The sequence below is a fragment of the Vibrio sp. JZG10 genome, from assembly GCF_054064075.1.
The window spans coordinates 57,672-115,342 of sequence record NZ_JBSUGE010000012.1; the positions used below are offsets into that span (position 1 = coordinate 57,672).

Annotated in this window: 49 protein-coding genes and 1 pseudogene; 35 read left to right on the forward strand and 15 right to left on the reverse strand. The window is 42.1% G+C overall.

The genetic code is table 11. The features are described from left to right. The first annotated feature begins 156 nt into the window (after positions 1 to 156). From ACWYVB_RS14165 to ACWYVB_RS14175, 3 genes are all read left to right on the forward strand, one after another. Complete coding sequence (locus tag ACWYVB_RS14165) at positions 157 to 804, forward strand: hypothetical protein (RefSeq protein ID WP_120416713.1); 648 nt, start codon at positions 157 to 159, stop codon at positions 802 to 804. 523 nt (positions 805 to 1,327) lie between these two features. Next, on the forward strand, positions 1,328 to 1,576 hold the full coding sequence (locus ACWYVB_RS14170; RefSeq protein WP_457529243.1) for a hypothetical protein: 249 nt from the start codon (positions 1,328 to 1,330) through the stop codon (positions 1,574 to 1,576). A 442-nt stretch (positions 1,577 to 2,018) separates the two neighbouring features. Further along, positions 2,019 to 2,579 (forward strand): SOS response-associated peptidase family protein, encoded by a 561-nt coding sequence (locus ACWYVB_RS14175; RefSeq protein WP_120416711.1) that lies wholly within the window; start codon positions 2,019 to 2,021, stop codon positions 2,577 to 2,579. Positions 2,580 to 2,720: 141 nt separating this feature from the next. Here ACWYVB_RS14175 and ACWYVB_RS14180 read toward each other — a convergent pair whose 3' ends face one another. Continuing rightward, positions 2,721 to 5,606, reverse strand: coding sequence for a UvrD-helicase domain-containing protein (locus tag ACWYVB_RS14180; protein ID WP_457529245.1), 2,886 nt, complete (start codon positions 5,604 to 5,606; stop codon positions 2,721 to 2,723). A gap of 895 nt (positions 5,607 to 6,501) precedes the next feature. Here ACWYVB_RS14180 and ACWYVB_RS14185 point away from each other — a divergent pair. Continuing rightward, positions 6,502 to 6,756 carry a helix-turn-helix domain-containing protein gene (locus tag ACWYVB_RS14185; RefSeq protein ID WP_031847495.1) on the forward strand — a complete coding sequence of 85 codons (255 nt, stop codon included), beginning with the start codon at positions 6,502 to 6,504 and terminating at the stop codon, positions 6,754 to 6,756. Between the two features lie 583 nt (positions 6,757 to 7,339). Here the strand turns inward: ACWYVB_RS14185 and ACWYVB_RS14190 are convergent. Further along, positions 7,340 to 7,504 (reverse strand): hypothetical protein, encoded by a 165-nt coding sequence (locus tag ACWYVB_RS14190; RefSeq protein WP_457529248.1) that lies wholly within the window; start codon positions 7,502 to 7,504, stop codon positions 7,340 to 7,342. 181 nt (positions 7,505 to 7,685) lie between these two features. Between ACWYVB_RS14190 and ACWYVB_RS14195 the strand changes: the two genes are divergently transcribed. From ACWYVB_RS14195 to ACWYVB_RS14215, 5 genes are all read left to right on the forward strand, one after another. Beyond that, the gene (locus ACWYVB_RS14195) at positions 7,686 to 8,960 is read left to right on the forward strand and encodes a phospholipase D-like domain-containing protein (protein ID WP_120416707.1); all 1,275 of its coding nucleotides are present in this window, start codon (positions 7,686 to 7,688) and stop codon (positions 8,958 to 8,960) included. Between the two features lie 106 nt (positions 8,961 to 9,066). Beyond that, the gene (locus tag ACWYVB_RS14200; protein ID WP_120416706.1) at positions 9,067 to 9,417 is read left to right on the forward strand and encodes a hypothetical protein; all 351 of its coding nucleotides are present in this window, start codon (positions 9,067 to 9,069) and stop codon (positions 9,415 to 9,417) included. A gap of 17 nt (positions 9,418 to 9,434) precedes the next feature. Further along, a complete protein-coding gene (locus ACWYVB_RS14205; RefSeq protein WP_019282690.1) occupies positions 9,435 to 9,986 on the forward strand; it encodes a hypothetical protein in 552 nt (183 codons plus the stop codon). After that, positions 9,973 to 10,209 carry an ABC-three component system middle component 6 gene (locus ACWYVB_RS14210; protein ID WP_019282689.1) on the forward strand — a complete coding sequence of 79 codons (237 nt, stop codon included), beginning with the start codon at positions 9,973 to 9,975 and terminating at the stop codon, positions 10,207 to 10,209. The genes ACWYVB_RS14205 and ACWYVB_RS14210 overlap by 14 nt, the downstream gene beginning before the upstream one ends. Beyond that, complete coding sequence (locus ACWYVB_RS14215) at positions 10,196 to 11,887, forward strand: DUF2326 domain-containing protein (RefSeq protein WP_120416705.1); 1,692 nt, start codon at positions 10,196 to 10,198, stop codon at positions 11,885 to 11,887. The genes ACWYVB_RS14210 and ACWYVB_RS14215 overlap by 14 nt, the downstream gene beginning before the upstream one ends. Before the next feature lie 297 nt (positions 11,888 to 12,184). On the opposite strand, the gene ACWYVB_RS14220 is transcribed toward ACWYVB_RS14215, so the two are convergent. The 3 genes from ACWYVB_RS14220 to ACWYVB_RS14230 all read right to left on the reverse strand — a co-directional run bounded on the left by ACWYVB_RS14220 (position 12,185) and on the right by ACWYVB_RS14230 (position 15,307). Then, positions 12,185 to 12,958, reverse strand: a complete 774-nt coding sequence (locus ACWYVB_RS14220) for a hypothetical protein (protein WP_120416704.1) — start codon at positions 12,956 to 12,958, stop codon at positions 12,185 to 12,187. Between the two features lie 14 nt (positions 12,959 to 12,972). Continuing rightward, positions 12,973 to 13,815, reverse strand: coding sequence for a hypothetical protein (locus ACWYVB_RS14225; protein WP_140050349.1), 843 nt, complete (start codon positions 13,813 to 13,815; stop codon positions 12,973 to 12,975). Between the two features lie 142 nt (positions 13,816 to 13,957). Then, positions 13,958 to 15,307 carry a tyrosine-type recombinase/integrase gene (locus ACWYVB_RS14230; protein WP_140050350.1) on the reverse strand — a complete coding sequence of 450 codons (1,350 nt, stop codon included), beginning with the start codon at positions 15,305 to 15,307 and terminating at the stop codon, positions 13,958 to 13,960. 403 nt (positions 15,308 to 15,710) lie between these two features. Between ACWYVB_RS14230 and ACWYVB_RS14235 the strand changes: the two genes are divergently transcribed. The 8 genes and pseudogenes from ACWYVB_RS14235 (at position 15,711) to ACWYVB_RS14270 (ending at position 24,611) form a co-directional block, all read left to right on the forward strand. Further along, positions 15,711 to 16,124, forward strand: a complete 414-nt coding sequence (locus tag ACWYVB_RS14235) for a T6SS effector amidase Tae4 family protein (protein WP_207546004.1) — start codon at positions 15,711 to 15,713, stop codon at positions 16,122 to 16,124. Positions 16,125 to 16,147: 23 nt separating this feature from the next. Then, positions 16,148 to 16,555, forward strand: a complete 408-nt coding sequence (locus tag ACWYVB_RS14240) for a hypothetical protein (RefSeq protein WP_457529253.1) — start codon at positions 16,148 to 16,150, stop codon at positions 16,553 to 16,555. A gap of 610 nt (positions 16,556 to 17,165) precedes the next feature. Beyond that, positions 17,166 to 17,609, forward strand: a pseudogene (locus ACWYVB_RS14245) (IS3 family transposase); the annotation flags it as partial. Between the two features lie 1,243 nt (positions 17,610 to 18,852). After that, positions 18,853 to 19,269, forward strand: coding sequence for a DUF5675 family protein (locus ACWYVB_RS14250; protein WP_074191393.1), 417 nt, complete (start codon positions 18,853 to 18,855; stop codon positions 19,267 to 19,269). A 2,866-nt stretch (positions 19,270 to 22,135) separates the two neighbouring features. Then, positions 22,136 to 22,741, forward strand: a complete 606-nt coding sequence (locus tag ACWYVB_RS14255; RefSeq protein WP_268979894.1) for a hypothetical protein — start codon at positions 22,136 to 22,138, stop codon at positions 22,739 to 22,741. 97 nt (positions 22,742 to 22,838) lie between these two features. After that, positions 22,839 to 23,192, forward strand: a complete 354-nt coding sequence (locus ACWYVB_RS14260; RefSeq protein ID WP_012841750.1) for a DUF1428 domain-containing protein — start codon at positions 22,839 to 22,841, stop codon at positions 23,190 to 23,192. A 308-nt stretch (positions 23,193 to 23,500) separates the two neighbouring features. Then, positions 23,501 to 24,127, forward strand: a complete 627-nt coding sequence (locus ACWYVB_RS14265; RefSeq protein WP_256955448.1) for a LysE family translocator — start codon at positions 23,501 to 23,503, stop codon at positions 24,125 to 24,127. A 142-nt stretch (positions 24,128 to 24,269) separates the two neighbouring features. Beyond that, the gene (locus ACWYVB_RS14270; protein WP_074191397.1) at positions 24,270 to 24,611 is read left to right on the forward strand and encodes a hypothetical protein; all 342 of its coding nucleotides are present in this window, start codon (positions 24,270 to 24,272) and stop codon (positions 24,609 to 24,611) included. Positions 24,612 to 24,658: 47 nt separating this feature from the next. Here ACWYVB_RS14270 and ACWYVB_RS14275 read toward each other — a convergent pair whose 3' ends face one another. From ACWYVB_RS14275 to ACWYVB_RS14285, 3 genes are read right to left on the reverse strand one after another with little or no spacing between them, the layout of a single operon-like run. Further along, complete coding sequence (locus tag ACWYVB_RS14275; RefSeq protein ID WP_268979893.1) at positions 24,659 to 26,014, reverse strand: FUSC family protein; 1,356 nt, start codon at positions 26,012 to 26,014, stop codon at positions 24,659 to 24,661. Between the two features lie 14 nt (positions 26,015 to 26,028). Beyond that, positions 26,029 to 26,892 carry an HlyD family secretion protein gene (locus ACWYVB_RS14280; RefSeq protein ID WP_031780619.1) on the reverse strand — a complete coding sequence of 288 codons (864 nt, stop codon included), beginning with the start codon at positions 26,890 to 26,892 and terminating at the stop codon, positions 26,029 to 26,031. Between the two features lie 10 nt (positions 26,893 to 26,902). After that, positions 26,903 to 27,115: a DUF1656 domain-containing protein gene (locus ACWYVB_RS14285; RefSeq protein ID WP_012841753.1), complete on the reverse strand. Its 213-nt coding sequence runs from the start codon at positions 27,113 to 27,115 to the stop codon at positions 26,903 to 26,905. A 302-nt stretch (positions 27,116 to 27,417) separates the two neighbouring features. On the opposite strand from ACWYVB_RS14285, the gene ACWYVB_RS14290 reads away from it, so the two are divergent. Beyond that, positions 27,418 to 28,335: a LysR family transcriptional regulator gene (locus ACWYVB_RS14290; RefSeq protein WP_006741502.1), complete on the forward strand. Its 918-nt coding sequence runs from the start codon at positions 27,418 to 27,420 to the stop codon at positions 28,333 to 28,335. A 220-nt stretch (positions 28,336 to 28,555) separates the two neighbouring features. Here ACWYVB_RS14290 and ACWYVB_RS14295 read toward each other — a convergent pair whose 3' ends face one another. The 3 genes from ACWYVB_RS14295 to ACWYVB_RS14305 all read right to left on the reverse strand — a co-directional run bounded on the left by ACWYVB_RS14295 (position 28,556) and on the right by ACWYVB_RS14305 (position 32,535). Then, positions 28,556 to 29,548 (reverse strand): DUF2955 domain-containing protein, encoded by a 993-nt coding sequence (locus ACWYVB_RS14295; protein ID WP_268979892.1) that lies wholly within the window; start codon positions 29,546 to 29,548, stop codon positions 28,556 to 28,558. Beyond that, positions 29,538 to 30,602 (reverse strand): HlyD family secretion protein, encoded by a 1,065-nt coding sequence (locus tag ACWYVB_RS14300; protein ID WP_268979891.1) that lies wholly within the window; start codon positions 30,600 to 30,602, stop codon positions 29,538 to 29,540. Before ACWYVB_RS14300 ends, ACWYVB_RS14295 begins: the two co-directional genes overlap by 11 nt. A 367-nt stretch (positions 30,603 to 30,969) precedes the next feature. Next, positions 30,970 to 32,535: an arylsulfatase gene (locus ACWYVB_RS14305; RefSeq protein WP_176320468.1), complete on the reverse strand. Its 1,566-nt coding sequence runs from the start codon at positions 32,533 to 32,535 to the stop codon at positions 30,970 to 30,972. Between the two features lie 393 nt (positions 32,536 to 32,928). Here ACWYVB_RS14305 and ACWYVB_RS14310 point away from each other — a divergent pair, with 393 nt between their 5' ends. Beyond that, positions 32,929 to 35,250, forward strand: a complete 2,322-nt coding sequence (locus ACWYVB_RS14310) for a multiheme c-type cytochrome (protein WP_457529257.1) — start codon at positions 32,929 to 32,931, stop codon at positions 35,248 to 35,250. A 58-nt stretch (positions 35,251 to 35,308) separates the two neighbouring features. On the opposite strand, the gene ACWYVB_RS14315 is transcribed toward ACWYVB_RS14310, so the two are convergent. Continuing rightward, entirely contained in the window at positions 35,309 to 36,097 is a 789-nt protein-coding gene (locus ACWYVB_RS14315; protein ID WP_395206098.1) for a formylglycine-generating enzyme family protein, read from the reverse strand. Positions 36,098 to 36,274: 177 nt separating this feature from the next. Here ACWYVB_RS14315 and ACWYVB_RS14320 point away from each other — a divergent pair, with 177 nt between their 5' ends. From ACWYVB_RS14320 to ACWYVB_RS14350, 7 genes are all read left to right on the forward strand, one after another. Beyond that, positions 36,275 to 37,597 carry an anaerobic sulfatase maturase gene (locus ACWYVB_RS14320; RefSeq protein WP_457529259.1) on the forward strand — a complete coding sequence of 441 codons (1,323 nt, stop codon included), beginning with the start codon at positions 36,275 to 36,277 and terminating at the stop codon, positions 37,595 to 37,597. Between the two features lie 40 nt (positions 37,598 to 37,637). After that, positions 37,638 to 38,720 (forward strand): tetratricopeptide repeat protein, encoded by a 1,083-nt coding sequence (locus ACWYVB_RS14325; RefSeq protein WP_395206100.1) that lies wholly within the window; start codon positions 37,638 to 37,640, stop codon positions 38,718 to 38,720. A 159-nt stretch (positions 38,721 to 38,879) separates the two neighbouring features. Then, a complete protein-coding gene (locus tag ACWYVB_RS14330) occupies positions 38,880 to 39,881 on the forward strand; it encodes an HAD family hydrolase (protein ID WP_457529261.1) in 1,002 nt (333 codons plus the stop codon). A 187-nt stretch (positions 39,882 to 40,068) separates the two neighbouring features. Further along, positions 40,069 to 40,842, forward strand: coding sequence for a DeoR/GlpR family DNA-binding transcription regulator (locus ACWYVB_RS14335; RefSeq protein ID WP_203346381.1), 774 nt, complete (start codon positions 40,069 to 40,071; stop codon positions 40,840 to 40,842). An 11-nt stretch (positions 40,843 to 40,853) separates the two neighbouring features. Further along, positions 40,854 to 41,894, forward strand: coding sequence for an oxidoreductase (locus tag ACWYVB_RS14340; protein ID WP_167426621.1), 1,041 nt, complete (start codon positions 40,854 to 40,856; stop codon positions 41,892 to 41,894). Next, positions 41,891 to 42,367 carry a heme-degrading domain-containing protein gene (locus ACWYVB_RS14345; RefSeq protein ID WP_048626342.1) on the forward strand — a complete coding sequence of 159 codons (477 nt, stop codon included), beginning with the start codon at positions 41,891 to 41,893 and terminating at the stop codon, positions 42,365 to 42,367. Before ACWYVB_RS14340 ends, ACWYVB_RS14345 begins: the two co-directional genes overlap by 4 nt. A gap of 189 nt (positions 42,368 to 42,556) precedes the next feature. Beyond that, positions 42,557 to 44,134, forward strand: a complete 1,578-nt coding sequence (locus ACWYVB_RS14350) for a sensor domain-containing diguanylate cyclase (protein WP_047008725.1) — start codon at positions 42,557 to 42,559, stop codon at positions 44,132 to 44,134. Positions 44,135 to 44,185: 51 nt separating this feature from the next. Here ACWYVB_RS14350 and ACWYVB_RS14355 read toward each other — a convergent pair whose 3' ends face one another. Next, the gene (locus ACWYVB_RS14355; RefSeq protein WP_114322375.1) at positions 44,186 to 44,743 is read right to left on the reverse strand and encodes a DUF3750 domain-containing protein; all 558 of its coding nucleotides are present in this window, start codon (positions 44,741 to 44,743) and stop codon (positions 44,186 to 44,188) included. Positions 44,744 to 45,224: 481 nt separating this feature from the next. Here ACWYVB_RS14355 and ACWYVB_RS14360 point away from each other — a divergent pair, with 481 nt between their 5' ends. The 5 genes from ACWYVB_RS14360 (at position 45,225) to ACWYVB_RS14380 (ending at position 49,559) form a co-directional block, all read left to right on the forward strand. Then, positions 45,225 to 45,587, forward strand: a complete 363-nt coding sequence (locus tag ACWYVB_RS14360) for a hypothetical protein (RefSeq protein WP_256955463.1) — start codon at positions 45,225 to 45,227, stop codon at positions 45,585 to 45,587. Positions 45,588 to 45,622: 35 nt separating this feature from the next. Then, positions 45,623 to 46,099: a GNAT family N-acetyltransferase gene (locus tag ACWYVB_RS14365; RefSeq protein WP_457529344.1), complete on the forward strand. Its 477-nt coding sequence runs from the start codon at positions 45,623 to 45,625 to the stop codon at positions 46,097 to 46,099. A 240-nt stretch (positions 46,100 to 46,339) separates the two neighbouring features. After that, positions 46,340 to 47,758 (forward strand): SLC13 family permease, encoded by a 1,419-nt coding sequence (locus ACWYVB_RS14370; RefSeq protein ID WP_005394158.1) that lies wholly within the window; start codon positions 46,340 to 46,342, stop codon positions 47,756 to 47,758. Between the two features lie 3 nt (positions 47,759 to 47,761). Then, positions 47,762 to 49,099 (forward strand): sensor histidine kinase, encoded by a 1,338-nt coding sequence (locus ACWYVB_RS14375; RefSeq protein WP_150918634.1) that lies wholly within the window; start codon positions 47,762 to 47,764, stop codon positions 49,097 to 49,099. Then, positions 49,086 to 49,559 (forward strand): response regulator, encoded by a 474-nt coding sequence (locus ACWYVB_RS14380; protein WP_457529265.1) that lies wholly within the window; start codon positions 49,086 to 49,088, stop codon positions 49,557 to 49,559. Before ACWYVB_RS14375 ends, ACWYVB_RS14380 begins: the two co-directional genes overlap by 14 nt. Before the next feature lie 128 nt (positions 49,560 to 49,687). Here the strand turns inward: ACWYVB_RS14380 and ACWYVB_RS14385 are convergent, their stop codons facing one another. After that, positions 49,688 to 51,391, reverse strand: a complete 1,704-nt coding sequence (locus ACWYVB_RS14385) for a putative bifunctional diguanylate cyclase/phosphodiesterase (protein ID WP_104974149.1) — start codon at positions 51,389 to 51,391, stop codon at positions 49,688 to 49,690. 456 nt (positions 51,392 to 51,847) lie between these two features. On the opposite strand from ACWYVB_RS14385, the gene ACWYVB_RS14390 reads away from it, so the two are divergent. The 4 genes from ACWYVB_RS14390 (at position 51,848) to ACWYVB_RS14405 (ending at position 56,545) form a co-directional block, all read left to right on the forward strand. Then, positions 51,848 to 53,065, forward strand: a complete 1,218-nt coding sequence (locus ACWYVB_RS14390) for an HD-GYP domain-containing protein (RefSeq protein WP_005394162.1) — start codon at positions 51,848 to 51,850, stop codon at positions 53,063 to 53,065. A gap of 192 nt (positions 53,066 to 53,257) precedes the next feature. Continuing rightward, a complete protein-coding gene (locus tag ACWYVB_RS14395) occupies positions 53,258 to 53,881 on the forward strand; it encodes a LysE family translocator (protein WP_053807364.1) in 624 nt (207 codons plus the stop codon). 214 nt (positions 53,882 to 54,095) lie between these two features. Next, positions 54,096 to 55,640 carry a YjjI family glycine radical enzyme gene (locus ACWYVB_RS14400; RefSeq protein WP_457529268.1) on the forward strand — a complete coding sequence of 515 codons (1,545 nt, stop codon included), beginning with the start codon at positions 54,096 to 54,098 and terminating at the stop codon, positions 55,638 to 55,640. A gap of 23 nt (positions 55,641 to 55,663) precedes the next feature. Then, positions 55,664 to 56,545, forward strand: coding sequence for a YjjW family glycine radical enzyme activase (locus ACWYVB_RS14405; protein ID WP_006741577.1), 882 nt, complete (start codon positions 55,664 to 55,666; stop codon positions 56,543 to 56,545). Between the two features lie 24 nt (positions 56,546 to 56,569). Here ACWYVB_RS14405 and ACWYVB_RS14410 read toward each other — a convergent pair whose 3' ends face one another. Continuing rightward, entirely contained in the window at positions 56,570 to 57,508 is a 939-nt protein-coding gene (locus tag ACWYVB_RS14410) for a LysR family transcriptional regulator (protein ID WP_253652148.1), read from the reverse strand. Between the last annotated feature and the right edge of the window lie 163 nt (positions 57,509 to 57,671).

Genomic DNA, 57,671 nt, shown 5'->3' on the forward strand with positions numbered 1-57,671 from the left:
TAAGTTAGCTTGATAAGGCTTCCAAATCGATCTGCTCTTTGAAAGCTCTGAATAATAATATAACAGCAAAAATAATAACGATAAAAACAAGATAAGTGGCTGAAAGCCATCAACAAAAGTTATTACGCTGTCACTCATTATTACTTCGGAGGAAACATGAAAGAGTTTAACGTCTTAAAGAAAAATCGAAAGTATTTTGCTGCATCGCTTAACGGCTACAAGTGCAGAATCTTAATCGATGAGCTGTCCCAGAATCTCTCAATCGGTACGCAACTGCTGGATGTCGAAGACATCTCCATTCGTTCAAAGTATGGAACCGACCTCATATTCAAACTTAAATCCTCGATTGAGGGGCAAAATGAGTCTGGTTTTATTACTTTAAACAGCACTTACAATACTTATCTCGTTGATAAATGCCGCGCTCTGGGTGGACAATGGGATAAGTCCAGTGAGTGTTGGGTTTTTAGCGGCCTTATCGAAGAAAAGGTTGATGAACTGGCTTATATTTTCAATTCCTCTCTCGTACCCGTCGAAGTGACGATTCATGATGACTATGATGTGTACGAAGAAAAGGGAACACTGTGTTGCCTTGGTTACCCAGTCGCACGCGCATTTGACCGTGATTCAGGAGCAAGAGTTGAAGAAGGGGTGGGTGTCGTAGCGGGCGGCTTCACAAGCGGTGGTAGTAAGAAAAATTGGGTGACTCAAGCCAAATCTGGGACAGTGTTTCGCTTTGAGGTGGCAGAGCAAGTACTCATCCATTTTTCTGAGAAAGAGCCTCATTACCACTTTAAAGCTATCTGAAAATAAGTGATATAAAGTGGTTGCCACCACGTCTTGATGAAACTGAGGCCGTACTTAACAACGCTATTATTCATAATAGCGTTTTTTTTGCCAAGTTCTTCATGGAATGCCGCAACCGCGTTTGTCTTGTATGGCATATCGCAATATGTGGTAATGTTAGAGTTTTTTCCTGTTTGTTTACCCCCGATTGACGAGGGATTTGTACCGAATTTTTGTAATGTGGTTTGGCAAAGATATGAGAGCAACAAGTGTATCGTAGAGGTTTTCTAGTAGCGCTGTCTACTCATCGACAAAAGAGCTTAAAACCACAAATTGACAACCGAGCTGAGGAAGTTTTGTACTTAGGACAGTTTGACGCTTTTCAATTAATCTCTCCACCAAAACAAACAGTACTATTCTTATCTGAAAGTATTGATTCATTTTTCTTCCCTCAGAACTCTACAATGCAATCAGGATTTGAATACTTTTTAACGCAGTCCCCAACGCTCGATTGGTTGATGTGTGCCAGGAGTTCTTGTTAACCTTGCCTGAGTTCAAACGTCAGCAAGGTGGAGACTATCGTCTGAATAACGTCAATAATAATGATCTGGTTAGTTGTGCGTTAAAGTGCATTTCTCGAGTCAGCCCACATCTCGAAGTAACAGAAAGTACGTTAAAAGTATTTATCAAACAATGTATTAGTGAAGAGGTGTTTATTGAGTCAGTCCAGAGAATGGTTTTGCACCAACGTATGACGATTGAAGAAAGAAGCCTGGGTCGTATATTGGCGTAGTTAGCGACGGGGGGGCGATTCATAGAGATGGTTTCTTTTTTTACTTGAAGAGTGTTCTTGTAATTCTGCTATGGAACCTCTCTTTCCAGATCTGATATCGCTGCTCTCCTTTGACCAGGTTAATACTCATTGATGGACCGATGGGCTAAGTTTCCTCAGTTTTTAACGTATGACCGAAAGTTGTTTAGCTCGATGAGAGTTCTGTTGAATATAAAATACTCCAACACTTCTTACCACGATAAGGGTTGTTTCTAGCATTATAAATAGAAGCGGGAGTTGGCGTTACTGGCTGAATGATTTATGTTCAGCTCTGTGTTGCTTTGACAATGAACATTAGGTGCGCATTATTCCTAAATGTTTAATTCACAGAGGTAATAGCTGGTGGAGGGAGCTATGTTGCTATACTTTATCTAATGCTGTGTACCTTTTGGGGGAGAGGGAAATGTGTGGAAGACTCAATGTGATTGATGATCCCTTCTGCAACATTGTTTGTGAGAATCTTGGTATTAGATTTAAAACTACAACCAATCGAGACCTTCATCCAACTCAGTATGTCGCAACTGTTGGTATTCAACATAGTGAACTAAAACAGCTCGATATTCCTTGGGGTATAAAGCCTGATTGGGCCGAACATATCATAATTAATGCACGAGCCGAAACTGTCTCAGTAAAATCCACATTCGCTAGTGCTTTTGAATCCAGTCGCGTAGTTGTACCGTGCTCTGGCTGGTATGAATGGAGAGAAGAACAGGGCAAAAAGATGAAGTACTTTTTTACACATGGAGGAACAAAGGTTCTTTATATGGCAGGTATCGCGCTTGAACAAGGCTCAAAGCTAGTAACGCTAACAACGCAAGCTAATGAGCAGTGCAGTGAATATCATCACCGCATGCCTTTGTTAATTGAACAAGATGACATCATTAAATGGGTTTCAGGAACACCCAAAGAAGCGCTTCCATTGCTTAATAATGAATATCAAGATGTTTTGTCTATTATGCCTTAGATACTCAGGGATGCGGGTGTAACCCGTTCCTACCTGAAAGTACTTCTACCTCATGCCAAGTCATCAGACTTTCATATGTGAGGTCTGATGGTTTTAAGTTGGCCAAATTTTAGTAATGATTCCTTGTGTTTATTAGTTCAGTTACGATTTGTCTATCCTTTTTTTCTTGTATGTGCAGGTATTCGTAGTCCCTTTTCGGTAAGTAGAACATCCCCAGAAATTGCCATACTTACCTTCCCAAAGCTTCATCTCACCACCGCAGTTTTTACATATTGGACGTTCATCGTTACAACTCTTATCTATACAGACTTGGAAGCCGCTCTTAATACCACGGCTCATCGGGCTGCCACATTTGCTGCATGGTGCTTCCGTGTTCTTACAGCGTGGATAGAGAGAACAAGACAGAAATTTACCATACTGACCGAACTTGGGGCGTAAAGTGCCTTCACCGCATTGATGGCAAGAAATTTTATCGGATTCTTTCTGAATAAGAGAAACATCAAATTCGTTGGTTTCTACAGGGTACTTAGCTTTAATCAGCTCGGTAACAAAATCACTAGCATCCATCATATCAACAAGCAAATAAGCTCTGTGTTTTGCACGAGTGAGAGCAACATAGAACAAGCGGCGTTCTTCAGCATGTTCGAATCTATCTCCCTGTGGCAATAATGCATCCACTAACGGCGGAGTTTGTTTCTCTGAGGGAAATCCATGCTTACCAGTGGTAAGCCCCAGTACAATTACATACTCAGCTTCTTTCCCCTTGGAGGCGTGGAAAGATTGATTCTCTATGTTCAAAGTCGGGAACTGATGCTTCAAAGTCCTTAGCTGGTGTAAATCAGGGAGTTGGTGCCAGTAGCGGGCAAGCAAGTATACCTTGTTTTTGCTCGGTTTCTGAGATGCGAGCAATTGATTAGATATCGAAATGAGCGCCTTTTCTAATGCCGAGATTCCTTGTTCATCTTTTCCATGACGAACGATACTCACCGCAGGTTTATCTACTTGAACAAGTGAAACTATGTCTTTCTTTAACTGAACGGGGTTTTGTGTGACAAATCGAGTTGCGACATCACCAATTGAGTTATTGAATCGGAAGGTCATATCTAAGGTGGTTTCAGATGTAGAGCCAAAGTAGTTGGAAAACGCTGTGGTAAGACGCACATCGGCACCGCTAAAGCGATATATCGCTTGCCAGTCATCACCAACGCAAAATAGTGATGAGCGTTGCACACTATCCCTAAGAGCCTTAACAAGCCTAGCTCTCGGTTCTGAAATATCTTGAAATTCATCGACTAACAGATATTTCCAAGTAGACTGGAATTGACCTGTTTGTACATATTTTAACGCTTTTCCAATCATATCGTTAAAGTCGATAACTTGATGGTCTCGCAGGTACTTCTCATAGCTGTGATACAGCGGCATTAATAACTCAAGCGCTTTTGCTGTTTGCTTCGAATCAATCGATTCTTTGATGATTTTGTTTACGCCAGCGTCATCAAGACATGCTGCTTTATACATATCAACTAGCGCACCGAGTAGCTTAGCTAGCTCAGTTACCCGACCCATCTGCTCCAAGCTGTCTAACAAAGCACTCTCGGAAACTGGTTGAGTTTCCACACCATGCTTATCTAACTCCTTTTCTAGTGCTGTGAGTAGGGTGCCTTTCTTGTGTTGGTGGTAAAAAAACTCGATGTAACCTGTCCCATATTTCTTATGGGTTTCACGCTTCCATTTGATACCTGCATGATAACTCTCTCTGTCTATGTACGGTGCGGTGTTACCGTTTTCATCAATGCCGTAGTATTCGATATAAATATCATAGTCTGGGAGGTAGAAATCTGGCTCATACTGGCGATATTCCGCTGTTGCAACGTCGAAGCGATATTTAGCCTCATACTCGTAGTTGATACCTTTACGAAACAACCAGTTGGCAATAACTAGCTCGCCATAGCTTTTAACTTGCTCGCCTCGCATAGAACGAATGTCGTTATCATTGAGATATTTGAGATATGAGCCGCGGGACTCAAAATCCCAAGGGTTTTTATCTACGTAGTAGTAGGAGCTAAAGTAATCGAGTAATGCCTTTTTGTAACTGCTGTCAGACATCAAGGCCTCGACTTCATCGTGCATCCATTTGGCTTTCATCTTGGCGCTGTCTTCGAGCTTAGACAGACTCGGTGCCTTACCTTCAACGGATGAGATAATCCTTACGCCAATACTATGAAAGGTACTAGCTTTCACGTCCTCAAAACCTAACTTGTCTTTGATTCTCTCATCCATCTCTTGGGCTGCGATGCGGCCATAAGCTAATAACAAGATATCGCTAGGATTAGCTTGTCGACTTTTGATGAGATAACCTGTTCTTCCTACCATGACACTGGTTTTGCCTGTGCCTGCACCAGCTAATAGGAGGTTGTTGTCATTATCGGTAACGCAAGCGATTCTCTGCTTATCAGTTAGCGGGTTGGATTCCACACAATCAAAGAACGACTTGTATTGAGCGAGCTGCTTTTGCACATACCGACTTCGTATTTTTTGGACATCCGAAGCGCTCCAACTACTGATATTAGTAAGTTGCGATGCTGTTATTTGAGCTAGTTCTGAGAGACCTTGTGCTTTGTCCCAACCTTTCCAACGCTTTAATTCATTACTCGCAGTTGTTCTAATTATCTCAACAGAAGAGTCTCTCAGAAATCTTGATGTGCATTGAAGGTATGCATCACTGAGAAAATCTTGCAGGCGCTTCGCACTTTGATTTGCCCAAGATGGGAAAAGTCGTTTTGAATACCTAAACGGTGTAAGATAGCCCAGCATACGATAACGGTAAGTTTGTTCTTGTGAAACTATGACTAAGCACCCGCCATCAATAGCGAGTGACAGGTGTGGTGGATAATCAAGCTCCGCCCAGTTAAAGTGAGCATCTTCTCCTCCTTGAGCAACATGAATCCCATTATCGTCCACTGTTACCTCGATCTCTTTGTTAAAGAGACGGGCAATTGGATTCGTAGTAAGTGTCCATAAAGTCATTGCACGTAAGCCAGTATATTTACTATTTGTCTCGAAAATTTTTTGTAGTTTACCGTAATGCTTGAAGAGTTGTACTTGAGCTTGGTTAAGCTCTGGTCAGACACTCAGTTTATGTACAGAAAATTAGCGGACATCTAACTGATGATATTGCTCTAGGGACGTTTCTCAATTTTAAAAGTGTTATAAATAGCTAGCGCATACGTGTCCCAAAGTGTGTTTGAAAATACTAACTATTTTTGTCTTCCGACATTCACGTCCATCTCTTGAGTCTATTGTGCGTCCTGCCTGAATAGAGACCCAACACATTAGCCTGTCGAGCGTTTTGACTTACTTCATTTTGTTGCTGATGGAAGATATGAACAAGAAACACTACGTGGGTCATATCATCCCCACACCAAGAGATTTTCCAAGCCTAACTTTAACGTAGGGTCGATAGACATGGTTAAAGCTCTTATCAATGCCAGCTTTGAGGATCAAGGTGGCATCGTCACTAATGCCCACAGAGCAAGCTTTGTTTCAAGACTGATTTCAAAACACTACAAAGCGATTGGTAGCGCAAACAGGACCATAGTAGACAGAATGGTGACTTTTATACTGATACATTGCCTCACTCAATTGACTCATTGCGTCATTTAAGTGGGCTGGTTATGAGAATACTGATTATTTATCAGTATTTTAAGTGTGGTAGAGGGATGGGGGTTTAAACTCCATCTCTTTTAAAGTCTATATATCAAGCTCTTGAGTTTTCTAATATTCTTACCTAGTCAACTAAACTAAACCTCTTAATCCTAGCTATGACTGATTACCCCTGTACGCGGGTAAAATTAACTTTAACCCCCGAAGGGGTTAAAGTGCTAATATCCTCTGTAGGGGTTAATTGACATTGTAGGTAGATATGCTCATAACAAGTCCTAAGCAATTGGGAATATATTTGCGTGATGTACGCAGGAATCAAAGGCGCAACCAAACCAAAGTCGGAGATATTGTTGGTCTAAAACAGACAACGGTATCGAAACTTGAACGTGATCCTGCCTCGTCCAGTATCGAAAGTCTGATGCGCCTACTTTCATCACTAGATCTTGAGCTACATATTCAAGATAAAGCTGTAAGTCGTGAACAGGAAAAGCTTCGTGACCCTGATGATTGGTAAAATCCTATAAAACAAAGCCAACTTTATAACTAAGTTGTTCTCTCCCAATCATCATCGAGTTAGCAAATCGCTGGTAACGTGAGCAGTTTATTTTTGCCCCAAGACGTGTGTAGGACGTATGAAACCATCATGAGGTTTATTTGGGCAACAAGCTGTTGGACAATTACGAAACAACCTGTTTAGTGAATTATTTCTGCTCCTTTCTGTGCTGGCAACTAGGAAGAAATCCTTCTTGGTTGCCTAATCACCTTTGCCCCATTTCAATTCAGACCCTTCACTCACGACGTTCCTGAGTATCGACGTGTAGCCCTAATTTACCAAATGCCAGTTTAGTTGTTTCTGAGTGTAGGTGTAGACATATGTCTACTGGCTAAATGTCTAAAGGACAATTCAGTAGAGAAACAGAGATTATCTTTCTTCTGGAGAATTCTGGATAAGTTCGTTACATTATTTTTTCATTCGGTATAAGGATTTACTCGAGTATTTATGAAGTTTTGTGACGAAACGTTGGCCCCTCCAATACTGGCATATGCACACAATTATTCTCATGGGGAGGGGATGTGGAACCACCCCAAACTATCAACTATAGATCCACCAACAAAACCCTAGCATCACGTTTCGATGCATTATCTTTAATCTTTTCCCATTCACCTAACCACTTGTCCAAGTTAAAGTCGTGTCTAGTTGGCGGTTTAATTTTGTTCTTGATTATTTTTTCAACAAACAGGTCTTTTACTTCATCAGTCATCGGATCAATTCCTTGTTTTTTATAAGGTATATCATGCCAGTGGACTAGTCGCTTTCATATCAGATAGTTATGTAAACAGACACTCCGCCATGATATACAACTTTTGGTATTTCATTGATACAAACCAGATGTTCAGATTTAGTTTAATGGCATGATTTAAAAAATATTTACGGGAGAAATCATGGCGGACTTATACACTAACAGCAGCTCGAAACAGGACTTCATTCGACATGGACTCATCACTAGTGTTGAAGACGGTATGGACGTGTTTATAGCTTCTGCTTTCTTTACTGAATCAAGTGTTATCGACGAGCTGGTACAAAAAGGATGTCATATCAGGATTGTTGTTCGACTTGGTTTTCCAACGCTACCAGCAGCACTAGAAAAGCTGCTCAGTCACGACAAAGTAGAAGCTCGATTTTTCACCAGTAATTCGTTTCATCCTAAGTTCTACATCTTTGGTGACAAGAAAGTACTGCTTGGCTCAGCTAACCTTACCCGCTCAGCACTTTTATCAAACCAAGAAGTAATGGTCAGTCTTCAATCTGACGATCATAGATTTGATGAACTAAAATCATTGTTCTCAGATTACTGGGAAGAAGCATCTGTTTTAACCAAAGATGCGATTAAAGACTATCGAAGCATCTATAACAAATTCGGGAAATTGGACTCCTTAGTAAAGCAGCTAGACGACAGCGTTACTGACACTCTCGGCGACAAAAACTTTTCAAACATTAGCCGTGGAAAGAAAAAAACCAACCGAAAATCAATCTTCCAAGACACTTACTACAAGTCTTATCAAGAGTCTGTTTATGCGTTTCGCTGTATTGAAGAAGTCTACAGCACCTTTGAACGAAAAATCGATGAAAGTAACATCCCATTGAGACTTGAAATCGATTCATTCTTTAGCTTTGTTCGAGATAAGCACGCGACTACAGACATCTGGAAAAGACAGCCTATTGGGTGGACTGAAAGCCAAAAACTCCATATCAGAGATCTAATAGACGAATGGCTAACTATTCATTGGAAACACTTTGAAGACAAGATTGTACCAACCAATTATCCACTAATTCTTCGAGTTTTTGGTTCGGTACAATCTATTCAAACTGCGTCAATGCATGACATTGTGGAAGCACTATGTGTCCTGCACTCATTTCATGACAGATTTAGATTCTACAAAGGTGGTCTACCCACTTTGAAGACGGCTTTCATTGAAGCCAACGACGAATCACAAGTTAAGAAAACTCTTTGTTATCTGCTTTATGGTACAGGCGATATAGTGACTCGCATGTCAAACTGCATCCACGACTCAGAGTATGAACTAAACGAGTTTGGACCAGCTAATGTCCAAGAGCTTATAGGTTGGATCAACAAAGAAAATCTTCCAGTTATCAACGGTCGAACGACCAAGGTGCTGAGATATTTTGGTTTCGAAGTTAAACAGCTTGGTGACTAAAATATGGTAATTTGATAGTTTTTAGTAAGTTACACACCTTTTAGTGGTACATAATGCATATGAACTGTACAATACACGGTTCATATGCCTAGATGTTGAGATAAAAATGGAAATCTTTGCTACCCCACTTTTCGTAGCTATCGCTTGGATCTGTACTGTTGTTAGCTGTGTTTATGCTTTTGTTCAAAAAAGCAACGTGACTAAAATTATGCAGAAATTTGATAATCTAAGCATTAATCACAAAGAATTAAAGGTCGAAAACAGCACGCTGCAACAAAAGTTCGAATCGTTGGAAGTTTCATACAATGCATTACAAGTTCAAAACACTACTTTAGAACAGAAGATCGTCGAAATCGAAAAGAACGATATCCACGATAACTATCAAGAAGTGCATCAAAACGGCCAGACCAACTTTAACCAAGGTGTAATCAAAGGCGACTTTGTTTACAACAAATAATAGTTCTAGGCTTGTCTATGTGTGAAACAAGATTTGATATTCAAAACATTGAAGGTGATTTCTACAATGTAGAATCTCCAGAAAATAACGTTGACTCCATTATTAACGTTATCATTGGTGATATTGCATCTGCCAACGTGAGAATCGATCGAACTGATCGGTCGTTTCCCGCAAATGTTACGACAAAGATAAACCACAACATGCTCAAGACTAAGCGTCGTATTGTCTTGCAGTACAAATCGTATTCATCCCATATTGAAAAAGCCTACACTCTTGCAGAACAAAACATAATCAATGGAAAACAAACTGCAATGGAATTGCTTAATGAAATGTACTGCAATTCATTAGATAAGTATGGCATTGACTCATTTGAACCCGACATAGAGCAAGTACGGCAGCACGCAGACGACATCATAAGCGATGTTATCAAGCAGCTCAGAAAGTTTGTGTATAGCTCAGCCAATGTAACTCAATACAAAGAACAAGTAGAAATTGGGCTAAACGTTGTTGTTGCACATGGTTTTGTTGAATGCTGCGTACTGGAGAATCCTAACAATGCTACCAACTAAAGGCTCTCACCCAGAGATGAATGTGCTCTACATTGGTGGCTTTATCTTGAAAAAGCTTCATGAGCGCAAAAGAAAGCGTATGACGATCACACAGCTAATGAAAGTCGGCACTAAAGAGCTTTCTGTGTCCGTGGACCACATAATTCTAGCGTTGGATTGGCTGTATATCATTTCTGCGATTGGCTACGATAGCAAAGAGGTTTTTATCAATGAAGCTACTTAGATTTCTCTTAGAGATCAACGGTGTAGAAATACGAGAGATCCCGTTTTTAGACAACTTAAACATCATCACGAGTAAAAAGAAATCTGACGCACCTGGTAACAGCGTTGGTAAGTCAACTTTAGGTCGAATCCTCGACTACTTGTTTGACGGCTCAATTAGCCCAATTTACATTGATGATGAGTTTCAAACACCAAAGCAAGAGATTGAACAGCTTTTCACAAACAGTGAAGTATACGTATCGCTTGAGTACCTTGGCCTAAACAATCAGTACAGTGTTATTAAGCGCAGACTATCTACCGATACTACACTGCAAAACTACATTTTGAACGGGCAAGAAGTAACAAGCAAAGAATACATCGCGCACATTATGGGCAGTATTTTTAACGTCTACTCTGCTAAACCAACGATCAGAAAACTTGCTCCGAAGTTCTTTAGAACAACACAACACCGTATGACAAAGACTGTTAACTTTGACAACGGTAGGAACGTTAGTAAATCCGATATCAACACGGTTTTTCTGTATCTGTTCAACTTTGATGACACTGAGATACTCAGTAAAATCCACAGACTAAAGACCACCATCAAGGGTTATGAAAAAAATCTCAAAGCCTTTAATAGTGTCATTTCTCAAGATAAGATTGTCGGCTCAGTCTCTAAAATAAAGAAAGAAATCGCTAAGTTAGAAAAGTCTTTATCATCGTCTGAAAAAGGCATTGATAAGCTAGAAATCGTATCAAAAATCAACACGATAGATGACGAGCAGAACACACTTTCTGACCTGATTCTTTCTTTAGGTTTAAAAATCAAAAACATTATTAGGACCAATGAAATACTAAAGACTAGTGAACAGCATCATTTGCTCGATGAACTGCGTACTATCTACGAGTATGCTTCTGTAAAGATAGAATCTACTCTTGAAGATTATCAGCAAGCACTCGCTTTCCATGATCATCTGTTGAGCACCAAACGAGAGTTTGTGTCGCATGGACTAGATAAACTGCAACAGCAACATGAAAAAGCAACTATCAAATTCGGCCAGTTAAAAATTCAGAAGCAAAGCCTATTCGATGAACTAAAATCGAAAAAGAAAATGGAAGAGATATCTGACACGATGAAGGAAATTGGTAAGCTTGATAAAGAGTTAGCCAAACTAACAGCCATAATCGACAAAAAGGATGATATCGACTCAAAGCTAATACTTGAGAGACAAAGCTTAGCTGAATTAGCTGGTGAGCTTGAAACTGAGCTAAACAATGTAACCTCTTTTGAAGAAAAGTATATTGAAAACTTCAAAGACTACACTCGCAATTTCTACGGAGTTGAGTACAACTTCAGTCTTCATTTAGATCAAGAAAAGGGTGAATGCTCGCCACATGTCGACGACGTAGAATCAAACAACGAGGGTGGATTAAAAAGACTGGAAGTTGTTACATTTGACTTAGCATACATCAAGACTGTTTGTGACCAACAAGCATTAAGACCTAACTTTGTCCTACATGATTCGATTGATGAAATCGATATACAGCACGTTCGTAAAATGTTTGATGAATCAATTCAACTATCAGGACAACACATTGTTTCTATGTTGTCTGATAAGCTTGAAGAGCAGGATTACAAAAAGTACAAGAACTACATCATTCTAGAGCTTTCTCAAGATAATAAATTCTTCAATATATGATCGAAAGGTTGTCAGTTAGGTGGCCTTTTAGTGGCGATATTATAGAACTGATTGACTCTCGGACGAGTCTTGTTTCAATGTTACTGGACATACTTTGGGGAATGGTGAGTCAGAGTAACGCTGAAGCAGCAAGGTCTTGCTTTTTTTCTATCGCAGCTTTCCATACTTGAGTTAATCCATCTTTTGCTAATATAGTGAACTCGCTGGCTCATTTATGTCCAAAAGAGAGTTAAACATATTTCTTGCAAGAAAGCTGCATTTCTAGTTGTAATGAGATGTTTGAGGCATTCAAAGCATCTAAGTTGGTATTGTGGTATTACGTGTGTTTCTCTCAATCAGGGTTTTAAAATCAAGAATTTTTCTCTGATTTCTGAGCTTAGTCATGGCTTGAGCGTCATCCACTACACAAATCCCAGCGGCGGTGTTTTGACAAAATTTCGAAGCGAGGCAGCGCACCTCTATGACGGCGGCTTTATCGCGACGATGCGCTTGTAAAGTCAGGAGCGATTTCGATTCGTCATAATCAATAAACTCGTAGTCGCGGAACAGTAAAGCAAAACTCACCGCCGCTGCTTCGACGTCTGTAGCGGGAACGGTGGCGTAATGGCTTCGGGTGATAGGCACGGAGTGAATCGAGAAAGCATCATTGAGTAACACCGATAAGTTTGGATGCATGTCAGCAATATGGCCTTGAATGTAGTCTCTGCGTATATCTTGATAAAATTTCTGGTATTGGAAGTACGAGAGCGTAATGCCGTGGTTAATATCCCATTTGTTATCTCGCAGTAAATCGCTAAAACAATAATCATCAATCTTCAACAGTTGCTTGAAGTTGTCAAAGCCACCCAACGTCCGCTGGATTTGTTTTTGGCTCACCCCACGTTCGAGCAGGTCGGCTTCATTGAGATACGGTTCAGTGCGTAATATCGTGGTGACCAGCTCAATTAGACCGATGTCCACGGCACTAATACCTTGCATCAGAAGCGGCGCAAAGTAGTCGGAATGGGAGTAAGCCAGGCCTTCATCGAGTGCTGAAATTACGCTAAGGCGTATGGGGTTAGTCATCATCATGGTTAAACTCCTTATTAAGAGAAAAGAGGACGTGTCAGTCTTGGGGTAGTGTAATAACCTCTATAGGTCAGACAGCGGAAGTAAAAGCGAATGGCGTCAATACGTTGTTTTTGCTCTTTGTGGCATATGTTCGATTGGCGAAGTGCCTTACGATATTGACGAATGTCTCGCGTCTGCATGTATAACCTTTCATTGCTGCTGGAGTCGTTGTCGTTAACGAAGCGTAAAAAATGATGAAGGTAGTCTGCAATCTGACTGAGCCTGAATCGAGACATCCCTGAATGCTCTCGCTCTACCATCAATTCATTTAACCAGTTGAAGTATGGAAAACGAATGTCCTCTTCTGCATTGCTCAAGTCTAGTGGGGGCAAGGATGGGAAATCGTCTGTTGACGGTTTGTGTTTGTAAGCACGAACCACAGGAAAATGTTTAGTCATTAAATGGATTTGCACTAATAATTGCTGACTCAATGACAGAGAGTCGGGAAGGGTATGTGGGTTGTTTTGGAAAAAGGACTTAGCTTGTAAGCGTACTGCTTTCGCTCTGCGTATTGCATGTTGCGGTTCATCTGTTTTCAGTGCCACAAAATAATGAGACCTAGTGTGGGCTGAGATTCTTAAGGATAATGGCGGTGTGATTTTGACTTGATAAATGCCATGCTGGTTGGTGGAGATATTATGGGCGCTAAGCTGACGGTGTTGCCTTATTCCGATGTTTTCAGTTTGATGAGTGACGGTTTGGCGGCCTTTTCGACGTATACGGCGCAGTGCTTGCATTTCACCAAAGTGTGGGTGTTCGCTGATGGACTTCACTTCTAATTGGCTTAAGTGAGTTTGAGGTAAGTGTGAATGTGGCATTAAAACAATCCTTATTTACTGAATTTAGGATGCAGAAAGCTGCACCCTAAACTAGTTGAGGGTGTCATAAGTGACGGTGAGTTAATGAATTGGAGCTAAACTGTTTAGGCTCAGCAGTAACACCTCAGGTAGAGGTGGGTTGTTACGCGCTCCGTCTACACTCGGTACGGTACTGTCCCGCAATGGAATAGTATTTACCTGTTGATTTGACAATATAATCGCTCCAGCACTGATGAATCTCATATCGCTCATTGAGATACAAAGCACTGTTGTATGAGGCACGGGTCGTATTTGGATCTAAATGGGCAAGACACATTTCAATGGCATCTACTTTGAAGTTAGTGTTCTCGTTGAGGTAGGTACTTGCGATACCTCGGAATCCATGACTGACTAAGCGTCCTTTTAACGTGGTGAGGTTTAATGATGACGTAACAGCGTATGGGCTGATGTGAGGAAACTTAGTGTTCTGTTTATCAGATGGGAATACATGCGCCTGGTCTCCTGAAATGGGCTTCATAAAGGCTAACAAGCCGAGCGTATATTCGTTCAGTGGAACGAGATGCTCACGCGCACCTTTAGTGTAAAAGTTAGGCACCGTCCAAAGCTTCAACTTAAAGTCAATGTCACACCATCGCATCGCGGCGAGTTCAAACGCTCGTGTCATCGTGTGGAGTTGCATTTCAAACGCGCAGCGAGTGACTAATTTCATATTGTGTTTTGACATGGTAGCCATTACCTCTGCTAACTCATTAGGAGGGACAGCAGGCATATGCGTTACCTTTGGCTTAACAAACTCATCTTTGATATTTGCTAACCAGTTACTCTTGATGTAGGTTCTATTAATAGCAAAATACATGACTTGGTTAACAAAAGTACAAGCGCGTTTTACGTTTTCTAGTTGTCCTTTTGCTTGAAGCGGTTTGATGACTTCAATCACGGCGGTGGTGGTAATAAGGCTCAGAGGTATGTGGCCTAGCTTTGGGTATAAATGACGCTTGAAGAACAAGCGCTTTCGATGACTTGTTCTCACCTTATTCATAATACGCTTGATTTCTTCTTCACCAAAACCTGTACCATTCTTTTCGGCTTCCTTCTGAGCTTCTTCAAGTAACTTTTTACGAGTGATCGTCTCTTTTCCTTCGTCTCGTTCAAGCATAAGCTCGGCAACCAACTCGAAGGTACGCTCACTGACGATGGCTCGGTCAAGTTTTTGCTTATCACGATAGAATTTCGGGTCAACGTTATTTGCCATCTGTGTACGAAGCTCTTTTGCTATTTTTCGGACTTCGGCGAGTGCTAGGCTAGGGTATGAACCAAGCCCGATTTTCTTGCGTTTTTTGGTGTTAGATTCTGTATAGATAAATAACCAGTTCTTTGAGCCATTATTACGTACTCTTAAGTAGAGGTTTCCTCCATCCGATAGTGTGTATTCTTTATCATTTGGTTCTGCTTTTTTAATTTGTGTGTCTGATAATTTATAGATAGCAGCCATGCTGTTACCCTCCTTTATTTGTGTGTGTCCCCTCAACTTATCAATCGGTTTAGGGGGACGCAAGGGGGTACTAGAGCTGTGAGATGTAGTGAGAAATAATGATTATGAAAGAGTGTTATTCTATTTTGAATCAAGTGGTTAGGTGATTGTGTGAGAGTTGGTGAGACCTAATGAGTCGTGTCTGGGAATTCTCAAGAGGGATTCACAACGCGTGGCATTTTTACCATGCGTTGATTTTAGTGATTTAGGTGGTGTACGGAAGCAGCGGTATTGCGTTGCTCACCCCTTAGCAGGGCGTTATGTATCCGAGTTTCGAAAGAATGATCGCACTATTTAATATGAAACAGGTTTGATTTCTTTGAGCGTGTTAGAGTACTTTTTTTGTTTCAGTGAGGTACGTACAGTGTCAGTAATTCAATTTGCCAAGTTATGGAAAAACCATCCATACCCAAAATCTCCTTGTGATAGGGCTCATTTTCCTAATCAGCGTGCTATTCGTATGGGGGTTGCTTTGGAGGAAACAGGTATCGACACTTCAAGTTTTGACCAAAAATATCCTAATAGGCGCTGCTACCCTGGCTTTAAACATAGTCCTAGACACATTTTAGCAGCCCAAGAGTTAGCAAATTGGATCTCTGTTAACCCTAATATATTTGGAAATAAAGAGCTTATTAAAGATCAAAGAGAAAAATCATTAATTGGTCGGAGAGGGATTATCTTTATCAGGAATGGGTGGGGTAGTACCGATCACATTGACGTTTGGGATGGCGAGCATATGAAGGGAGGCGCCCCTGATTGGATTAATCTTGGTGATTAAGTTTGGTTTTGGGAGATAAAACAGTGAAACAAATAACTGCGCTACTTTTATCGTTTGTTAGTTTTTCTTCGTTAGCATTTAATCTGTCAGTTAACAATGGATCATCTTGTACTTTGTTTGAAGAGTCTACCATTTTTGAAACAAAACTAACTTCTCCATGTAATTGGGCAGTTAATGCTCAAGATGATTTACAGACACTCAGTGTAAAAGGTAACAAAGTAGCCATTCTTCTAGGTCAACCTATATCTTCTAATCAAGCTGAAAAATGGGGGGTAAGTGTCGAACAGAACTGTTCTCTTGAATCTGTTGGTGTAATGATTGATGAGGTTTCAAAAGTAATCGCGGTCAGTAAGCCGCTTGAAGGGGCATTGTTGTGCCCGGATCTTCCTATAGATCATGTGTTTTTCAAAAGCTACAATTGGTCTCTCTAGCCGCTATACATAACAAAGTATTTAAGAGTGATTCCCAACGCTTGGAATTTTCAGTTCAAGGTTGGTTTTCGTGTTTTTGGCGCAATGGTTTAGGTTCGTAGTAGCGTTGCTCACTACTTAACGCGGCGTTATGTTCCCGAGTACCCCACGTTTAATAGACACTTTACTAAGTTAGATCTAGGGGCTAATTAAGAGGTGATTTATGGCTAAACATCGTAATCCAGCGTACACCGAAGAGTTCCGCAAAGAAGCAGTTCACACGCCTATCTGATAAACAGTTTAACACCTTAGACGGTGTTGATTACTTGAAGAAAGAGTCCGAAGTGCTTCGAGCGCTAAGGCGCGAGAGCAAGCGACTCAAAGATGAAATGGAATTTCTAAAAAAGGTCTCGGCCTACTTCGCGAAGCCGCAAGAGTGAAGTACGAGTTCATTGAAAGCTATGCCTACTGCGTAAATTATGTGGCTGATATCATGAAGGAAAAAGGTATCAGGGCACGTAATGTTAAAGGGTTTAAATACAGCAAGGATGTGGCTGCTATGATGAATGTTGCCGACAATTTACTGCGTAGAGACTTTGAGTCTGAGAAGCCAAATTAGAAGTGGGTTACGGCCATCACGTATATCTGGGTGAAGAGCCGTTGGCTCTTCTTGGCGACAGTGATGGACCTGCATTCAAGGCGCATTGTGGGTTGGTCGCTAGGGACAACGATGACCGTCGAGCTCATCACCGATGCCCTAAAAATGGCATTTGATTCACGTAAGCCGCCTAAGGGCGTCATTACCCGCTTACAATACAGAGCATATAAATATCAAGACTTCATGCGTAAGCATGGAGGTGTACCGAGCATGAACCGGCAGGGTAACTGTTGGGATAATGCGGTGATGGAGTCGTTCTACAGTCGACTAAAAGTCGAACAGATATACGCAGACGACTATCAAACACTCGAAGAAGCCCGAATGGGCATCTTCGAATACATCGAGGTATTTTACAATCGCAGAAGAAGACACTCAGCGTTGGGGCAGGTTAGCTCAGTTGAGTACGAAAGTATGTAGTTATGTACTATCTACTTTTTGTGGGGTTCACCAGTGAACAAAGAAGGAGTAATATTGAGTATATACCCAAACTATTAGCTAATAAATTTAAATGGGCTGCTACTTCTTCCATACTGAAGCTTTGGTTTATATGTGTCTGCTTTGCTTTTTTTGATGCCTTTATTGGTACCAATTCTCATGCGTATTAATGGTGATTTGGTATTATTAACGTTGAGTGTCGATTTAGTGTTTATATTAGACATATTTTCCGCTAAGTATTACATCTAGAACAGATGTGTTGTTAGGTACTCCGGTTCCTAAAAATAATAAGATGAATTTTGTATTCCTAGCGGTATTCTATTTTAAGTTAAGCTGTGCTGTTCTCTTGGCTGTTTCCCCACTATTTTTTGGTGATTAGGCTTTTGGGCAAGTCACATAACAAACTGTTTAAGAGTGATTCGCAACGCGTGGCATTTTTACAATGCGTTTGTTTTAGTGTTTAAGGTGGTATACGGAAGCTTTTGTATTGCGTTGCTCACCCCTTACCGCGGCGTTATGTTTCTTAGTCGAGTATAGAAAACTATAGTTAATATTTAAATGATTATTGTGGAAAAGGAGAGTTCATGGATGTGTATTAGTTACTAGCATTTGCGGCTTTTCTAGTGCTCATATCTTCAATGATAATGCTCCTTGGGAGTAGTATTTTCCTCGGGTTACAGATGGAAATACTAGACCCGAGTAGATATAAAACGATCTACGTTTGTTTGTTTCTTTTCCTAGTGTGCTTCTCTTTAATTACGTAAGAAGTAGCGAAAATATCTCGAAGTATCCTAAAAGTAGTTCTTGGTTGTTTACTGTCATTCGATATTCTATGTTTTCACTCTTCATATCCTTTGTATTTATGGGGTTTTCTGCTTTTTTTGCAGCAGGTAAAAGCTAAATTTGTGGCCCGCAAAATGGTTCGGCTCATTTACGGTAATGTACTGGCGGGTGATAATAAACATAACAAATTGTTCAATAGTGGTTCGGCACGCGTGGCATTTTTACTATGCGTTGGTTTTAGTGTTTACGGTGTAATGGTTGAGTGCTGTGGTAACGTTGCTCACCACTTAAGCGGGTGTTATCTGTCTACACTAAAGTTGGTGTAAAAAACGTAACACTCAATTTCATGTAAGTTAGCGATTCCTCCATTAATAATGAAACACACCTGTTGTAATAACACTGTTCTGTTAATTTCATTGATGTGATAGTAAGGTACAGAACAATGAAAAAGTTAGATGAAGCTAAATTAAATCTAAACTGTACAAAGCAAATGCGAGAGACAACTTTAGGTAAGTTGACTATCGAAGGAGTAAGTAAAAGTTGGTTTGTGCTTGAGTCCGCAGGACCAGACTCTATGACGGAGGGCTCTGACAAAAGAATCAAAGCAGGCACATACAAATTATTGTCTTATAGTTCATCTAGGTATCCTAATGTATATGAACTACAAAATGTTCCGGGTAGGTCATTCATTCTAATCCATGCCGGAAATTATCATCAAGACACTCTCGGCTGTTTGATGCCTGGTAAAACATGGGGGAAAGTAGCCAAGTCACATTACTATGTAGGTAGTAGCAAATTGGCTTTGAAAGAAATATTTCTGAAATTGCGAACTATAAAAAATCACCATAGATATATCTAACCAGTTGGAGCAGCAACAATGATAAGGAATATAATAATGCTTATGATGTCTGTTTTTTTCTCACTGCCAATGTATGCTAAAAACCAAGAGGTGAATCTCTTACATAACTGGATGATAGAAAACTACCAATCTATAGAATCAAACCTTGAAAAAAAGAAGCTTTGGAAATGGTTCCTGCACTTTTTTCTTTGGTAGAAATTTGGAAGCGTAGAGACGGAGCTATTTCTGGAGAAGTTTCGCCCTTATTGCTGGTTGCGTTAAAAATTGAGCCCCAGAATACTTTACTTTTACTATCTGAAAACCCTGAGTCCTTTAACAAATGATTAAATGAGTTAGAAGGGATGGTGTTCACAGACCATACAGGTGATGAGAGCAATCAGTTAGAAAAGTTAAGAGTTGATGTATTAGCAACAATGAAATCTTACTCTAGAAAAAGCCAGATAAATTGAAGTCGATGGCTGACGCACTCATTGAAAGGTTGGAAGTCATAAGAGTGAGAGTGATAGATTGAGCTAGTGCTAGCAGTCAGCTAACAAAGCATTTAAGAGTGATTCCCAACGCTTGGCATTTTCAGTTCAAGGTTAGGTTTTGTGTTTACGGTGCAATAGTTTTGGTTAGGTGGTAGCGTTGCTCACCCCTTAACGCGGCGTTATGTACTATTGCAGCTAAATAGCCACGGTGCAAATTTCATTATTCATTAGTAGTACCTCATTTTCTCCAGGTTTTTCTGAGAAATCTAGTCTAAGCGCACTTATGCATTTATATATGATACTTCAACACCAACAGCATCATCGATCAATTGAGCTGAAATTGAGTTTTGTTGAACCATAGTCTGAGGTTGGTTTAGAGTCGAAAGATACCAAAAGCTATCGGATAGAATTTTAATATATCTCCTGCAACTCGAAAGCTCAGGTTGTGAATGTTCATTGATCTAATAGAGCGAAGCATCTTTATCGGTTTGTATGGATACAGCCAATAATAAATATCAACATCTTCAGGTAGTGGGGCTGCTTCATTAAGTAAAAACTCGGCTAACTCAGTGTACAGAAGATCGTGTGGCCTGTCTGAATACGCTAGTGGCTGCCAACAAATGATCAACGAAAGCTTTGGCTAACTTTAAGGTTTTATACGGACGGTAGGTCGTTCTATTAAATGAGTACTCAAAAGTTAGGTTGCTAAGATGCTCAGCAATGTCATTGCGGAAATCAATTAGCTCTCCGCCGTATTTGCTTCCAAGTAGGCTATTACATTTTCCACAAACAGTTCTAAAGTGAATACCGCCTTGAGAGGGGTTTCCTTTGGGTTTCTCAGAAGTTCCTAGGTTTAACGATTACTTTGTCTTCAACATTACCGCAACCTTGAGGTACAATATTTTCTCTGGTCAGTTTTCCGTGCTCTCGACAAATCGTACAGTAGTCATGCGTCTTGCCCTAAGTCATAACTCTTTTCTGTAATCGCTGTGAAAACTTTCCATAGTCTGCGCCTCATAATAGTTACTGAACGGAGTTTAATCTACATTAGCTTTAAATACAGTAAATTAGAACGCACATAACAAAGCATTTAAGAGTGATTCGCAATACTTAGCGTTTTTGGGTTTCTTCTGCTTTTGTGTTTGCTGTGGTCGAATTAAGTTGTGTGGTAGTGTTACTCACCACTCTAGCGGGTGTTATAACTTTTTTGTCAGTTGAATCATGATTTCTTAGAAGCAAAGGGGGACGAACCTATGAAAACTAGTCAGCGTTATTTCTGTTGCTGTTTTTAGTTTTGGGCTCAGCGCAAGCCCTTTAGTCTTCCAAAGTGATGAGCAATTGTTCAAAAATTTTGCTCTTTCTTCTCGTATTGCAATCAAATATTAGGAGTCCGAAGTCCAAGAATGGTTGCGTGATAGAGATAGCTTATTGTATAGATTTCTCTAATTTGGAAGTTGTGCATAAGCTATACTCAAAGGCAAAATCAGAGTTATAACAAACAGTCTCTTTTAAATGCAAAAGGTGCGTAGAAGGAATTTCTTCGCAGATGTCTACTTCAAGCGGAAGGTTTGTGATGCTAGTTTTAATGCTAATAATATTATCATTATAGACGGTTTGTTTTTCACATGTATTATTGATGCTCTATAGGTTATCTGAAGAAAAGTTATCGCCGAGCGTTACTTTTCTTCGTCCATTATCTGTGTGTTATGGCTGCATGTGCTCAGTACTATATTCTTTCAATGATAACTGGCTACAATTTGCCCGAGATTGCTGGACTGGCTCTAGTGGCTACGAATGCATTCTTCTTCGTTGGTTTTCATTCTGCATACAGATCAAGGCTAAAAATCTTGGAAAGTAAAAAGTAATCCTAAGCCTTTAAGTCAACAAAGCATTTAAGAGCGATTCCCAACGCTTAGCGTTTTCAGTGCATAGGTTAGGTGAAAGCGTTTTCTTACAACCTGCTTAGATACTTTGGCCCACGTCCACCTAAACTACAATCCCAGTGAGCTTTGGGGCGACCCAGAGTTTTGTGAGGAAGTTACTGAGTTTAAGCTGGTAGATATCACGGTGTATAGTGTAAGCGCGTAAATAATAAATTTTTTAAACCTGAGCCTCAAAAGGTTTATTTTATGCTCCATTCTTATAAGGTACCAAAAGGTTTTAACTATTGCCAAGTGGCGAACACGTGAAGACTGGGAGCGGTTTTGGGGAACTAGTAACCCGGAAAAAATGAAGAAGATGAGTGAAATTGCAGAGCGTATTTCAGTTGAACCATTTGATGAAATTGAAGATAGAACTAAGTAGGGCCAGAAGCAAACAACAGAAACGTTAAAGTGATGCCTAATGCACAGTTTGCCGGATAATATGAAAGACAATCTTAACCAAGGAACAGGGTTATGCAGATTTTAATTGTTGGAGGTAGTAAGGGTCTAGGAAGGTTCTTGGCTACGAACTTACAGGGTAAAGAAACTTATACTATTTCTAGATCAAAGCTAGTTGAGGATGGAGTCGCTTCTGTTCGTATTGATGTTAGTCCGGAGAAAAAACCAGATTACACGTGCTTCAAAGGTGTAAAGTTTGACATCATAGTTTATTTGGCGTCGATGTGGGGAGAGTCTTCAAAATTGACAACAAACGAACTGATTGAGTTTATGAATGTTGGCCCGATTGGGTATCTTAATTTAGTCAATGAACTTAACGCTTTAGGTTCACTTAACGATAAATGCAATATTGTATCTATTGGATCTACAGCAGAGCTTTCAGAAAATAGTGAGTACCCTGCATTCAGCCTCAGTAAAAGATTACTCAAAGATATTTCTAGCCAGCTTCAAAACGTTTATCGTGATTACCGCTTTACTCACTTTACAATAGGTGGGATCGGGCATGCAGAAGAGGAACGTATTGAGTATTCGAGCGTTTTGGAAATTATAAATACGCTAACTAAGCTAGATCCAAACACATACCTTTCAAATATGCATATAAAGTCCAAGCTAGGAATGTAGCTCTCAAGCTGTATTACGTACCTGCTTCTATGATTTGGCATCATGTGCATTCTTTTTATTGAGCTATGGTTATAACTCCAATGAAAGGAGTTTACTTATGTCATACATTGATGGGTTTGTCGCTGCAGTACCGACAGCGAATAAAGAAAAGTATATCGCACACGCAAAAATAGCAGCAGAAATGTTCAGGGAGTTTGGGGCCTTAAAGGTTATTGAGACGTGGGGAAGTGAAGTTCCAGATGGTGAGATCACATCGTTTCCCATGGCAGTTAAAGCTGAAAGCAACGAAACCGTTGTGTTTTCATGGGTAGTCTGGCCTTCAAAAGAAGTTCGGGACTCAGGGTGGCAGCGGATCATGGGTGATCCTCGAATGAGTCCTGAGAATAACCCAATGCCCTTTGATGGAAAGCGTCTCATTTATGGTGGATTTGATGTTATTTTGGAGCAGTAAAATATCAGAGAATCCCCAGCTTGATTCGTGACACTTGGTGCTTTAATCAGGATTACGCTTCTGATGTACATTCAATAAAGTATTCCGCGATAAGGGTTGATAAAACTTCATGTGGAGGCTTAGAGTAAAAATGAAAGGGATAAATTATTCACTGATTGTTGTATCAGCTATAGCTAGCCCCGGGCCTGCGATGGCAGGCACGTTAATGAACTACGGTCAACGCCTTGATAACCAACGGAAACCTAGACGTTGCATTACTTATAGTTCGATGAGATGTTATCCCGCAAGACGTTAATTTGGAGAAAAGAATGGATTCAAACTCACTATTATTATTTGTTGTCGCTTGTCTCGCTATCAACATGATTCCTGGACCTGATGTAATTTATATTGTTTCCAATACAATGAAAGGTAAATTATCTGCTGGGCTGAAAGCGGCTCTGGGGCTTGGTGTTGGTTACTTTTTTCATACACTAGCGGCATGTTTAGGTTTGTCAGCAATAATTCTGAGTTCATCTTTGGCTTTTAGCGTTGTTAAATGGTTAGGGGCCGCTTACCTAGTTTATTTAGGTGTTCAGTCATTACTGTCCATGTGGCGTGGAGAAAGTAAAATCGTTGAAAACAAAAATGTTGATAATAATAAAAATGTGTTTGTTCAGGGGGTTATTGTCAGCGTGCTGAATCCAAAAGTAGCGTTATTCTTCCTGTCATTTCTGCCTCAATTTATTGATACGTCTGCAAGCTCAACATCAATGCAATTATTAGTACTTGGCTTGCTGTTCAGCGCACTTGCGACGACATGTAACGTTTTGTACGCATCTGTGGGTAATTGGGTATTTAGTCGTCCACACTCTCAACGTTATTCAAGAACTCTTGAAGGTGTTTCAGGTATTCTACTTATCAGTCTAGCGAGTAAAGTGGCATTTAGTGAGCGCTAGTGGGTGGAAATATTTGTATAAGAGAAAACCTCAACGCTTGAAATGAGCAATTCAACGTTGGGTTGCGTTTTTATGGCCAACAGCTTTTACTTGGTGTTGTTATTGGTAATACATAAGCGTAAATCAGCAACAAGGATGTGTAATGAAAAATAAGATGTGGATCTTCGCAATTATCTTACTCATTGGTGGGCCTTCACTATTGCCATTTAGTCTGGAAGTTATTTCTATCATCGAGTTATTTGGGCTGTTAGGGTTGTGGACGGTTTATTCATCCTATGCTGAGTATTTGATCAAGCATCCTCGGCTCAAAAGAGGCGCATCTTTAGCTACATGTTGGGATCTTCAACCTCAAATATTATTCTCACTTCGTGATATTAAAGTATTCCCACTGCTGATATTTCATATGTTTCCTGTTCAAAGTGTGTTGGTTTGGTCGTTAATTTTTACCTTTTCGGGCAGTGTTATTTGCCATTACGTAATTTGATCTAACCCATTGTTCAAAGCATTTCCTTATTAAGTTTAATTGCTTGTTTAAGCGGTTACGCGGGGATGAAACAGGTCATTAAATAACTTGGCGATCATCAAAATGAGCATGATGTTTACCAGCATGAGTAAAGGTGTTTCGATACGATACTCCGGGGTCAAGTTAAGTGCGCCTGAGGTTAATACCACCAATAAATTGACGCCTAAGACTCTATGGATCATCAGCTGTGGTGTAGAAAATACCTCCCAAATCAAAATAATATTGATGAAATAAAATAACCCTAGTTGCCAGAGCTCAGTCATCATGGGCATCAAGAAGATGTATTGCAGCAGTATCACTGAACCTGTTCCCAAAACGCCAAAGAAGGCATCTTTAACAACGCTAGGAGGCATTGTAGGTACTATTGATGAAAAGACACCGGCCAACATAGGGAATATAAACCCACCTGGTACAGGGAGATAAATCCAAACCAATAACGAGGTGATAAACATCGATATTCCTTGTAAAACCTTTCTGCGGTCTTCTTTCAAGTGCTGTATGAAAGTCCTGTGTTCACGATGCCAAGATGTTTTCTGGTTCACTTGTTCAGTCAATAAGGTACGACCAATTAGATGCGTGGTTGGCTGAGCGATATCAAATAGCGTCAGGTTTTGAGCCACAGGTTTCCAGTCAATATCATCACAGTGGGGCTTTTCCACTTGTTCAAGTAATCGTTCTTGAATACGTTTCATCTCTTCGAGGCGCTGATGCCACAGCTTTCGATGTTCTTTGAGGTGGTAACTGCCCGTGAGCGGTAATCCCAGTAGTTGGCACATCTTCTCAATGTTTGCTGTGTTGGTTTCAAGGGCATCAATATCAATGTCATTTGGTTTGTCTATAGCTTTAAGCAACACCTCACGGCTGCTCTCAAAGCGTTGAATGAAATTCTCTTCAGTATTCACTGGCCAAACCAAACGATAAACAACGGAGAAGGTAATGATGCCAAGAATAGTTTCCTGCATTCGAAGTACTGCGAAATGGAACGTCACTTGACTATCAAACTCTCCCATACAAGCGATGATAGAGCACACAGCAAAGCCTATGGAGAACACATAACCGTACTTTTCGTCGCTCGACATGAAAATGCATACACCTAAAAATAGGGTAAAAAAAGTCAGGAACAAGAAGCGATCTTGAGAAAATGCCGTGATGAGGAAAAAGGCATAGCCAATGCCCAGTAGGGTTCCCACTAGGCGATTATGACCTTTGTTTATCGAGTGAGCGAAGCTTTCATTTAATGCCATTACCGCGACGGCGATCGCTGCCCAATAGGGTTTCTCCCATTGAAACCATAAGGCGAGGCAGATTGCGATAACGATAGACAGTGCAGCTTTAATTGCTTCTTTGGTTGAGGCATTGAACATACATTTCACCGCATTTATTGTTTGATGATTTTGATGGATGCCGTCATACCGACGCGTAGTTGAAAATCTTTTGGTAAGTTGTCTAATTTCACTTTAATTGGAATGCGTTGAGCTAAGCGTATCCACTGAAAGTTAGGGTTCACATTAGGCAGAAGGTCGTTACCTGTACTACCGTCTTGCTTCGCGATGCCGTAACCAATGCTCTTGATTTTGCCTTCTAGCACCATTTCGTCGTGCATCATTAAGGTTACGTATGCTTTATCTTGTGGATCAACACCAACTAAATCCGTTTCTTTGAAATAGCCTTCGATCCAAAAGCTGTCTTCATCAATTAATGCTACAACTGGTGAGTTTGCGACAACTTGGGAGCCGGTGCGCAGATTAAAATTGGTGATGTAACCATTTGTTGGAGCGTACACCTTGGTGTAATCAAGGTTCAGTTTTGCTTCTTCGACGTTTGCTTTCGCCAGCTCCACGTTTGCGATTGCTGTCTCTACGGCGTTGTTCAAATTGTTCAACGTCAGCACCGATACCGCGCCAGGTGTACGCTTTTCTAGTTCCAGTGCACGTTGTTCTTCATTTTTGGCTTTCGCTAACAACGCAATGGCTTGCTTTTGAGCCGCCTGGGCTTTGTGGTAAGACGCTTTATAAATGCTTGGGTCAATCTCAAACAGTAAGTCGCCCGCATTAACTTGGGAGTTGTCTTCAACATACACCTTGATGACTTGCCCGGTTACACGGGGCGTTATAGACACAATGTACGCGCTGACATGACCATCTCTAGTCCAAGGATTGTTTGAGTATGATTGGTAGTAACTGAAAATCACAGTGCCAGCGGAACACAGTAATAAAAATGTGATTAGATAACGTTTTATCACGGAATTTGCCTCAAAAGATGGTTATGAATCGACCAATAACGCCAGTAAAAATCACAATTAGGCTCAGCTCAGCAAGTGCTGGAAACGCAACGTATTTGTGTACCCCTAATTTTGTTGCAACGGTTCCAACCAAAATGGTGAGAATGTAAGCCAATGCAATAACCAGCAACAAGGGTGGGAAATAAACTTCACCCCACACAAGTTCATGTGGCATTGAGTTCATGGTGCTTTTCTCTATTTATTTGATGAATACAAAGATAAGAGAAATCCTACAAATGTAATAATCGCTTTTGTAGGATCAAATCCATCAATGTATTTTTTTAGAGAGTTCGTAATGAGTTACGTCTGATGTCGAACGTGCTTTAAGGAGAGTGTGAGTGCGATAAGTTTTCGCATTTACGTGCGGAATAACTACGTATCTAGTGATGAGGATAAAAGCCTCGGGTTAACCGTCGCTCTTTCGAGCTAGCATTCTCAATAACTTGTGATAGTTTAGCCATGTAGCCCTAAGATATAAGAAAACCTATGAATTTTAGTCTTGAACAACTATTGGCATTCGTTGCTGTTTACGAGGAGCTTTCGTTTAGCAAGGCTGCTGTAAAATTGAATAAGCACAGAACAACCATCGGGCAGGTTATTACGAATTTAGAAGATTTACTTGCTGTGAGCTTGTTTAATCGGGTTGGCCGTTCCGTAGAACCCACTGAAGATGCTCGCCTTCTTTACCACTATGCAAAGCAAACAATTGAACAAGCCCGTACGTTTGACAAAGTCGCATTGAGCCTTGCTCATGGTGGCTTAGAGAGTGTCAGCATTGCCTATTCTAGTGCCATCCCACATCGTTTGCTGGTGTTACTTCGTGTTCAATTAGCGGCAGATTTTCCGATGATGCGAGTTAACTTTTTTGTTCGTAACCGTAACGAGATCAAAGAAGGTTTAGCGACTGGTGAGTACCAGTTCGGTATTGTCAATGTGCATGATAGCCGTGCAATACACAGTCTAGACTCGACGTTTTTAGGTCACTTTGAATTTGTTCCCTTTGTCCAGAAAGGTGGTGAACTGGCTTCTATGGCACCCGACCAAGTGTTAACTGCGTTGAGGAATAGCAAGCAATTTGTGTTGCGATCTTTCATTGAAGAAGGAATGGGTGAAAAAGTTATCGTCAGTTCGAATCATGAAGAAGTCGATCAGTTGGCTCTTGTTGTAAAAATGGTTGAAGCAGGGCTAGGGTGGGCGATTCTTCCTAGAACGCTGGCTCATTCCGAATTTTCTAATAATGATATAGAGCCCGTTGAAGTCTGTGAATTACTAGAAGGCTTTAAGTTTGGTTTTGGCCTTTGGTGTCAACCCTCTAAGCAAATAGGGGATGTAAAAGACTCTATCATGAGGGTTGTTACGGCGTATCGGGAGAAGCTAATCCGCGATTTTAAAGCGACGCCATAACCGTATTCATCCAGACCACATTTATAAACAAGACTCAATTCGAGTCTTGTTTTTTTACTTGAAAAATTCTTTTCTTCTGATTGGACGTTAATGGTTATTGGGAGGGAGTAATCCTCTGTATGTGAGTATAAGATAGATGCTTTTTTATTTATTCAAGCTTCGTTCAATGAGAAAGCTCATATCGCTCAGCCGCTGTTAGTTTAAGAAAGAGAGGCTGCAGTTATTTCACCTCTTGCTCTGATCTAAATAAATTGAGAACCAGTACCCCTAGAACTATAGCGATAGAAATAGAGACGAATCGAGTCATTTGAGCAGAAAATGATTCGATGCCCGTATTGTTAATAATCTGGTAAGTCAGCACAGTGAAGTTAGTAAAAAGCAATTGATAGATGGTTAAGTGTGTCTGTCGACGTATTGCAAAACACGCTAGTTGCAGGCCACAAAAGATGGTAACGCCAAGTACAACGTAAGTAGGTGCACCTGTGGCTACTGCAAGCATGCATGGAATAGTAAACAAGATCCCTAGGCTTGTAGTGATAATTCGATACCGCCCAAAGGAATGACTGTCTTGATTAACTGGGTGCTTAATCATGCTGCCAAATGTTATTGCGATCAATAGCGTTTGAGAGCTTCCAGATGATATTAGCGCGTACAAAACAACACACAATGCGGTTGCTTTAAAGACGATAAGCCCGATATGTTCGTTTGCACCATCAAGAGTGGTTTGGTCTGGTTGTATATCTTTTTCGTCCCCAGGGAATAGCCAAAAGCTAATATATGTGGCAACCAACGCAACAATGAAACTAGTAAATAAGACCCATGGCAATCCCTCAAGCGGCAACCCCATTTGTAGGCTTGTGACCACGATAATCAATACAACGATCAAAGTGAGTGTCGAAACAATGTCTTTGGGATCGCGATGACTTCGGTAATAACTCCAACAGAGAAGTGACCAAGTAAACAGTAAGAAGCCACTAGGGGAGCTCATGAGCGCTCCTGCTAAAGTTACGATGCCAAAGCTGAGAAGTGAGAGTATTACCAGCAATTTCAACATCATGTTGAACGGGGGTTTAGATGGCATCAGTGTTAGAAAAATCACAACGAATATTGGCGCGATAAAGGGAGTGGGCGCACCTGAATACTGTAAGTAAAACAGTAAAAGAATCGGAGTGAAAACCAATCTAATGATTGGGTTTGCTGAACTATGAAACATAAGTCCAGATACTCAACACTCTCATCCAGAGAGACGCCAGCCACTCTCCAAAGGTGCTTTGCTCAGTTAAAAAAGCGACCGTTGCTTTCGAACCATAACGTACGTTTTCGGGAATATCTCCGCCTTCAAAAACAATATTTACAGGATAGCGCTGTGCATTTAAGGAATTATTGTCTGCAACCAAAAAGCCAGTTCTCGGATCAACGTCGTTACTGCCACCAGTACCCCAACCAATGCTTTCTACTCGCCCTTCAAACACTCTGCCAGGTAAAGCATCCAACACAATCTTTGTTTTTTGTCCCGCACGAACATGCTCGAGTGAGTTTTCGCGAACAAGCGCTGATACCCACACGCCTCTCGGATCAATGAAAGTGACAAGAGGTGATCCAGTTGTCGCTTTTTGCCCAACAGTGAGTTGTAAGTTAGAAACGATCCCCTTTGATGGAGCAATCACTTTCGTTCGTTGTAAGTCGAGTTGCGCTTTTTCAAGATTTGCTATAGCTGCGAGAATCTGGGGATTATCTTGCCCTTCGGGGCCAAGATTATGCTTGGCTTGAGCTAAGGACGCTTCTGCTGCCTCTAATGTGGCTTGAGCTCGTGCTTTGGCTTCGATGGCGTTGTCTAGCTCAGATTTACTCAATACCCCTTTTGCGGCGAGCTCGGTTACGCGAGCTGCTTGTTCTCTTGCGTTGTCACGAGCTGCGAGTGATTCAATGACCTTAGCTTGTGCCACTTCAACTGCCGCGGTGTTGGCTCCAATGTTTTGACCAGCAATGGCTAAGTTTGCTTCGGCTGAACGCAGATTAATTTGATAGTCTCTTGGATCAATTTCGAAGAGCACATCACCAGCATTGACGACTTGATTATTGCGAACATGGATTTCAGTTAGGTTCCCCGAAACCTCTGGAGTAATACGGACAAGATAAGAATGAATCCGAGCGGTGCCAGTGATTGGTGTTACTCGATCAGCCCACAAGCTGTATAGCCAAACCACAAAAACGAGGCCAATAATAATAAAGCTTAACTTTCTGGAAGATGATTCCGCTTTAGACATCCAATTCTCTCTTGTTACAATACGTTAGGTAAGCAATGTTACAACATGTGATATAAACAATGCTTCCAAAAAATCAACTATTTGTTATCGAGCGCATAGGGTTATTTGGTTATTCCACCTAGAGAAAAGGATTTCTATAGGGATTACGAACTATTTGAAATATGAAAGTAATGAGTCTAAACGAACTTAAGATGAAGCTGGTGGTAAGTGCTCAGGTCTTTGATAAAGGTGGTTTCGTAAGAAAGGACTCTACGGCAGAATGCTTGTTCTTTGCGATAGTAAACTGAACGAATAGTTCTTACTTCAGCAAATATAAGCCAGCAGAACTCTGCTGGCTCAGTAACGCAATCTAGAGTGATTAATTAAATTACTTAACTTTATTCACTTCCTGTTTAATCATTTCTAACTGCTGCATCTTTTCTTGCATCTGCAAAGAGTCGTAATTTAAAGAAGCAGGGTTCATAGTTGTACCGCGTTGCATTGGGTATTCAGGTAACGTTTTAAAGAAGTCGCCAACAACGTCTTGAATTGGTACAAACAACCACATGTTGTCTGCCATCCAACGTAGGTACATTTGTGACTCGCTAGGACCTTTTTCAAATGGGTCAGCACGTAAGTGAATGATCTTAGGCCAGTTTGGTACAGATCGCACGGCGTCGCTTAGGTTTCCTTCCAGAGTTGCAAAGTGAAGTTTCCAGTCATTCCAGCGTACTGCGTTTAGTTCACCATTTGAGGTGAAGTAGAGCAGAGACTCACGTGGTCCTTTCTCTTCTTTTCCCTCGAAGTATGGCATGAAGTTGTAGCCGTCTATATGGACACGCCAGTCTTTACCATTTGCTTTGTAACCTTCAGCAAGCTTTTCTTTCACGTCAGGAACGCCAGCTGCCGCCAACAATGTTGGCAACCAGTCTTGATGAGCCATCATTTCGTTGATTTTCGTTCCTGGCTTAATGACACCTGGCCAACGCACAAGTTGAGGCACACGCATACCGCCTTCCCAAGTCGTGCCTTTCTCACCGTGGAATGGGGTTGCGCCCCCATCAGGCCAAGTCATGGTCTCTGCGCCGTTATCTGTTGTATAAATAACGATGGTGTTGTCAGCAACGCCTAACTCATCGAGTTTGTCGAGCAATACGCCGACTTGATCGTCATGCTCTAACATGCCATCAGCGTAAATGCTAACACCGGATTTACCTCGGTACTTCTCTTGTAATCGGGTCCACACGTGCATGCGCGTAGAGTTATGCCAGATGAAGAAAGGCTTATCTGCTTTAACAGCTTTCTCCATAAACGATAAAGTGCTTTCGAGGAACTCTTCGTCCGCGTGTTCCATGCGTTTACGCGTCATTGGGCCAGTATCTTCAATCTTACCGTCGGCATAAGATTTAATTACACCACGAGGACCATAGTTTTTACGGAACTCTGGGTCTTTAGGGTAATAGTAGGTTTCGGGCTCTTCTTCTGCATTAAGGTGGTACAAGTTACCAAAGAATTCATCAAAACCATGATTGGTAGGTAGGTGCTTATCTTGATCGCCCAAGTGGTTTTTGCCGAACTGAGCTGTCATATAACCTTGGTCTTTTAGTAAGTCAGCAATAGTTGGTGCCCAATCTGGAATCCCATGGTCGGAACCCGGCATACCAATTGTCAGCAAGCCAGTGCGAAATGGTTCTTCGCCAGTAATGAATGCTGCTCGACCCGCAGTACAAGACTGTTGGCCGTAATGGTCTGTAAACAAAGCACCTTCGTTCGCGATACGATCGATGTTAGGGGTTTTGTAACGCATCATACCTTGGTTATATGCGCTGATGTTCCAGTAACCGACATCGTCACCGAAAATTGCGAGTATGTTGGGTTTGTCTGCCGCCATCGCTGCGCTGGACGTTGCTAACAGTCCGACGCCTACTGCGATTTTTCTCAATTGGTTTGCCATAAAAAACTCCAGGTGGTTGAGAGTAACGAGAAGCACAAGTAAACCTTGTGCTTAGGTGCTGCATAAGTTAATGATGTGTATAGAAAAATCCTCTTATACTCTTTATAACCATAAGTTATTGAGGGTATTTAACTATTTGTTTCTAAAGAAAAATACTTGTCATTCTGATGGTTTGGGGAGGTTTTAAAAATAGAGATGGGTCACTAATGAATACCAGAGCAGGTTGCTGGTGAGACGAATAAAGTTTCAGCAAAAACACCGAGATACTCCCTAATCGGGGGACGAAGAATGGAGCACTCATTTTGAAGGTCTTTCACTTCTAATTATTTGTATAACCAAGGGGTTAGCGACTATATTGATTCAAGTTGCACCATCTAAATACTAAGGATAGTTATGAGTCAGTGGGCAGGTCGGTTTCGGTGTTTATTTCTGGGTATCGTCATGGTGAGTGGTTCGTTTTTTCCCCAGGCATCAGTGATAGAGAGTCCCCAAAATACCACGAAGCTTGGGTTGGAATATGTCGGCACGCAAACGTGCGCGGAATGTCACCAACAAGAGGTGGAGGCTTGGAAGGGCTCTCATCACGATATGGCAATGAAACATGCAAACTCAGAATCTGTTCAAGGTGATTTTGATAACCGCACAGTGACGCATGATGGGCAACCCAACCGTTTTTTTAGACAAGGCGAGGAGTATTGGGTCAATATTCAAGGTCCTGATGGTCAATGGCATGATTATAAAATTAGCTACACATTTGGCTGGGAACCGTTACAGCAATATATGGTGGAGTTTGAAGACGGTCGTGTACAGCTAATTCCTTTTGCGTGGGATTCAAGGACGAAATCGGAAGGTGGTCAGCGCTGGTTTCACCTTTATCCAGAGACAGCAACGACTGATGAGTTTTACTGGACTAACACTGGGCAAAATTGGAATTTCATGTGTGCAGACTGTCATTCGACCAATGTAAAGAAGAACTATGACGCAATCAAAAATACCTACAATACGTCTTGGTCCGAGATCAATGTTGGTTGTGAAGCGTGTCATGGCCCTGCAAGTGGACACATCGAGTTGGCGAAAAAGGTCGCATCTACAGGAGGCTCTTTCGATACAGATAGTCACTATGGTTTTGACCGAAATTTATCTAAAGCGGTAACCGAGTGGGTATTGGAGGAGGGCCACAGAACGTTACAACCAAAAGCAATCGCAGAAACAAATCAAGTTCAGACGTGCGCACAATGTCACAGTCGTCGAACGCAGTTAAATGAGACTGGTGATCACATTCAAGGCTCATTTTTCGATAAATATCGGTTAAGCTTGATCACTCCAGAACTCTACTACCACGATGGCCAAATTTACGATGAAGACTATGTTTACGGTTCATTTCTTCAGTCTGAAATGGCTGAAAAAGGCGTAACATGCACCAATTGCCACGATCCTCATTCGGCAAAACTAAACATCCCAGAAGAGGCGGTATGTTCACAATGTCATATTGCGTCAGAATATACCCCAGAAAACCACACCTTCCATGAAGCGGGATCCAAAGCGTCACAATGTACGACTTGTCACATGCCAGAAACGATTTATATGCAAGTCGATCCTCGTAGAGACCACAGTTGGCACGTACCTAGACCTGACTTGAGCAAACACATCGATACGCCCAATGTATGTACGTCTTGTCATGAGGATAAGAGTAACCAGTGGGCGGATGCGCAGATAGCCGAATGGTTTCCTCACTCTCAATACCGCAATCAACAACACTTTGCTGTCGCGTTTTATGCCGATGCAATTGGGCACAAAGGGGCGGCGAATGCTCTGGCTTACTCTGCTCAGGATTCATCATTAAAAGACATCATACGAGCTTCTGCATTAGAGCGAATGGGCGGCAATACTGACCAAAATACGACTGTTTCGCTCGCAAGGGCCGTTAAAAATGAGAATGAAATGATTCGGCTCGGCGCAGTCGCGGGCTCGTCTGGTTATGAGTTTCATGATCGATGGCGAATTTTAGAACCACTGCTGGATGATCCCGTACTTTCAGTGAGGGCGGAGGCGGCTTCGGTATTAGTGACCAGCTATGCGCAAATGACGCCGTTACAAAAAGATAGGATTCAACCACCGCTTGAAGAGTACATGGACATTCAAAAGTTTAACGCCGATCGTGGTTTTGGTAGAACCAATTTGGCAAATGTATACCGCAGCTTAGGCGAAATCGATAAGGCAATTGCGTTATACCAAGAAGCGATAAGTATCGAGCCTTATTTCGAAAATAGTTACGTGAATTTATCGGACCTGTATCGACGCCTTGGGAAAGAAAAAGCTGCGCTCTGGGTGTTACAACAAGGGATGAAAGCTCAGCCTAAATCCAGCTCATTACCTTACAGTGCCGGTCTTTCTTTGTTACGCCAAGGCAAGGAAGATGAGGCCAAAGCTCTACTTAAACATGCCGCAGAACTAGGAAAGACTAACGCTCACTACTGGTATGTTTATGGTCTAGCTTTGGAAAAAAGTGACGTTCTGGAAGCCAGTAAGGCATTGCAGACTGCGTTTAAAGTTGGTGGGAACCCTCAACATTTATATGCTCAATGCGAAGTTCTAGCGAGAAATCATAAAAAAGGCGCTGTCGCTTTTGCTTTCGATAGGTGTCTAAAAGAGCTGAGTAATTATGCTCCTAAGCAGGCTATTGATCAGCTGAAAGCACCTATTACGAATCTGTAGAGATTAAACACCAATAGTAAAAAGTGGAGCCTTTATCGCGCCACTTTCTCTACTTAGTTTAGTCTACGTCTTTCGCTAGTCTAAGGCCCATGTCAGACATAATGACGGATTGGCTGGCAAAATCGCGGCGATAGTTTTCAGATTCGTCTGCGTCATAAGCAAAGCTGCCGCCACGTACAGACTTGTGTGCAAGGCTTTCTTTTTCCTCTTTTGCGTTTACCGGATTATCACTGGGCGCTGTTTTGTAATAACCTTCGTCAAAAGCATCAATAACAAACTCGCCTACGTTACCTGTCATATCGTACAACCCGAGCTCGTTTGGTTGCTTTTGACCTACCTTATGAGCCTTATTGTGCGAGTTATTCGCATACCAAGCCACCTCGTCAATATTGTTTGATCCAGAAAAAGTGAAGCCTTTACTTAAAATTCCGCCTTTAGCGGCAAACTCCCATTCTGCTTCTGTTGGTAGACGGTAATGCTCTCCCGTTTTTTCATTCAATTTCTTAATGAAATAATTGGCTTGTTGCCAACTAATATTATTGACGGGTGTATTTGGATCTCGAAAGTAGCTCAGAGAGGAGCCTGTGATAGCTTCAAAGAGCGATTGAGTTACCTCGAATTTTGACAAATAGAATCCATCAACGTTAACAGTGCGAGCTGGGCCCTCTGACTTTTTGGCTGATGGATTATCTGCGCCCATCGTAAACTGCCCACCTTCGACAAGAACCATATCTTGATCGATTTTCTGAGCGAGAGAGTTTGGTGGGGTTGTTGCACACCCACTAATTATCAGCGTGACCGATATGGCTGAGACAAAGGAAATAATCTTACTTTTGGGATGCTTCATTCGGCAACTCCGTCAACGACTTTGGTCAAAAAGTCTAGCAAGCAAAACCATAACAAACGGTTATACACACTATAACAAGCGCCGAGAATAATTGAACATTATCATCACCCTAGGCGATTAACTCGATGATTAGGTTTGACATCATTGGGGACAGGTTAGCAACTAAGAAGGTGATGAATGCACATAACTCAAGGGCCGCAGTTCAACGGAAAAGCATCTAAGCGTTTACATGTGATGGCAAAGCCCATTGGTACTGCCTGCAACATCGATTGCACTTATTGTTATTACTTAAGCAAACAAGATTTGTTGGAATATAAGCAAGGGTGCTCGCCAATAATGGATGACGAAACCTTAGAGAGCTATATCCGCCAATACATAGAAGGACAGAACACACCTGAAATTATCTTCTCTTGGCAAGGTGGAGAGCCAACTATGCTGGGGTTGGATTACTTCAAAAGAATTGTTGAATTACAAGATAAATACCGCCCTCATGGTATTACGATCTCTAATGATCTTCAGACTAATGGCACGCTTCTTAATGATGAGTGGTGCGAGTTTCTAAAAGCGAACCACTTTCTTGTCGGTTTAAGCATCGATGGCCCTGAGATGATGCACAACGCTTACCGAACAAATCGAGCAGGAAGAGGAACATTTAAACAAGTGATGAACGCCGTTGAGCTATTACATAAGCATGAAGTGAAGTTTGCAACGCTCACGTGTGTGAACAACTTGACCAGCCGTAACCCATTGGAAGTGTATCGCTTCTTACGAGATGAAGTACGTTCCCCTCAAATGCAGTTTATTCCGATTGTTGAGCAGAAAACTTTCAGAACAACAGCGCCACAAACTTGGAAGCCCAATGAGCAACTGATGCAAGGTGATAAACGTCTGATTCCCGGTTACAAGGATTCGGTTGTCGAGCCATTTTGTGTGGCGGATGAAGCATGGGGTAACTTTCTTATCGCGATATTCAATGAGTGGGTCGTGCATGATATTGGTAACGTTTTTGTACAGTATTTTGAAGCAAGTTTGGAAACATGGATGGGAAGCAAAAACCCACTATGCACGCTAGGTGAAATCTGTGGCAAAGGTTTAGCAATGGAACCAAACGGTGATGTCTTTGCGTGTGACCACTATGTTTACCCGGAATACAAGGTCGGAAATATTCACCGCGAAAAACTCGATACTCTCGCTTATAGCCCTGACCAGCAGAAATTCGGGTTTGCTAAAAGTCGTACACTGCCTCAGCAGTGTGTTCATTGCGATTATCAGTTTGCATGTTTTGGAGAATGCCCTAAAAACCGCTTTATTCGCACCAGAAAAGGTGAGCCTGGCCTTAACTATCTATGTGCAGGTTGGAAGAAGTTTTTTGCGCATGTCGACAAATCAATGGCGTACATTTTACGAGCGATGGGCAACCCTGTGGTACACGGTAAATACAGCGATAAGGTTTTACACCTGAAAGCGTCTAATCGACCTGTTTTTGACACTAAGTTCTAAGATTCAACTGGTCCAGTTTTATAAAAGTAAGGTCTCATCAATGCAAAAGATAACGCGTTTTACGAAGTCACTTTTAACTTTCACGCTGAGTGTAGCGTTAAGCCAAGGCGCTTGGGCTCAAGATAAACCTCCGCTCAATTCAGATAGAGTTTCACCCGTTGAGATAGCATCTCAAGAAGAATCAATGACGCTAGCACAGCAAGTCGAAAAATTGTCTTATGATGCACAAAACAAGAAGTTGTCTTCAGAAAAGCGTATTGATGCTTTACGTGAACTAGCCAACTACCCCAGCCAAAACGCTTTGGTTGCCGTCGCTCGTGGTTTGAAAGATGCAGATGCTGGAATTCGTGAAGCAGCAATTGTAGGAGCTCAACCCTATATGATAGAGCATCGCTGGCGTCTGGTTTCCCCGTTGCTAAGTGATGACGATGCAATGGTTCGAATTACCGCAGCGATAAACTTGGTTCGAGATTACGCCAGTTTAAGTTCGGAGCAGCAACAGTTACTTGAAGGCGCGGTGACTGATTTAACATCCTACTTGTCGCAGAAAACTGACAACGTTTCTAGATTACTCCTTGCCGATGTATATCGTTGGCATCGAGAGTGGGACAAAGCGGCATTGATTTATCCAGAGCTAACCAAGCTGATGCCAAGTAACCCGCAAGTCTGGTTAAGCTACGCGGACAATTTTCGAGCACAACAAAAAGATCGACAAGCTATCCAAGTACTTGATGAAGCAATCACACTTTTTCCTGATAACGCTGCTTTGCATTACTCGAAGTCATTGGCGCTAGTAAGACTTGGTGAGAAGCATGATGCCGCTAGCGAAATTGAAAAGGCCGCTAACATGGCAAAGAACAACAGTTATTTTTGGTACTTAAATGGTGTTCTGCAAGAAGAGTTAGATCTTAAAAAATCTGTGGACGCTTTTGAAAAAGCTTATTTGATCTCTGGCGCGCCGGAGCAGCTTTATGCAGTGTGTGATATCTACATTCGGTACGATAACCCCAAGTCTGAACAGTGTTTAGCGGAACTTAAGAAAGTAGCTCCGGATTACGTGATTGATGAGCTTAATCAGAAAAAGGGACGTCAAAGTACTTCAGAGCAGGTTGACGCCAGCTAACTCAACACTTTATCAGTAAGCTTCTTTAATTAAAGCGTGTTTCTAGTTACAAGGTCACTTTATGGTGTCGTTGCATATGTTGCTCTGAATTGCGCTTGTTAATCGTGAACTATACTTTCATTTGGATTTGCATCCCGTACCTCAATATAAGGAATTAAAATGGCTATAAAGTTAAAGGTGATTGTCCTTGCGACAAGTTTTGCTCTGTCTAGCTATAGCATTGCTGCTGATGTGCAAGATCCTCTGCCGTCATGGAACAACACCGGTGCGAAGCAAGCTATTATGGCGTTTGTTACTAAAACGACGACTCAAGGCTCGGACGCTTATATTCCTGAAAGCCAAAGGATCGCTACGTTTGATAATGACGGGACGCTGTGGGCAGAAAAACCCGTTTATCTACAGCTGTTTTTTGCGATCGATAAAGTGAAAGAGATGGCCTCTGAGCATCCTGATTGGAAAACAACAGAACCTTTTGCTTCGGCAATAAAAGGTGACTTGGAGGGGGTTGGCAAGCAAGGCCTTGAAGGTGTGATGAAGCTTGTTATGGCGACTCACTCCGGAATGTCGACTGATCAGTTCCATCAAGAAGTGAAGGAGTGGATGAGAACGGCCGTGCATCCTACGACGGGAAAGCCATACACTGAAATGGTTTATCAACCGATGCTTGAGTTACTCGACTATTTGAGAGCAAATGACTACCAGACCTATATAATTTCTGGAGGTGGCATTGATTTCATGCGTGTTTGGGCACCAGAAGTATACGGGATCCCAACGCAAAATATCGTTGGGACGACATTAAAAGCGGAGTATCAGGTCGTTGATGGAAAGCCAACGATTCAACGCTTGCCAGAAATTGATTTTGTGAATGATAAAGCGGTGAAGCCTGTCACGATTCAGAACTTCATTGGTAAGCGCCCGGTGATGGCATTTGGTAATTCTGACGGTGACTTACAAATGTTAGAGTGGACTAAAGCGGGGTCTGGCCCACGATTTTCAGCGGTTATCCATCACACGGATGACAAGCGTGAATGGGCGTATGATAAAGACTCTCACGTGGGGAAATTAGACAAATCATTTAAAGTGGGTGAAGAGCAAGGTTGGTTGTTTGTCGATATGAAACAAGATTGGAGTCAAGTTTTTAAAGAAGCGATGAAAAAGTAGCGACCCAGCCAACGTAAACATTACACCAAACATTTTGTGATAGGGGGTGATGAGCAAAACGCTCTTCATCTCCTCAACTTAACAATTCTGTTTGGTATCAGCATAAGCAAATATTGCGTGCGTCCGTATTGGTTATTTGATTGCTGTGTGGCATTATTACTTAAAACCACTTAAGTGAATTTAAGCAATGACGCAAGAAGAGCGATTGATAGAGCTCAGAGCCAAGCTAGACCTACAAAACAAAATAACGTTATCGGAAGTTTGCGAGTATTTTGGCATCTCTCGAGATTCAGCGCGTCGAGACTTAGTCAAGTTGAGCCAACTACCGGGATTACAAAGAATCCGAGGTGGCGTCATGCTTGCCCCGATATCCTCCTCTACAGAGGCGTACTCTAATCGACCAATTAGTGACACTAAACATCGCCTCGCTCAAGCGGCCGCTAAGCTTTTGGATGAGCGTGACCACCTTGTTATTGATACCAGTACTATCTTATCTCTGCTCCCACTTTACGTAGAAAAAGCACGCTGTGAAGAAGATAAGCTCAACGTGGTCACCAACAGTATTGACGTACTGCTCGCTGCTGAAAAAAGTGAATCAATGGACGTCCATTTCTTAGGTGGACACTTTGACCCCTACGCCAGAGCGATCTTGGGTGCACAAGCAGAACAGCAAATGAAGCAATATCATGTGAATAAGGCGTTTATTGGTGTGTGCGCGTTGTCATCCCGAGGGTTGACGACAAATAATGAGCTAGAAGCAACCATGAAACAAACCATGATAGAGCAAGCTCAACAAGTCATTGTCGTTTGTGAATCCCGCAAAATTGGAAGCGACAATTTTCACCATGTATGTGATTTGTCAAAGATCGACATCGTTATTACCGATCATGCTCCTCAATCAGACTTTCAACAACTTCTCGACCACAATGATATTGAATGTATTGTTGTTTCACCGAAATAAGGAATCTTAGTATGGCTTACGATCCCGTAAAGACCGCCGTGATTGGTTACGGATATTCAGCAAAAACTTTCCACTTACCCTTCATTAAAGCACTGCCAAACTTGACGTTGAGCGCAATAAGTTCTCGTCAACAGGAAGCGGTCCAAAATGATTGGCCAGATGCTCAGTGGTTTGCTGATGCCAATACTTTACTCGATGACAGTGACGCTGAGCTTGTGATCATCACGGCGCCAAATGACGTGCACTACGAGCTCGCAAAGCGCGCGTTGAACAATGGCAAACATGTCATTGTCGAAAAGCCGTTTGTAACGCGCATAGAAGATGGGAATGAGTTGATCGCCTTAGCAGAAGAAAAAGGATTGGTTCTGAGCGTTTTTCATAATAGGCGTTGGGATGGCGACTTTCTTACCGTTAAATCGCTTATCGAACAAGGTAAGTTAGGTGATGTGAGGCTGTTTGAGTCGCACTTTGATCGCTACCGTCCTGAAGTTCGTCAACGCTGGCGAGAGCAGGCTCAAGATGGCGGTGGTATTTTATTCGATCTTGCTCCCCATCTTCTCGATCAGGCCTTGGTGTTATTTGGTTTGCCAGATGCGATAGACGCACAGTGTCGAATGATGCGTCCGGGCGCGACCACGATTGATTACTACAACTTAGTGCTTCATTACCCAGACCATATTGTGCATTTACATTCAAACTTATACAGCCCAGAACCAAACCTGCGTTATAAAGTATTGGGTACTGAGGCTAAATATGAAAAATACGGATTAGATCCTCAAGAAGGTTACTTAAAAGAAGGCCGATTACCGGAGAACGATGCTTGGTCAGAAGAGGACGAGGCGTTATACGGTGTCCGCTACGACGAAGACGGTGCGCAAACTATCAAAACGGAGAGAGGTGCGTATCAAGCTTATTTTGTTGGTGTGGCGGACGCAATTCGCCTGGGTACTGATAACCCGGTTCCTGCCGTTCAAGCAATACAGAATATCGCTCTGATTGAGATGGCATTGGAAAGCAGTAAAACGGGTAAAACGATTCAGGTGAAATCATGAGCTTAACGCTTGAGCTCGTCGCTCAACAAGAGCATGAGCTTCAATTGAAAGAGTTTAACCACCAAGTAGCGTGGTCTATTGGTTTAGCTTTAAAAGAAGCGGCGGAAGCCTGTGACGCGGCTGTGGCTATTGAGGTCTACGGTTTTGGACAAACGCTATTTCAATACGCGATGACAGGAACGTGCGCTGACCATTTGGATTGGGTTCGTAGAAAGCGAAATTCAGTATTGAGATATGGTCACAGCTCTTACTACCTCTCGCTGTACAATAAGCAAAAGCAGCGTGATTTTGAAAATCAGCCACATCTCGATGCGCGTGAGTATTGTGCTCATGGTGGCGCGTTCCCAATTCGAATCATGGGTTCTGGTTTAATTGGGGTTGTGACGGTATCGGGTTTACCGCAGTTAGATGATCATCAGCTTGTTGTCGATGTATTAAAGACAATGGTAATGACCAGCACAGAGCTTGCTTAAAGTTGTGCGATATTACAGTGGCACGGCATTTATTTTGTGTCACTGAATTCTCTTATTAGCTCATTTTGCGTTCTATTATGTGAGAAAATATTTAACACTGCTCCCAACTTCCTACCTGAAAATTAAATCAATTTCATATAACCTATACGCTCATTCATACAAAAAGCCATCGAAGCTGGCAGTTGGCAAATGTCCTTTAGAAGAAAAGAAAAACTTAATCTTAGAAACCTTATTGTAATCCTGTGTGTTTTCAGCGTGCTTGTCACTTTGATCAATGCGTTTTATTCGATCTATCGAGTGCAACGAGATCTCATCATCAATAACACGTTAGAGTCCAACCGCGTTTATGCGCAAAAAATGTCAGAAATGACGGACTCTTTCATAGAAAGCTCAATGTCGCAGTTAAAATACAGTGCGAACTTGCTAAAAGATAAGATGCACGATGCTCAGTTTCTTGACGAAGAGGCGGAGAGGCTGAGAAAGCAAACCAAATCATTCAACTCTGTGGTTGTCGTTAATGCGAAAGGCGTCATTATTTCTGTATCACCAGAGACACTTCAGGTTAAAGGTGTAAAGCTCGTTGGTGAAAGAAAACGTCAATCTTTAAATGCTCAAGCGCCCGTTGTCACTGAGCCATTCATCTCACCCGCAGGAAATTATCTGTTAACGATCTCATACCCTATATTTTCTCAGTCCAATGAATATTTAGGCTATATCGGCGGTACTATCTATTTAGAGAAGGATAATATTCTTGCGGAATTACTTAGCCAGCATGCTTACAAAGATGGCTCTTTCCTTTACGTTGTGGACGAAAGCAATACGCTGATCTACCACCCAGATAAATCGCGGGTTGGTGAAGTGATCAACGATAATATGGCAATTAACGCCGTGACAATGGGTCAGCGTGGTAACAAAGAAATTGTGAACTCTCGCGGTGTTGAAATGCTAGCAGGGTATGCACCAGTTGAATCATCAGGGTGGGGAATTGTCGCTCAGCGCCCGAAATCAATGACGTTAATGGTGCTAGATGAGCAGATGTGGAGTGTATTTTTCAAATCGATTCCAATTGGTTTATTAACTCTGCTGTTGATCTGGTTCTTCTCTCTACTTATTTCAAGACCATTATGGCAATTGGCTGGCGCTGTTCGAGGAGTAGAAGAGCACTCCTCATCCATCGATGATTTGAAGCTGGTTAAGTCTTGGTATTTTGAGGCTTCACATTTGAAGCTCAGTTTTCTCAAAGCGTTTGGTATCGTTTCAAAAACCATTGATAAGCTGCAATTGGATACGCTAACAGACGCGATGACTGGGTTGTTAAATCGACGCGGCTTAGACAAAGTTCTAGGCTTGTTTAAGCAAGAAAACACCGCTTTTTCTATTTTAGCTTTGGATATTGATCACTTTAAGAGCGTGAATGATAACTATGGTCATGATGTGGGTGACAATCTACTCAAAGAATTCGCTCAGTTGATGAAAGAGCAAGCCCGAGCGAATGATCATCTTTGCCGTTCCGGTGGGGAAGAGTTCATGATGTTCCTTGAAGCGACGGATGTTCATCACGCAGTTGATGTCGCAGAGAGGATTAGGCATAACGTAGAAAAACACGATTTCCTGGTCGTTGGTAAGGTAACGGTATCACTTGGTGTTTCTCACTGGAAAGGCAACGATATGCCAATTGAAGCGGTAATGAAAGACGCTGACAACGCTCTGTATAAAGCAAAGCGCAACGGAAGAAACAGAACCGAGTTAGGTGAAGACGCACAATAGGTATAGTGCTATGCACTGAACGTAAAACGCGCCAGTTACCAAGCTTTTGTTTTACTCGTTGGCGTAGCCGCTACCAATTGCTCTAAATGGCAAGTCGAGTTCTAACTCTGGAATTTGCTTGCCCACCCAAGCCGGGAATGTATTGCTATTTGGTCCTGGAAACAACGTGTATTCTTCAGCCCAAGGGTATTGGTTGATAACGCTTTGTATTTTTGGGATAAGTTTATCGGCTTTTTCACCTTGTATTGAGAGTATTTTTTCTGGCTTCGCACCATACCAGTAGCGATCTGGTGTGCCCGTTTGGTATTGATACAGAGCGGGTTGTCCACGATTCACGCGCCACCCGACCACTTCATACACGGTATATTCGTTCGCATTTTCAGGCTTTATCGCAAACCAAGTGTGCACCGCAAACCAGCCTCGCCAACCAAATGCATCTGCGGCATAAAACTCAATTACGGCATGTTTTACATTGGAAGGGTCGGGCGCGATACCGGCAGATTCTCTGCTTGCGGTACGCCAATCTCCTTGAGTGCATCCACCCATCAAAGCCGCGATTGATATCAAGCCAACTTTTAATAGATGAGTAAAACTGAGAGAGTTTTTCATTGATCGCTCCTAGACCAACCGATGTTGGAAATGCTTTATTGATTTTAGCTATAAAATAGGTGCAAGCCTTATTGTTAAATCTTCCCTTCGTTAAAAAGAAGGAAAGGCTAGCGCTACAATATCGGATCATACGTGATAATGAGATGAGTAGATTTGTAACATGTGGCATAGAAAATATTGTCTTTCTCTATTAACTTGCTTAGTTGCGTATGAAAAAGTAAGAGCTTGTACGTATATTGCTTACACTATTTAGTAATTTAAAATTAAATAAAAACAATTGCTTGGGTGTTATTGGGAGCGATTAAGTAGGCTGATTTATCCTCAGCTGCATTGTGATTTCCCCATTTTTAGCGGAATTTCATCGTACATCCTTTTACTGTATTTAGAGACTTGCGTACACCTGTGGCACAATGGGCGATTACGGAAGGAGTGCTATTTGGTAATGCAAATGGCAGAAAAATAACTAGAAATTGAATAACCAATGTTTAAATCAAAAAGTATACTTGCATTATGCATGTTCGCATTTGGCTGTTTTGCCAATCAAGATAGTGAACCAACGTCCGTTGTACTGAACTACGGTGACTCTTCACTCAGTGCTGATATTCAAGCAAATCGAAAATTTCATGCAGTCCAAGATAATGAAAGTGAGCATGTGGAGTTTTCTGGAGGAGTCACGAAGGAATATTCCGATTACATTGTGAATATACATATCATCAGAAAAAGCAAAATACGCAGATCAAGTCGAGAGCTAAATACCACCGTATTGATGAACAGCGATCAGCTTGAAAAGCCTTTAGTGGTTGGTATTGAAAATGATGAGTTCACCAGTATTACTTTGCGTTAATACTTGGTATTTATCGAATAGGAATGGTTGAATCGATGCTCTCAATACGTCGCTATCGCACAGAGGATGCTCCAATATTGTGGACACTTTTTTACCACACTGTACGAGTCATTAATCGTCGCGATTATACCGAATCACAAGTTTCAGCTTGGGCCCCATCAGACTTTGATCTCAATTCATGGCAACGCACAATGGATGCTATTCAACCCTATATCGCGGAAATAGAAGGGCAGATCGTTGGCTATTGTGATTTGCAAAGTGACGGCTTGATTGACCATTTCTTTTGTCACCATGAATATCAAGGCCAAGGTATTGGTCGTGATTTGATGTCTTTTCTATTTTCACAGGCGAAAGTAAAGGGGATAGAGCGACTGTACTCTGAAGTGAGTATCACTGCCCGGCCTTTCTACGAGAAAATGGGGTTCACAGTTAAGGTTCAGCAACGTGCTGAAGTTAGGGGAGAAACCTTAACTAACTTTATGATGGGAAAGTATATTTCATTGATATCGTGAGCATTTAGTGAGCTTGAACACAGATATAAAATGTTTTCCAATGTGAAAACAAGTTCATTGATCTCGCACCAAAGTTTTGTTTGAAAACAGTGTGCATAATCTTCTCTGGAACAAGCCATTACTGCATTTTTCGTCTCTGAAGGCTTAGTCAGAGCCTAAAAGCTTCGGTATTGCGGTGGGTAATGGCGTTCCAAACGCCAAACGTGTCTGGCTAACCATCTCAGGAAGAGAAGTAGTACTATGCGCCCTTATCTCAAATACATTATTCCAACATTGATACCATTGCTTATTTGGTTAATGCCCCTCTCTGCATTCCCATTTGATGGCATTACTATCGTCCAGCAGAGAGTGATCGCAATCTTCTTGCTTGCTGCACTCTGTTGGGTGTTTGAACCCATTCCAATCTACGCCACTTCGGTCGTTATCATTGTGCTCGAACTATTGCTTGTTTCGAATAAAAGCATCGTACTTTTTCGCTTGCAAGAAGGGCAGCCACATTTTGGTGAGCTGTTGCAATATAACGAGATAATGGCGACTTTCGCTAGCCCGATTATTATGCTGTTTCTCGGCGGGTTCTTCTTAGCTATGGCGGCGACAAAGTACAGGCTGGATGTCAACTTAGCGCGCGTGTTGCTAAAACCATTTGGGCAAAACCCAAAGTTCGTTATGTTGGGTTTGATGTTGATCACCGCTGTCTTTTCCATGTTTATGTCAAACACCGCAACAACAGCGATGATGTTGTCGATTCTAACCCCTGTGATTGCGGTATTTGGACCTAAAGATCCCGGTCGAATTGCGTTTGCCTTGTGTATTCCTGTTGCCGCCAACATTGGTGGTATTGGTACACCAATCGGCACGCCCCCGAATGCTATCGCGCTGAAATATTTGGTTGGTGATAACTTAATTACGTTTGGTGAATGGATGGTCTTTGGCGTGCCATTCGTCATTGTGATGATGGCGCTAGCGTGGTTTCTGATTGGCTTTTTGTATAAAGCCGAGCAAACCACCATCGATCTGAATATTAAGAGCAAGTTTTTGAAAACACCAAAAGCGATGATTGTCTATGTCACCTTCGCAGGTACGATTATTCTCTGGTTGATGGGGTCAGCACATGGGATGAACTCTTACACAGTGGCATTAATTCCGGTCGCGGTATTCTCATTGACGGGCATTATCAACAAGGAAGATTTGAAGAAAATTTCTTGGGACGTGCTTTGGTTGGTGTCAGGTGGTATCGCTCTGGGTCTTGCTCTGGATAAAACAGGGCTTGCGAAGCTGGTGGTACACAGTATTCCGTTTGATCAGTTCTCGCCATATGTGGTCTTGTTTGGTGCGGCGTTCTTGTGCTTGTTAATGGCAAACTTTATGTCGCATACGGCCACTGCAAACTTACTTATGCCGATTATGGCTGCGCTAGGTACCTCGATGACTTCGTTAACGCCATTGGGTGGAGAAGTGACGCTGATCTTAGTCGTGACATTTGCCGCGTCACTCGGTATGTCGTTACCAATCAGTACGCCACCAAACGCGTTAGCTCATGCTACTGGGCATGTCGAAAGCAGCCAAATGGCTCGTATCGGTGCAGTACTGGGCGTGATTGGTGTATTACTTAGTTTTGTTATGGTTTGGATTTTACATACCGTTGGGCATATTGGGTAACCCATGTACGAAACGAAACTAGATGCGTTAGTACAACGCTATTTTAACCATCTTGAACGCCGATTAACGGTTTTATCCGGATCGGTGCTGATCGAGCAAGCTGGCTACAACGATCGGTTGTACTACGTGCTTTCAGGAGAGTTGGCTGGCTATTATGCGGAAGACGACAAGAAGCCAATTCAGGTATTTTCTGCGTCTCAAGGTGCGTTTATTGGCGTACATAGTTTCTTTTCTGGTACATGGACGGCCTCTTCGACAGTTATTGCTCAAACCGACGTTGAACTGGCTTGGATACAGCGTGATACGCCCGCGGTGGAAGAGGTGACATACGGACCATTGACGACACAATTTATGCCTGTGATGGTGAACGAGTTATCTCGGCGTCAACGGCGTGCAATGCAAGAGGCCTTGGCTAAAGAAAAAGCGTTACAAAAGCTGCATACCGCAGAGCAAATGACAACGTTAGGACAGCTTGCTGCGGGTATTGCTCATGAGTTGAACAATGCTATTGGTGTGGTAAGCAGTAAATCAGAGCGACTCGAGTCGGTCATCATGGAATTGCTTGAAGAAGTTCATCCGGAAGCGAGTCAGTTTTTTGATTTTGGTTTGATGCAAGGACAGAAAGTCTCTTCCAGCGAAGCGAGAAAGCGGGGGCGTCACTTCGAAAAATATTACGGCTTACCCAAGGATCTCGCGCGTGATCTCGCACGTGCCGTTCCAAATAATTTCCTGTCGGAGCATTGGTTAAAAAGACCCGAAGAAGCGATACGTTTCTGGCAAATGGGGCGAGACCTTCATGATTTGCGTATTGCCTCTAAACATACTGTTGGCATTGTACGTTCAGTGAAACAATTGGGGCGTACGGATATCGATTTGGATGAAGCGTTTAATATTAATGACTCAATCAATCGAGCGCTGGCCCTATTGCAAAGTGACTTAAGACGCGTGAGCGTACGTTTTAGCCCAGCGGAGTTGCCGGACTTTGTTGGCTCTCAAACCGAACTCGTACAAGTTTGGGTCAATATTTTAAAGAATGCGTGTGATGCACTTGGTCAAACCGAAGACCCGGGGATCGAAATACATACTCGAGAGAGTAAGGGGAAAATTTTGGTCACGATTGCTAACAACGGACCAGAAATCGATGAAGCGACACGCAGAAAAATTTTCCGGCCAAACTTCACCACTAAAAAGGGTGGGTTGTCGTTTGGTTTAGGATTAGGGCTGTCGATTGTGAAACGCATTATCGCCGGATATAACGGCTCTATTGTGGTAAAGAGCGACAGTGAAAAAACAATTTTTAGAATCAAGTTACCAGTAGAGGGTGAACATGGAGAAGCTTAATGTAATTTGCGTTGATGACCAACGAGAGGTATTAAGCGCGGTTCTACAAGATTTAGAGCCGTTACATCAGTGGTTGAATTTCGAAGACTGCGAATCCGCAGGTGAGGTTCTAGAACTGATGGATGAGCTTGATGCAGAAGGCGAGATGATCGCATTAATAATTTCCGATCATGTCATGCCAGGTAAAACAGGAGTGGAACTACTGACAGAGGTATCAAAAGACAGTCGTTTTGTTCGCACACGTAAAGTGCTTCTGACGGGGCAGGCGACGCACACGGATACCATTAATGCGATTAACTCCGCAGGTATTGACCGCTACTTTGAGAAGCCATGGCAAGCGAGCCAATTGATTGAGTGTGTTAGAAACTTGGTGACTCAATATATCTTTGATATGGGCTTAGATTACACTCAATATCACGAACACTTAGATCAGAGTGTTGTTTTTGAGCGCCTACGTTAATCAAGGCTCTCTAAGGTTGTTTTCGTCACGGCCAGTTAGTGTCTGAAATTTACTGTGAGTAGTTCAGCATGCTTAACGTGGCCGTGCGGAATAGCGTTAATTCTGGGATTATTTCGCCGAAGAACGGTTTAGCTCAATGAATAGCGACTGGCACTGGCAACAGAGAGTGGTTTAGAGAACCAATAACCTTGCAAATAATCGACGCCCATCTCGGAAAAGAAGTCACACATTTTTGCGTCTTCGATGCCTTCTATCACCACTTCAATATTGTTTTCCTGACACATAGTGATAAGAAACTTCAAATACTCTTGAGAGGAGCGATTGGTCAGTGTCTTCCATGCCATCGACTTATCAATTTTGATTTGTGTCATCGGCAAGTCGAAGAAGCTATTTAATGAACTGTAACCAGAGCCAAAGTCATCGAGCGAGAGTGCAAAACCTAACTCCCTGAGCGTGCTTAGGGGAGCAATGGCCGTCTGGTTATTATCCAAAATAAACGTTTCTGTCAGTTCCAAAACAATAGACTCGGGGTCAACGCCAGCTTCATCCGCCATGGCTTTAATTCGCGTAGGGAATTCGCTGTTCATCAACTGAAGTACAGAAACGTTCACGTTAACACGAACTTGGTTTTGGTAACGTTCACGGTAGTTTTTGATGAATTCACACGCTTTGGCAAATACTTGATATCCCAGTTCGACGATCAATCCTTTGTTCTCTGCTACAGGGATGAATTCGTCAGGATAAATTTCGCCAAACTCTTTGCTACGCCAGCGAACTAGCGATTCGAAGCTCACCACTTTTGAGCTTTTGGCGTCAATAATTGGCTGAAACTTAACACTTAATGTCTGTTTTTCTAGCGCACTTTTAAGACCTTGCTCAATAAAGAAGTAGCGATCAACGGCATGCTGCGTCTTCTCACTGTAGACCGCGACGCGGTCTCTATTTTGTTCGCTCGCGTACTGACAAGTTCTTGCCGCTTTACGTAAAATCTCCTCTGCGGAGTGACTAGGGTCAATACAAGGATACAAACCAATGCTAATGTTGCTACCTAGGTATTGGCCTTCTTCAATCACCGCTTCATGGTAGGTTTGTTTTAAACTTTCAGCGTAACTCTGTAGCGCTTCTATTGAGCACTCATCGTGAATCAAAATCGCAAAGTCATCATCATGCACTCGATACACCGAGCTGTTTGGAGAGGGCAAGTGACTGAGAGTTTGTAGCAACTTCTCTACTAACCCATCGACCAGTTCGCTGCCATATTGATTCAAGTAAGATTTGATGTCTTCGATCTGAATATAACAAATAGACGCGCAAGAATCGGTGGTACGTACACTGTCCTCGATATCCAGCAAGAGATGGGCGCGGTTAGCCATGCCTGACGCGTTGTCATGAAATGCAACTTGATGGATGTAACTTTCCATCAGCTTACGCTCAGAAATATCGCGATGGCTGCCAACCATGTAATGGCCATGTTCTGTTTCTTTGGTCATGGCTACGCCTTCTATCCAGACGTATTGTCCATTGGGTTTACGCACTCGGTAAGTGGTTGTAACCCTCTTATTGTTGGTCGTGATGTGCGCATCGACCCTTGTGGACAGCCTTTCTCGATCAAGAGGATGAACAAGCTCTAACCATTGCTCTAAACTGATTCGGCCAGCGTTAATACCGAGCTGTTCATAGAAGCCTTTGTTGTAAAATACCATGGTACCAAACTCATCCATGTAGAAGAGGCCTTCGTTAAATACGTCGAAGATATGAATGAATCGTTCTTCAACGATTTTCAGGAACTCTCGGTCACTATCTGAGGCTTGTTGGTCAAATATGGTGGTCAAGATATTTCCTCCTCGAGCGTGTTAGCATCAGAGATGAGTGTGGGGGTTTGATAACATAGAGTTGATCTGTTGGCGTACATTACAATCACAAAAGTATCAGTTCAAATTGTTTGGCTATCATTTTATGCGCTACTAGGTTAATAACATACTAAGATTAGGCGGCTAATCATCGACATTTATAAAATACAGTTATTGATGCTGTCCGCAATCTATAAATATTTATGAATAATTATCCTCAAGTTATTTTAAGACGTGTCGGTTAGAGGTTCTGTTCTTGAGTGTCATATCTGTATATTTGCTAGGCTAAAGACCATATTAACAAAAAGGGCTTAGTGATCGCGATGGGTTATTAATTGACAGGATGCTCATTAATAGTAATCAATTCTAATTTATTATCACGCCAATTAATCAAATCTCTTATAATACTGCCGTTAATATCGAGTAAGCTTTCTTTTTATGCAGTACGATCCAAAAAATTCAATCAAAATTGCGCTCGCTGATGTCGGCGTTGGTATGTTTGTTACCGCGATAGAGCACAACAAGCGCGTAAATTTAGCCAATGCAGGGCGGATATCTAGCCCTGAGGGCATTAAGAAGCTTACCGCGAGCGGCGTGAAGTATGTTTGGGTAGATCAAACATTATCTTCTCAGAAGTGTGTCTTTAAGCCTGTGGATGAATCCATTGTTGCCGTAGAAGAGGAGCGAGAGCCCAAGTCCTCTGACTTTTCGAAGGTTCAACGCGCTTATCGCTCGAGAGATGTTCAACATAAACGAGCCAAAAAGCTAATTGCGGAAGCAAAAGATCTGGCGCAGAAACTATTGAATCAAACTTTTGAAGGCAAAATCATTGAAGTTGATGAGGTAGAAGCTTGGGCAGATGATGTCATTGAAAGCGTTTTTATCGACTCAGATGCTTTGCAATGCGTTTCTGCACTCCGAAAAAAAGACTCCTACTTGTTGGAACACTCCGTCAATGTGGCTTGCCTTTTAGTATCATTTGGTAAGTACTTGGGGTTAGATAAGCAGACATTAAAGCAGCTCGCTATTGGTGGCATCATTCATGATGTAGGTAAAATTAAAGTTGATGACAAGATTTTGCATAAACCAGCAAAGCTAACACCTGAAGAGTTTGAACACATGAAGCTACATCAAGTGTTCGCTGGTGAGATTATTCTCCATGTAAAGGGCCTTAGTGATGTGAGTCGCGATGTCTGTTTGATGCATCATGAGAAGTTAGATGGCAATGGCTACCCTAGAGGCTTGAAAGGCGATGAGATTCCGATTCACGGCCGCATGAGTTGTATTGTTGATATTTACGATGCATTGACGGCCGATCGTTGCTACAAAAAAGGCATGAGCTCAGCAGAAGCGTTTAAAATCTTGTTGAGTTTAACGCCATTTCATTTAGATGCAGACCTAGTCTACAAGTTCATTAATTGCGTTGGGATGTACCCAGTGGGCTCTATTGTTGAGTTGAGTGATGGGCGTGTTGGTATTGTTTGGTCCTCAAATGACTCTCAAGCTTTAAAGCCAGAAGTGAAGTGTTTTTACTCACGCAAATATCAGCGTTATATCGATGTGGCGATGGTCGATTTGAAAAATAGCCTACACAAAATAGAAAGAGCAGTCGCTCCGTCATCGTTAGAAATCGATCCCAAGCCTTTTTATGATTAAGAAAAATAAACATGCTTTACAACCTTGCATGCAGAGCGTATTTTGATTGCATAACTATCTATTAATGGTTTCTAAATTATGTAGGGACTAGGTGGTTATTAAAGAATCGAGTTTCATGGATGGAAACTGAGCTAGGAATATCTCAATAAAGATTGAGGTATAACCCTCTACTTTTTGCGGGAAGGGATGCCAATGCAAATTGATACATGGATTTTTTACACTCTGGCCGTTTTGGTGCTTACTGCATCGCCTGGGCCAAGCTCATTGCTGTGTTTAAGTAAAGGTGTGAGCAGTGGGTTTCGTATTGCCCTCATGACTGCGCTAGGCAGTTTATCAGCGATCACTATTATACTAACGCTTTCTTTTACCGGGTTAGGGGTTGTGATTGCCTCATCTGAGCTGGTCTTCAATATCATCAAATGGTGTGGTGCCGCTTATTTAATCTGGTTAGGCATTCAAGCGCTGCGCTCTTCTCAAACGGATTTTGACAAAACGGCAGCCGTCCAAAGCTCCTCGAATGCGCTCAGCGCGTTCACCAGTGGTTTTATTGTTGGCGCTAGTAACCCGAAAGCGATTGTCTTTTTTACCGCTTTGTTTCCTCAGTTCATTGATCCCTCTGCGCCTTTGTTGGCTCAATACGCGATTTTTGCATCTACATTTGTGGTGTTTGAGCTAAGTTGGCTAACATTTTATGCATTATTAGGTGTAAAAGCTTCAGACTGGCTGTTTGTCGCTGGAAGAGCCAAGTTGTTCAATCGCCTGACTGGCGGAGTATTTATTAGCGCGGGCGTCATGTTGTCGACGGCAAACCGATGAGAAAGCGCGTGTTCGGTGCATGGTTGGGTTATTTCAATAGCGTAAGTTGCAATAACCTAATTTAGCGTTAGCTTATTTCCATTATGGAAATAGACGTTTTGTTTATTTTCATTAGTGGCAACAGGTAAGCCGGAGTAAAATCACGTTACTCTTTAGGGGTAGAATCCATGTTTTATCTTGTGGGTTTGTGGTTACTTTTTCAGGGACATCTCAGATGAAAAGCCTTTCTGAACTACAACAACGTTTTCTAGACATTGCGACTGATGTTCGTCTTTCTCCAAAACAAAAGTCGAACTTTTTGGCCTTGGAGGCGGAAGCATGTATTCCTTACATGTCGATTTCCCCATCGCTAGGACAAGCAATGGATGAAGGAATCATCTGTGATATGTTTGAAGGCCATGCACCTTTCAAACCACGCTATGTGCTGCCTGATTACGCTAAGTTCCTATCGCAAGGCTCTGAGTATCTAGAGTTGCTTCCAGCTGACGATTTCGATGATGCGCTGAATATGCTCACCATCATTTACCATCATGTTCCATCGGTAACGAATATTCCGGTGTATTTAGGTCAGTTGGATGATGTCTTGCTGCCTTACATAGGCGACCTAACAGAGAATCAAATTTACAAAAAGTTAAAACATTTTTGGATCATGTTGGATCGCACATTGCCAGATGCGTTTATGCACGTGAATGTCGGACCGACGGACAACATTATTTGTCGCACTATTTTAAAAGTGGACGCCGAGCTCAAGCAGATTGCGCCAAATCTTACGTTCATGTACGACGAGTCGGTCACGCCTGATGATTTACTTCGTCAAGCGACGCAGAATATTTGCGAGTGTAGTAAGCCTCATATTGCCAATTACCCTGTGCACTCAAAAGCCTACAGCGGTTCACGTTTTGGTATTGTAAGTTGCTACAATTCACTGCCACTGGCTGGTGGTTCAAACACGCTGGTGCGAATGAACCTAAAAGAAGTCGCAGAACGAGCATCGGATTGTAGCGACTTCTTAAACAGTGTTTTACCTCTATACCATCAATTAATGGTTGAGTTGATGGACGCTAGAAGTACGCACTTGCATGAAAAGTCCAATTTCTTTCAAGGATTTTTGACGCAAGAAGGGTTGATTGAAGAGTCCCGTTTCGCACCAATGTATGGCATTTATGGTATGGCAGAAGCGGTGAATCTTCTGTTCGAAAAAGAAGGCCAAACGGGGCAGTACGGAAAAGATGAACGTGCGAATGCCTTTGCTCATGATGTTTCAGCCACACTGGCGAAACTAGTGGAGTCAACCCCAGTGAAATATGGTTTGGATGGCAAAGCGCTCTTACATGCTCAAGGTGGTATTAGCTTAGATCTTGGCGTTACGCCAGGTGTGCGTCTTCCTTATGGCACGGAGCCAGACCCTGTCACTTATGTACAAGCAACAGCTGAGCATCACCAGTATTATCGTGCAGGTATCAGCGATATTTTGACGATTGATGAAACGGTGAAATCAAACCCAGAAGCGATGTTCAATTTGTGCAAAGGGGCGTTAAATGCTGGTTATCGTGAGTTTACCGCGAATGTGGCCTCAAATGATTTGATTCGCGTTACGGGATACATGGTTAAACTTTCTGATATCGCAAAATATGATGCAGAAGGTTCGAGAACCAATACGACGTTTCTGGGAGCAGAGGCGGCAAAAAATACTGGGATTTTAGATCGCTCACCACGTGTGGTGAGTCATGAAATGACACCGACCTACACGCAGGCGTAAAGGTCGGTTTAGGAAAGAACAAGATGTCTAGACGAAGTGGAAGCCTTTTGGCAAAAGTCACTCGTATCCTTCCTTTCTCTTGTGTTGATGGGCCAGGAAATCGTCTAGTCATCTTTCTACAGGGTTGTAACTATCAGTGTTTGAACTGTCATAACCCTCATACAATAAACCATTGTAATCACTGTGGTGATTGTGTGAGTGAGTGCCCGGCAGACGCACTGAAGTTCGACGAAAACAACAACGTTGTTTGGCTTAAAGAGGAGTGCACCCACTGCGATCATTGTATAGAGATATGTCAGAACCAATCTAATCCAAAAATTACTGACTACTCTGTGGTAACAATGCTCGATTTGATACGCAAGCATCGCTTTTTCATCAGTGGTGTTACAGTATCCGGTGGGGAATCTACCTTACAACTTCCTTTCATTATTGAGCTGTTTAAAGGGATGAAGCAAGATCCTGAGTTACAGCACCTTTCTTGTTTCATCGACAGCAATGGCTCTTTATCAGTGACAGGTTGGCAGCGTGTGCTTCCTTTTCTGGACGGTGCGATGATCGATTTGAAATCGTGGCAGACAGAGACGCACCAGTGGCTAACTGGGCGTGATAATCATCGTGTATTCAAAACGCTTCAGTACCTTGCAAAGCATGAAAAATTGTATGAAGTTCGGTTACTGCATATTCCAGGGAAAAGTGATTTAGATATAGAAATCGTAGCGATTGGGCGCTATTTGAGTACTTTACCTGAATCGGTGCTTATCCGTTTAAATGCATTTCAACATCACGGAGTCATGGGGGAGGCGCTAACCTGGGATGCGTGCTCTCGCCATGATATCGAACGCTTAAAATCAGAACTTTTACGTTACGTGAGTAACCCCATCGCAGTGCCGACTGTACTCACGTAATGCAGTTTTGATTCGTTATCTTACTCACGCATCGCACGCGTCTAGCATGGCACAGGCATCGAGCAATTGTTTTTGTAGCCATTTTAAAGCCGGATCGTTCAAGCTCGCTTTGTTCCAAACGAGGCTGTAGGCTACCTGTCCATAATCGAATGGAAGGGATTGTTCAACCAAGCCTTTTGCTTGCATGGCCGCCCTTGCCCAAAGTTTGGAACAGGTGAACAAGTAATCTGAGTGCTGACACATCACCGCAGCTGAACCAAAATCCGCTACACGCATAGCCATATTTCGCTTCGAGTGCCTTTGTGTGAGGTTTTGCTCGAAATAAGGTTGTGAGAGATCTTTATCATGAATCCCAATGTGTCTTGCACAGAGGTAGCTTTCAATAGACAAAGGCTGTTTAGAGAGTGGATTTGATGGTCCCATTAAACAAACCATTTCGTCTTTCAGAATGGTTTGCCATACCAAGTCTTTGTTTTGCGTGGGCGGCTGACTAAGATCGTGTGGAAGCAGCAAAAAGTCCACTTGGCCTCTTACCAACGCATCGAAACTCATTTCCTCTTTTGCATGCACATTCAAATGTGCGTGATTACCGAGTTGCTGAGATAAATGTTGTAGGACTGGCGCAAAAAGCTCAAACGAACTTTCACGCATAGCTAATGAGAAACTGCCCTGATAGTAAGCTGGATTAAATGAGCCCTGATGTAATAATCCATTCATGCTAGAGAGTATGCCATGGATCGAGGGGCCAATGTGCAGCGCAAATGCCGTTGGTACCAAGCGAGTACCATCGCGATAGAAAAGGTCATCTTTCAGCGTTTCACGTAATTGCCCAAGTGTTTTACTGACGCTCGAAGGTGTCACACACAGGCGCTCTGCGGCAAGCGTAACACTGTGAGTGGTTAACAACATATGCAATACAGTGAGATGTTTTAGGCTAATGCGTGAAAGAGCAATGTAGTCCATAAATAGCATGGTTTCTTATGATTTTTGGCAGTATATCAGGATGAAACAAATTTTTACTATTGTTTATCTCGTAAATGAGCATCTTTCGCTTTGAGCTCAATGTATTTAACGTGTTGCTTAAAAATAACTTGCGCTTTGTAAGATTAAAGAATTCTCTTGGATT

What these genes read in the sequence shown, in the direction of transcription:
- ACWYVB_RS14320 (WP_457529259.1), top strand. Translation starts at nt 36,275, where the DNA reads ATGCACATAACTCAAGGGCCGCAGTTCAACGGAAAAGCATCTAAGCGT.
- ACWYVB_RS14250 (WP_074191393.1), top strand. Translation starts at nt 18,853, where the DNA reads ATGAAAAAGTTAGATGAAGCTAAATTAAATCTAAACTGTACAAAGCAA.
- ACWYVB_RS14335 (WP_203346381.1), top strand. Translation starts at nt 40,069, where the DNA reads ATGACGCAAGAAGAGCGATTGATAGAGCTCAGAGCCAAGCTAGACCTA.
- ACWYVB_RS14350 (WP_047008725.1), top strand. Translation starts at nt 42,557, where the DNA reads ATGTCCTTTAGAAGAAAAGAAAAACTTAATCTTAGAAACCTTATTGTA.
- ACWYVB_RS14315 (WP_395206098.1), bottom strand. Translation starts at nt 36,097, where the DNA reads ATGAAGCATCCCAAAAGTAAGATTATTTCCTTTGTCTCAGCCATATCG.
- ACWYVB_RS14345 (WP_048626342.1), top strand. Translation starts at nt 41,891, where the DNA reads ATGAGCTTAACGCTTGAGCTCGTCGCTCAACAAGAGCATGAGCTTCAA.
- ACWYVB_RS14295 (WP_268979892.1), bottom strand. Translation starts at nt 29,548, where the DNA reads ATGTTTCATAGTTCAGCAAACCCAATCATTAGATTGGTTTTCACTCCG.
- ACWYVB_RS14210 (WP_019282689.1), top strand. Translation starts at nt 9,973, where the DNA reads ATGCTACCAACTAAAGGCTCTCACCCAGAGATGAATGTGCTCTACATT.
- ACWYVB_RS14230 (WP_140050350.1), bottom strand. Translation starts at nt 15,307, where the DNA reads ATGGCTGCTATCTATAAATTATCAGACACACAAATTAAAAAAGCAGAA.
- ACWYVB_RS14305 (WP_176320468.1), bottom strand. Translation starts at nt 32,535, where the DNA reads ATGGCAAACCAATTGAGAAAAATCGCAGTAGGCGTCGGACTGTTAGCA.
- ACWYVB_RS14310 (WP_457529257.1), top strand. Translation starts at nt 32,929, where the DNA reads ATGAGTCAGTGGGCAGGTCGGTTTCGGTGTTTATTTCTGGGTATCGTC.
- ACWYVB_RS14260 (WP_012841750.1), top strand. Translation starts at nt 22,839, where the DNA reads ATGTCATACATTGATGGGTTTGTCGCTGCAGTACCGACAGCGAATAAA.
- ACWYVB_RS14330 (WP_457529261.1), top strand. Translation starts at nt 38,880, where the DNA reads ATGGCTATAAAGTTAAAGGTGATTGTCCTTGCGACAAGTTTTGCTCTG.
- ACWYVB_RS14400 (WP_457529268.1), top strand. Translation starts at nt 54,096, where the DNA reads ATGAAAAGCCTTTCTGAACTACAACAACGTTTTCTAGACATTGCGACT.
- ACWYVB_RS14410 (WP_253652148.1), bottom strand. Translation starts at nt 57,508, where the DNA reads ATGGACTACATTGCTCTTTCACGCATTAGCCTAAAACATCTCACTGTA.
- ACWYVB_RS14205 (WP_019282690.1), top strand. Translation starts at nt 9,435, where the DNA reads ATGTGTGAAACAAGATTTGATATTCAAAACATTGAAGGTGATTTCTAC.
- ACWYVB_RS14340 (WP_167426621.1), top strand. Translation starts at nt 40,854, where the DNA reads ATGGCTTACGATCCCGTAAAGACCGCCGTGATTGGTTACGGATATTCA.
- ACWYVB_RS14200 (WP_120416706.1), top strand. Translation starts at nt 9,067, where the DNA reads ATGGAAATCTTTGCTACCCCACTTTTCGTAGCTATCGCTTGGATCTGT.
- ACWYVB_RS14365 (WP_457529344.1), top strand. Translation starts at nt 45,623, where the DNA reads ATGCTCTCAATACGTCGCTATCGCACAGAGGATGCTCCAATATTGTGG.
- ACWYVB_RS14405 (WP_006741577.1), top strand. Translation starts at nt 55,664, where the DNA reads ATGTCTAGACGAAGTGGAAGCCTTTTGGCAAAAGTCACTCGTATCCTT.
- ACWYVB_RS14290 (WP_006741502.1), top strand. Translation starts at nt 27,418, where the DNA reads ATGAATTTTAGTCTTGAACAACTATTGGCATTCGTTGCTGTTTACGAG.
- ACWYVB_RS14265 (WP_256955448.1), top strand. Translation starts at nt 23,501, where the DNA reads ATGGATTCAAACTCACTATTATTATTTGTTGTCGCTTGTCTCGCTATC.
- ACWYVB_RS14255 (WP_268979894.1), top strand. Translation starts at nt 22,136, where the DNA reads ATGCAGATTTTAATTGTTGGAGGTAGTAAGGGTCTAGGAAGGTTCTTG.
- ACWYVB_RS14370 (WP_005394158.1), top strand. Translation starts at nt 46,340, where the DNA reads ATGCGCCCTTATCTCAAATACATTATTCCAACATTGATACCATTGCTT.
- ACWYVB_RS14300 (WP_268979891.1), bottom strand. Translation starts at nt 30,602, where the DNA reads ATGTCTAAAGCGGAATCATCTTCCAGAAAGTTAAGCTTTATTATTATT.
- ACWYVB_RS14275 (WP_268979893.1), bottom strand. Translation starts at nt 26,014, where the DNA reads ATGTTCAATGCCTCAACCAAAGAAGCAATTAAAGCTGCACTGTCTATC.
- ACWYVB_RS14225 (WP_140050349.1), bottom strand. Translation starts at nt 13,815, where the DNA reads ATGCCACATTCACACTTACCTCAAACTCACTTAAGCCAATTAGAAGTG.
- ACWYVB_RS14195 (WP_120416707.1), top strand. Translation starts at nt 7,686, where the DNA reads ATGGCGGACTTATACACTAACAGCAGCTCGAAACAGGACTTCATTCGA.
- ACWYVB_RS14390 (WP_005394162.1), top strand. Translation starts at nt 51,848, where the DNA reads ATGCAGTACGATCCAAAAAATTCAATCAAAATTGCGCTCGCTGATGTC.
- ACWYVB_RS14395 (WP_053807364.1), top strand. Translation starts at nt 53,258, where the DNA reads ATGCAAATTGATACATGGATTTTTTACACTCTGGCCGTTTTGGTGCTT.
- ACWYVB_RS14360 (WP_256955463.1), top strand. Translation starts at nt 45,225, where the DNA reads ATGTTTAAATCAAAAAGTATACTTGCATTATGCATGTTCGCATTTGGC.
- ACWYVB_RS14355 (WP_114322375.1), bottom strand. Translation starts at nt 44,743, where the DNA reads ATGAAAAACTCTCTCAGTTTTACTCATCTATTAAAAGTTGGCTTGATA.
- ACWYVB_RS14180 (WP_457529245.1), bottom strand. Translation starts at nt 5,606, where the DNA reads ATGACTTTATGGACACTTACTACGAATCCAATTGCCCGTCTCTTTAAC.
- ACWYVB_RS14375 (WP_150918634.1), top strand. Translation starts at nt 47,762, where the DNA reads ATGTACGAAACGAAACTAGATGCGTTAGTACAACGCTATTTTAACCAT.
- ACWYVB_RS14165 (WP_120416713.1), top strand. Translation starts at nt 157, where the DNA reads ATGAAAGAGTTTAACGTCTTAAAGAAAAATCGAAAGTATTTTGCTGCA.
- ACWYVB_RS14175 (WP_120416711.1), top strand. Translation starts at nt 2,019, where the DNA reads ATGTGTGGAAGACTCAATGTGATTGATGATCCCTTCTGCAACATTGTT.
- ACWYVB_RS14215 (WP_120416705.1), top strand. Translation starts at nt 10,196, where the DNA reads ATGAAGCTACTTAGATTTCTCTTAGAGATCAACGGTGTAGAAATACGA.
- ACWYVB_RS14325 (WP_395206100.1), top strand. Translation starts at nt 37,638, where the DNA reads ATGCAAAAGATAACGCGTTTTACGAAGTCACTTTTAACTTTCACGCTG.
- ACWYVB_RS14190 (WP_457529248.1), bottom strand. Translation starts at nt 7,504, where the DNA reads ATGACTGATGAAGTAAAAGACCTGTTTGTTGAAAAAATAATCAAGAAC.
- ACWYVB_RS14380 (WP_457529265.1), top strand. Translation starts at nt 49,086, where the DNA reads ATGGAGAAGCTTAATGTAATTTGCGTTGATGACCAACGAGAGGTATTA.
- ACWYVB_RS14220 (WP_120416704.1), bottom strand. Translation starts at nt 12,958, where the DNA reads ATGATGATGACTAACCCCATACGCCTTAGCGTAATTTCAGCACTCGAT.
- ACWYVB_RS14270 (WP_074191397.1), top strand. Translation starts at nt 24,270, where the DNA reads ATGAAAAATAAGATGTGGATCTTCGCAATTATCTTACTCATTGGTGGG.
- ACWYVB_RS14185 (WP_031847495.1), top strand. Translation starts at nt 6,502, where the DNA reads ATGCTCATAACAAGTCCTAAGCAATTGGGAATATATTTGCGTGATGTA.
- ACWYVB_RS14285 (WP_012841753.1), bottom strand. Translation starts at nt 27,115, where the DNA reads ATGAACTCAATGCCACATGAACTTGTGTGGGGTGAAGTTTATTTCCCA.